At 65.4% G+C, this 55686-nt stretch carries 53 protein-coding genes and 1 tRNA gene (2 of these 54 only partly in view); 28 read left to right on the top strand and 26 right to left on the bottom strand.

Annotation, left to right across the window (positions count from 1 at the left end):
- From AC6RIC_RS03140 to AC6RIC_RS03125, 4 genes are all read left to right on the top strand, one after another.
- Positions 1-695 carry the 3' portion of a branched-chain amino acid ABC transporter permease gene (locus AC6RIC_RS03140; RefSeq protein WP_499735065.1) on the top strand. The gene continues 385 nt to the left of window position 1, outside the view, so 695 of the gene's 1080 nt are visible here — the last part of the coding sequence; its start codon lies off the left edge, out of view; its stop codon occupies positions 693-695.
- Positions 696-799: 104 nt separating this feature from the next.
- Complete coding sequence (locus AC6RIC_RS03135) at positions 800-2131, top strand: ABC transporter substrate-binding protein (protein ID WP_499735064.1); 1332 nt, start codon at positions 800-802, stop codon at positions 2129-2131.
- Between the two features lie 182 nt (positions 2132-2313).
- Positions 2314-3159 (top strand): ABC transporter ATP-binding protein, encoded by an 846-nt coding sequence (locus AC6RIC_RS03130; RefSeq protein ID WP_499735063.1) that lies wholly within the window; start codon positions 2314-2316, stop codon positions 3157-3159.
- Between the two features lie 44 nt (positions 3160-3203).
- On the top strand, positions 3204-4436 hold the full coding sequence (locus tag AC6RIC_RS03125) for a phenylacetate--CoA ligase family protein (protein ID WP_499735062.1): 1233 nt from the start codon (positions 3204-3206) through the stop codon (positions 4434-4436).
- A gap of 9 nt (positions 4437-4445) precedes the next feature.
- Here the strand turns inward: AC6RIC_RS03125 and ung are convergent, their stop codons facing one another.
- Both ung and AC6RIC_RS03115 read right to left on the bottom strand, forming a co-directional pair.
- Entirely contained in the window at positions 4446-5069 is a 624-nt protein-coding gene (ung, locus tag AC6RIC_RS03120) for a uracil-DNA glycosylase (RefSeq protein WP_499735061.1), read from the bottom strand.
- A 71-nt stretch (positions 5070-5140) separates the two neighbouring features.
- Positions 5141-6661 (bottom strand): bifunctional metallophosphatase/5'-nucleotidase, encoded by a 1521-nt coding sequence (locus AC6RIC_RS03115; protein ID WP_454654659.1) that lies wholly within the window; start codon positions 6659-6661, stop codon positions 5141-5143.
- A gap of 184 nt (positions 6662-6845) precedes the next feature.
- On the opposite strand from AC6RIC_RS03115, the gene hemH reads away from it, so the two are divergent.
- A complete protein-coding gene (gene hemH / locus AC6RIC_RS03110) occupies positions 6846-7910 on the top strand; it encodes a ferrochelatase (RefSeq protein ID WP_499735060.1) in 1065 nt (354 codons plus the stop codon).
- A gap of 1 nt (position 7911) precedes the next feature.
- Here the strand turns inward: hemH and AC6RIC_RS03105 are convergent, their stop codons facing one another.
- Positions 7912-8544: an alpha/beta fold hydrolase gene (locus AC6RIC_RS03105; protein WP_499735059.1), complete on the bottom strand. Its 633-nt coding sequence runs from the start codon at positions 8542-8544 to the stop codon at positions 7912-7914.
- A 303-nt stretch (positions 8545-8847) separates the two neighbouring features.
- On the opposite strand from AC6RIC_RS03105, the gene AC6RIC_RS03100 reads away from it, so the two are divergent.
- Positions 8848-9345 (top strand): MarR family winged helix-turn-helix transcriptional regulator, encoded by a 498-nt coding sequence (locus tag AC6RIC_RS03100; protein ID WP_499735058.1) that lies wholly within the window; start codon positions 8848-8850, stop codon positions 9343-9345.
- A 240-nt stretch (positions 9346-9585) separates the two neighbouring features.
- Here the strand turns inward: AC6RIC_RS03100 and AC6RIC_RS03095 are convergent, their stop codons facing one another.
- Complete coding sequence (locus tag AC6RIC_RS03095) at positions 9586-10299, bottom strand: orotate phosphoribosyltransferase (protein WP_499735057.1); 714 nt, start codon at positions 10297-10299, stop codon at positions 9586-9588.
- A 378-nt stretch (positions 10300-10677) separates the two neighbouring features.
- Between AC6RIC_RS03095 and AC6RIC_RS03090 the strand changes: the two genes are divergently transcribed.
- The 5 genes from AC6RIC_RS03090 (at position 10678) to AC6RIC_RS03070 (ending at position 16874) form a co-directional block, all read left to right on the top strand.
- Positions 10678-11913, top strand: coding sequence for an MFS transporter (locus AC6RIC_RS03090; protein ID WP_454654652.1), 1236 nt, complete (start codon positions 10678-10680; stop codon positions 11911-11913).
- A gap of 441 nt (positions 11914-12354) precedes the next feature.
- Positions 12355-13452: a hypothetical protein gene (locus AC6RIC_RS03085; protein ID WP_499735056.1), complete on the top strand. Its 1098-nt coding sequence runs from the start codon at positions 12355-12357 to the stop codon at positions 13450-13452.
- The gene (locus AC6RIC_RS03080) at positions 13391-14530 is read left to right on the top strand and encodes an AICE element replication initiation protein (RefSeq protein WP_499735055.1); all 1140 of its coding nucleotides are present in this window, start codon (positions 13391-13393) and stop codon (positions 14528-14530) included. Before AC6RIC_RS03085 ends, AC6RIC_RS03080 begins: the two co-directional genes overlap by 62 nt.
- Entirely contained in the window at positions 14482-14835 is a 354-nt protein-coding gene (locus tag AC6RIC_RS03075; RefSeq protein ID WP_499735054.1) for a M48 family metallopeptidase, read from the top strand. Before AC6RIC_RS03080 ends, AC6RIC_RS03075 begins: the two co-directional genes overlap by 49 nt.
- A 137-nt stretch (positions 14836-14972) precedes the next feature.
- Positions 14973-16874, top strand: a complete 1902-nt coding sequence (locus AC6RIC_RS03070) for a DUF262 domain-containing protein (protein ID WP_499735053.1) — start codon at positions 14973-14975, stop codon at positions 16872-16874.
- Between the two features lie 233 nt (positions 16875-17107).
- Here the strand turns inward: AC6RIC_RS03070 and AC6RIC_RS03065 are convergent.
- Positions 17108-17182, bottom strand: a tRNA-Gly gene (locus tag AC6RIC_RS03065).
- A 236-nt stretch (positions 17183-17418) separates the two neighbouring features.
- Between AC6RIC_RS03065 and AC6RIC_RS03060 the strand changes: the two genes are divergently transcribed.
- The 4 genes from AC6RIC_RS03060 to AC6RIC_RS03045 all read left to right on the top strand — a co-directional run bounded on the left by AC6RIC_RS03060 (position 17419) and on the right by AC6RIC_RS03045 (position 21012).
- Positions 17419-17943: a prolyl-tRNA synthetase associated domain-containing protein gene (locus tag AC6RIC_RS03060; protein ID WP_454654640.1), complete on the top strand. Its 525-nt coding sequence runs from the start codon at positions 17419-17421 to the stop codon at positions 17941-17943.
- Between the two features lie 81 nt (positions 17944-18024).
- Complete coding sequence (trxA, locus tag AC6RIC_RS03055; protein ID WP_454654638.1) at positions 18025-18924, top strand: thioredoxin; 900 nt, start codon at positions 18025-18027, stop codon at positions 18922-18924.
- 22 nt (positions 18925-18946) lie between these two features.
- Positions 18947-19618, top strand: coding sequence for an LON peptidase substrate-binding domain-containing protein (locus AC6RIC_RS03050; protein WP_499735052.1), 672 nt, complete (start codon positions 18947-18949; stop codon positions 19616-19618).
- Entirely contained in the window at positions 19615-21012 is a 1398-nt protein-coding gene (locus tag AC6RIC_RS03045) for an MFS transporter (protein WP_499735051.1), read from the top strand. The genes AC6RIC_RS03050 and AC6RIC_RS03045 overlap by 4 nt, the downstream gene beginning before the upstream one ends.
- Positions 21013-21168: 156 nt before the next feature.
- Here the strand turns inward: AC6RIC_RS03045 and AC6RIC_RS03040 are convergent, their stop codons facing one another.
- The 3 genes from AC6RIC_RS03040 to AC6RIC_RS03030 all read right to left on the bottom strand — a co-directional run bounded on the left by AC6RIC_RS03040 (position 21169) and on the right by AC6RIC_RS03030 (position 24668).
- Complete coding sequence (locus AC6RIC_RS03040; protein WP_499735050.1) at positions 21169-22605, bottom strand: homospermidine synthase; 1437 nt, start codon at positions 22603-22605, stop codon at positions 21169-21171.
- A gap of 150 nt (positions 22606-22755) precedes the next feature.
- Entirely contained in the window at positions 22756-23292 is a 537-nt protein-coding gene (locus AC6RIC_RS03035; RefSeq protein ID WP_499735049.1) for a GNAT family N-acetyltransferase, read from the bottom strand.
- Between the two features lie 230 nt (positions 23293-23522).
- Entirely contained in the window at positions 23523-24668 is a 1146-nt protein-coding gene (locus tag AC6RIC_RS03030; RefSeq protein WP_454654633.1) for a type III PLP-dependent enzyme, read from the bottom strand.
- A 721-nt stretch (positions 24669-25389) separates the two neighbouring features.
- Between AC6RIC_RS03030 and AC6RIC_RS03025 the strand changes: the two genes are divergently transcribed.
- Positions 25390-27009, top strand: a complete 1620-nt coding sequence (locus AC6RIC_RS03025) for an OpgD/OpgG family glucan biosynthesis protein (protein WP_499735048.1) — start codon at positions 25390-25392, stop codon at positions 27007-27009.
- 33 nt (positions 27010-27042) lie between these two features.
- On the top strand, positions 27043-27315 hold the full coding sequence (locus AC6RIC_RS03020) for a GNAT family N-acetyltransferase (protein WP_499735047.1): 273 nt from the start codon (positions 27043-27045) through the stop codon (positions 27313-27315).
- 9 nt (positions 27316-27324) lie between these two features.
- Here the strand turns inward: AC6RIC_RS03020 and AC6RIC_RS03015 are convergent, their stop codons facing one another.
- A complete protein-coding gene (locus AC6RIC_RS03015) occupies positions 27325-27780 on the bottom strand; it encodes a Fur family transcriptional regulator (protein ID WP_091861663.1) in 456 nt (151 codons plus the stop codon).
- Between the two features lie 156 nt (positions 27781-27936).
- Positions 27937-28929, bottom strand: a complete 993-nt coding sequence (locus AC6RIC_RS03010; RefSeq protein ID WP_499735046.1) for an LLM class flavin-dependent oxidoreductase — start codon at positions 28927-28929, stop codon at positions 27937-27939.
- A gap of 192 nt (positions 28930-29121) precedes the next feature.
- On the opposite strand from AC6RIC_RS03010, the gene AC6RIC_RS03005 reads away from it, so the two are divergent.
- Positions 29122-29304, top strand: a complete 183-nt coding sequence (locus AC6RIC_RS03005) for a hypothetical protein (RefSeq protein ID WP_454654625.1) — start codon at positions 29122-29124, stop codon at positions 29302-29304.
- 22 nt (positions 29305-29326) lie between these two features.
- Here the strand turns inward: AC6RIC_RS03005 and serA are convergent, their stop codons facing one another.
- From serA to secA, 5 genes are all read right to left on the bottom strand, one after another.
- The gene (gene serA, locus AC6RIC_RS03000) at positions 29327-30586 is read right to left on the bottom strand and encodes a phosphoglycerate dehydrogenase (protein WP_454654624.1); all 1260 of its coding nucleotides are present in this window, start codon (positions 30584-30586) and stop codon (positions 29327-29329) included.
- Positions 30587-30704: 118 nt separating this feature from the next.
- A complete protein-coding gene (locus AC6RIC_RS02995; protein WP_454654622.1) occupies positions 30705-31151 on the bottom strand; it encodes an NfeD family protein in 447 nt (148 codons plus the stop codon).
- Positions 31152-31163: 12 nt separating this feature from the next.
- On the bottom strand, positions 31164-32147 hold the full coding sequence (locus AC6RIC_RS02990) for an SPFH domain-containing protein (protein WP_499736545.1): 984 nt from the start codon (positions 32145-32147) through the stop codon (positions 31164-31166).
- 132 nt (positions 32148-32279) lie between these two features.
- Complete coding sequence (locus AC6RIC_RS02985) at positions 32280-32795, bottom strand: invasion associated locus B family protein (RefSeq protein WP_499735045.1); 516 nt, start codon at positions 32793-32795, stop codon at positions 32280-32282.
- Between the two features lie 347 nt (positions 32796-33142).
- Positions 33143-35917 (bottom strand): preprotein translocase subunit SecA, encoded by a 2775-nt coding sequence (gene secA, locus AC6RIC_RS02980; protein ID WP_499735044.1) that lies wholly within the window; start codon positions 35915-35917, stop codon positions 33143-33145.
- A gap of 358 nt (positions 35918-36275) precedes the next feature.
- Here secA and AC6RIC_RS02975 point away from each other — a divergent pair, with 358 nt between their 5' ends.
- The 5 genes from AC6RIC_RS02975 to mutT all read left to right on the top strand — a co-directional run bounded on the left by AC6RIC_RS02975 (position 36276) and on the right by mutT (position 40363).
- Positions 36276-37115 (top strand): peptidylprolyl isomerase, encoded by an 840-nt coding sequence (locus tag AC6RIC_RS02975; protein WP_499735043.1) that lies wholly within the window; start codon positions 36276-36278, stop codon positions 37113-37115.
- Between the two features lie 162 nt (positions 37116-37277).
- Positions 37278-38528, top strand: coding sequence for a bifunctional glutamate N-acetyltransferase/amino-acid acetyltransferase ArgJ (gene argJ / locus AC6RIC_RS02970; RefSeq protein ID WP_499735042.1), 1251 nt, complete (start codon positions 37278-37280; stop codon positions 38526-38528).
- A complete protein-coding gene (locus AC6RIC_RS02965; protein ID WP_499735041.1) occupies positions 38509-39438 on the top strand; it encodes a DMT family transporter in 930 nt (309 codons plus the stop codon). Before argJ ends, AC6RIC_RS02965 begins: the two co-directional genes overlap by 20 nt.
- Positions 39435-39950 carry a carboxypeptidase regulatory-like domain-containing protein gene (locus AC6RIC_RS02960; protein ID WP_499735040.1) on the top strand — a complete coding sequence of 172 codons (516 nt, stop codon included), beginning with the start codon at positions 39435-39437 and terminating at the stop codon, positions 39948-39950. Before AC6RIC_RS02965 ends, AC6RIC_RS02960 begins: the two co-directional genes overlap by 4 nt.
- Positions 39947-40363 (top strand): 8-oxo-dGTP diphosphatase MutT, encoded by a 417-nt coding sequence (gene mutT / locus AC6RIC_RS02955; RefSeq protein WP_499736544.1) that lies wholly within the window; start codon positions 39947-39949, stop codon positions 40361-40363. The genes AC6RIC_RS02960 and mutT overlap by 4 nt, the downstream gene beginning before the upstream one ends.
- 15 nt (positions 40364-40378) lie before the next feature.
- On the opposite strand, the gene AC6RIC_RS02950 is transcribed toward mutT, so the two are convergent.
- From AC6RIC_RS02950 to AC6RIC_RS02925, 6 genes are all read right to left on the bottom strand, one after another.
- Complete coding sequence (locus AC6RIC_RS02950) at positions 40379-41275, bottom strand: S1 family serine peptidase (RefSeq protein ID WP_499735039.1); 897 nt, start codon at positions 41273-41275, stop codon at positions 40379-40381.
- A gap of 65 nt (positions 41276-41340) precedes the next feature.
- Entirely contained in the window at positions 41341-42489 is a 1149-nt protein-coding gene (locus tag AC6RIC_RS02945) for a winged helix-turn-helix domain-containing protein (protein WP_499735038.1), read from the bottom strand.
- Between the two features lie 88 nt (positions 42490-42577).
- On the bottom strand, positions 42578-42895 hold the full coding sequence (locus AC6RIC_RS02940) for a hypothetical protein (RefSeq protein ID WP_499735037.1): 318 nt from the start codon (positions 42893-42895) through the stop codon (positions 42578-42580).
- Between the two features lie 42 nt (positions 42896-42937).
- A complete protein-coding gene (locus AC6RIC_RS02935) occupies positions 42938-43462 on the bottom strand; it encodes a CAP domain-containing protein (protein WP_499735036.1) in 525 nt (174 codons plus the stop codon).
- Positions 43463-43466: 4 nt separating this feature from the next.
- Entirely contained in the window at positions 43467-46088 is a 2622-nt protein-coding gene (locus AC6RIC_RS02930) for a DUF3772 domain-containing protein (protein WP_499735035.1), read from the bottom strand.
- Positions 46089-46301: 213 nt separating this feature from the next.
- Positions 46302-47396 (bottom strand): ROK family protein, encoded by a 1095-nt coding sequence (locus AC6RIC_RS02925; RefSeq protein ID WP_499735034.1) that lies wholly within the window; start codon positions 47394-47396, stop codon positions 46302-46304.
- A 187-nt stretch (positions 47397-47583) separates the two neighbouring features.
- On the opposite strand from AC6RIC_RS02925, the gene AC6RIC_RS02920 reads away from it, so the two are divergent.
- Positions 47584-48060: a DUF2938 domain-containing protein gene (locus AC6RIC_RS02920; protein WP_499735033.1), complete on the top strand. Its 477-nt coding sequence runs from the start codon at positions 47584-47586 to the stop codon at positions 48058-48060.
- Positions 48061-48072: 12 nt separating this feature from the next.
- Here AC6RIC_RS02920 and AC6RIC_RS02915 read toward each other — a convergent pair whose 3' ends face one another.
- The 3 genes from AC6RIC_RS02915 to gloB are packed head-to-tail and all read right to left on the bottom strand — an operon-like array spanning position 48073 to position 50061.
- The gene (locus AC6RIC_RS02915) at positions 48073-48831 is read right to left on the bottom strand and encodes a GNAT family N-acetyltransferase (protein WP_499735032.1); all 759 of its coding nucleotides are present in this window, start codon (positions 48829-48831) and stop codon (positions 48073-48075) included.
- Between the two features lies 1 nt (position 48832).
- The gene (locus tag AC6RIC_RS02910) at positions 48833-49288 is read right to left on the bottom strand and encodes a cupin domain-containing protein (protein WP_499736543.1); all 456 of its coding nucleotides are present in this window, start codon (positions 49286-49288) and stop codon (positions 48833-48835) included.
- 8 nt (positions 49289-49296) lie between these two features.
- On the bottom strand, positions 49297-50061 hold the full coding sequence (gene gloB / locus AC6RIC_RS02905) for a hydroxyacylglutathione hydrolase (RefSeq protein ID WP_499736542.1): 765 nt from the start codon (positions 50059-50061) through the stop codon (positions 49297-49299).
- 140 nt (positions 50062-50201) lie between these two features.
- Between gloB and AC6RIC_RS02900 the strand changes: the two genes are divergently transcribed.
- From AC6RIC_RS02900 to AC6RIC_RS02885, 4 genes are all read left to right on the top strand, one after another.
- Positions 50202-50969 carry a class I SAM-dependent methyltransferase gene (locus AC6RIC_RS02900; RefSeq protein WP_499735031.1) on the top strand — a complete coding sequence of 256 codons (768 nt, stop codon included), beginning with the start codon at positions 50202-50204 and terminating at the stop codon, positions 50967-50969.
- Positions 50970-51072: 103 nt separating this feature from the next.
- Positions 51073-52026: an acetyl-CoA carboxylase carboxyltransferase subunit alpha gene (locus AC6RIC_RS02895; RefSeq protein ID WP_499735030.1), complete on the top strand. Its 954-nt coding sequence runs from the start codon at positions 51073-51075 to the stop codon at positions 52024-52026.
- A gap of 200 nt (positions 52027-52226) precedes the next feature.
- Entirely contained in the window at positions 52227-53651 is a 1425-nt protein-coding gene (locus tag AC6RIC_RS02890) for a L,D-transpeptidase family protein (protein WP_454654604.1), read from the top strand.
- 213 nt (positions 53652-53864) lie between these two features.
- Positions 53865-54770, top strand: coding sequence for a TorF family putative porin (locus tag AC6RIC_RS02885; protein WP_499735029.1), 906 nt, complete (start codon positions 53865-53867; stop codon positions 54768-54770).
- Between the two features lie 69 nt (positions 54771-54839).
- Here the strand turns inward: AC6RIC_RS02885 and AC6RIC_RS02880 are convergent, their stop codons facing one another.
- Both AC6RIC_RS02880 and AC6RIC_RS02875 read right to left on the bottom strand, forming a co-directional pair.
- Complete coding sequence (locus AC6RIC_RS02880; protein WP_499735028.1) at positions 54840-55511, bottom strand: AroM family protein; 672 nt, start codon at positions 55509-55511, stop codon at positions 54840-54842.
- Positions 55512-55569: 58 nt separating this feature from the next.
- Positions 55570-55686, bottom strand: partial view of an OPT/YSL family transporter gene (locus tag AC6RIC_RS02875; RefSeq protein WP_499735027.1) — the 3' end only. 1554 nt of this gene lie beyond the right edge of the window; 117 of the gene's 1671 nt are visible here — the last part of the coding sequence; its start codon lies beyond the right edge, outside the window — the gene reads right to left on this strand; its stop codon occupies positions 55570-55572.

Below are 55686 nucleotides of genomic sequence, written 5' to 3'. Positions count from 1 at the left end.
AGGGCTTCTATCTCGCAGTCGCGACGCTCGCCGCGCAATTCTTCCTGCAATGGGCCTTCGTGCGCGTGCCCTGGCTGTTCAACTACAACGCCTCGGGCGCGATCGAGGTGCCGCAGCGCACACTCTTCGACATTCCCCTGACCGGCGCGTCCGCGACCCCGGAGACCCGCTATTTCGTCTGCCTCGGCCTCGTCGTGATGTTGACCTGGTTCGCCTCCAACATCGTCCACGGCAAGCTCGGCCGCTCCTGGATGGCGGTGCGCGACATGGACATCGCCGCCGAGCTGATGGGCATCAAGCTGCTCAACGCCAAGCTCGCCGCCTTCGCCGTCTCCTCCTATTTCTGCGGCGTCGCCGGCGCGATGATGATCTTCCTCTGGTACGGCGGCGGCGAGGCGGCGGACGTGTTCTCGATCCGCCTGTCCTTCAACATCCTGTTCATGGTCATCATCGGCGGCCTTGGCTCCCTGATCGGCTCCTTCTTCGGCGCGGCCTTCCTTTCGATCCTGCCGACGGCGCTGAAATTCGGGCTTCCGGCGCTCGGCGTGCCGATTGCCGGCGCGGCCGCCGAGCACGTCACCTTCATGCTGGTCGGCGCGCTGATCATCATCTTCCTGATCGTCGAGCCGCACGGCCTCGCCCGGCTCTGGCAGATCGGGAAGCAGAAATTGCGGACGTGGCCTTTCCCGTACTGAGGCTGCGGGACGAGCCCAAGAAACGACCGGCGACACTGAAGCGCCGGCGGATAAAGACCGATCCGACAGCAGTCTGGTCGGGAGGAAACGAACGGAGGAAGTCCATGAAGACCAGCAATCTGTTGAAGGGTGCCGCGCTCGGAGCCTTGTTGGCGTCAACGGCGGCCATCGCGCCGGCCACGGCGCAGGACAGCGTCTACATCGCCAACAACGCCTATCGCACCGGGCCCTTCTCGGGCTCCGGCATCCCGATCGGCGACGGCATGCGCGACTACATGACAATGATCAACGAGCGCGACGGCGGCGTGAACGGCGTCAAGATCAACTTCGAGGAGTGCGAGACCGGCTACGACACCAAGAAGTCGATCGAGTGCTACGAGCAGGCCAAGTCGAAGAACACGATCGTCTACTCGCCCTGGTCGACCGGCGCGACGCTGGCCGCGATCCCGCGCGCCCATGTCGACAAGATTCCGATCCTGTCGATGGCCTATGGCCTCTCGGCCTCGGCCGACGGCACCAGCTTCCCCTGGGTCTTCATCCCGCCGCTGACCTATTGGGACGGCGCCTCGCTGATGGTGAAGCACATGGCGGCCGAACTCGGCGGCATGGACAAGCTCAAGGGCAAGAAGCTCGGCCTGATCCATCTCGACGCGCCCTTCGGCAAGGAGCCGATCCCGGTGCTCGAGAACCTCGCGAAGAAATACGGCTTCGAGGTGAAGCTCTATCCCGTCGCCGCCGCCGACATGCAGAACCAGGGCTCGCTCTGGCTCTCGATCCGTCGCGACCGGCCGGACTTCCTCTACAACCAGGGCTGGGGTGCGATGAACCCGACTGCGGTCAAGGAGGCGATCAAGAACAACTTCCCGGTCAGCAAACTGGTCGGCGTCTGGTGGGCCGGCGGCGACGACGATGCTCGTGCGGGCGGCCCCGAGGCCAAGGGTTACAAGTCGCTGAACTTCAACGCCGCGGGCCCGAACTTCCCCGTGATCCAGGACATCATCAAGCATGTCGTGGAAAAGGGTAAGAGCCTGGCGCCGAAGGAGAAGGTCGGCGAGAATCTCTATAATCGCGGCGTCTACAACTCGATGCTGATCGTCGAGGCGATGCGCACCGCCCAGAAGCTGACCGGTAAGAAGGTCGTCAACGCCGAGGACATGCGCCGCGGCTTCGAGAGCCTGAACGTCGACGAGGCGCGCCTCAAGGAGATCGGTATGGCGGGCTTCGCCTCGCCGGTGAAGATCGGCTGCACCGACCATTCCGGCCACCACAAGGCCTATGTCGCCGAGTGGGACGGCACCAAGTGGACCCAGAAGGGCGACTGGATCGAACCGCTCAAGGACGAAGTCCGGCCGCTGATCGAGGCCAACGCCAAGGACTATGTCGAGAAGGCCGGCAACTGGCCGAAGCGCACCGAGTCCTGCGAGAAGTCGTCCTGATCTGACGGCAGCCGGCGGCGGCTCCCCGCCGCTGCTCTTCCTTCTCCCCTCCAGGGGAGAAGGTGTCTGCGAAGCAGACGGATGAGGGCAGACCTGCTCAGCTCTCATCCGTCATTTCCCTCATCCGACCCGGCTGACGCCGGGCCACCTTCTCCCCCGAGGGGAGAAGGAAGGAGCGTGAGATGTCGACCGCCACCCTCGAAAAGCCCGCAGCTGCGACCGCGAGCGACACCATCCTGTCGCTCAACAATATCGAGGTCATCTACGACCATGTCGTGCTGGTGCTGAAGGGCGTCTCGCTCACCGTGCCGCGCGCCGGCATCGTCGCGATCCTCGGCGCCAACGGCGCCGGCAAGACCACGACGCTGAAGGCGATTTCCAACCTGCTCAAGGCCGAGCGCGGCGAGGTCACCAAGGGCTCGATCGTCTTCGACGGCGAGCGCGTCGACAAGATGTCCCCGAACGAGCTGGTCCGGCGCGGCTGCATCCAGGTCATGGAAGGCCGGCACTGTTTCGGCCATCTCTCGATCGAAGAGAACCTTCTAACCGGCGCCTTCACCCGCCGCGACGGCAATGCCGCGATCAAGCGCGACCTCGAGAAGATCTACACCCTGTTCCCGCGCCTGAAGCAGCGTCGCTCGTCGCAGGCGGGCTACACCTCCGGCGGCGAGCAGCAGATGTGCGCCATCGGCAGGGCGATGATGTCGAACCCCAAGATGATCCTGCTCGACGAGCCCTCGATGGGCCTCGCCCCGCAGATCGTCGAGGAGATCTTCGAGATCGTGCGCCAGCTCAATGCCGACGAGGGCGTCTCCTTCCTCGTTGCCGAGCAGAACACCAACATGGCGCTGCGCTACGCGACCTACGGCTACATCATGGAGACCGGCCGCGTCGTCATGGACGGCGAGGCGAAGATGCTGCGCGAGAACGAGGACGTGAAGGAATTCTATCTCGGCGTCGCCGAGGGCAACAAGAAATCCTTCCGCGAGGTGAAGAGCTACAAGCGCCGCAAGCGCTGGCTGTCGTGACCACAAGCGATCCGGCACCGCACCCCGACAGACGAGACCCCGCCATGACAGAGCACCACGACGCGCTCGAAACCCGTTCGCCTGCCGCGCGCGAGGCCGATCTCTTCGCTCGCCTGCCGGCCGTGCTCGCGGCGGCCTTGAAGGCGCCGGCCTATGCCACCAGGCTTGCCGGCATCGACCCCGCCGCGATCACTGATCGCAAGACGCTGGCCCGCCTGCCGATCCTGCGCAAGGCGGAACTGCCCGCGCTTCAGAAGGCTGCCCTGCCCTTCGGCGGCTTCGTCGCGGTGGCGCCTGGCTCCTTCGGCCGGCTCTTCACCTCTCCCGGCCCGATCTTCGAGCCTGAAGGCACCGCGACCGACGCCTGGGGCGCTGCGCGCGGCCTCTATGCCGCCGGCTTCCGGCCGGGCGACATCGTGCTGAACACGCTGAGCTATCACCTGACGCCCGGCGGGTTCATCCTGGATTCCGCCGCCCGTGCGCTCCATTGCGCCGTGATCCCGGCTGGCCCCGGCAATACCGAGCAGCAGATGGAGGTGATCTCCGCCTATCGGCCGAGCGCCTATGTCGGCACGCCCGATTTCCTGAAGATCCTGATCGAGGCAGCCGAGACGCGCGGCGTCGACATCTCCTCGATCAAGCGCGCGGTGGTCTCCGGCGCCGCCTTTCCGCCCTCGCTGCAGGCCTGGGTCAGGGAGCGCGGCATCGACGCCTACCAGCTCTACGCCACCGCCGATGTCGGCGTCATCGCCTACGAGACCTCGGCACGCGAAGGCATGGTGCTGAACGAGAACCTGATCGTCGAGATCGTCCGGCCGGGCACCGGCGATCCGGTTCCCGAAGGCGAGGTCGGCGAGGTCGTGATCACCAATCTCGACCCGCATCACCCGCAGATCAGGCTCGCCGTCGGCGATCTCACCGCCGTCCTGTCAGGCCAAAGCGCCTGCGGACGCAGCAACACCCGAATCAAGGGCTGGATGGGCCGCGCCGACCAGACCGCCAAGGTCAAGGGCATGTTCGTGCGGCCCGAGCAGGTCGCCGAGATCGCCAAGCGCCATGTCGAGATCGCAAAGCTCCGCCTCGTCGTCGGCCGCGCCAACGAGACCGATACGATGACGCTGAAGGCCGAGATCTACGCCGAGCCTGCCGGCTTCGTCGATGCGGTGTCCTCGACCTTGCAGCAGGTGACCAAGCTGAAGGGCGCAGTCGAGATCCTGCCGCTCGGCGCGTTGCCGAACGACGGCAAGGTCATTGCCGACGAACGGCCGGTGGGGTGACGTCGCGCATCACCACGCGATCGGCTTCTCGCCCCGCTCTTCCAACCAGACATTCGCGCGGCTGAACGGCTTCGAGCCGAAGAAGCCCCGCCGCGCCGACAGCGGCGAGGGGTGGGCGCTGGCGATGACCAGATGCCGGCTCTCGTCGATCAGAGGCCGCTTCGTCTGCGCCGGATTGCCCCAGAGCAGGAAAACGACATGCGGCCGCTGGCGCGAGACCGCCGCGATCACCGCATCGGTCACCGCCCCCCAGCCGAGCGAGAGATGCGAGCCGGCCTTGCTCGCCCCTTCTCGCACCGTCAGCGCGGTGTTGAGCAGCAGCACGCCCTGCTTCGCCCAGCGGGTCAGATCGCCATCGGCTGGCGCGAACTCCGCCAGGTCCTCCGCCCGCTCCTTGTAGATGTTGACGAGGGAGCGCGGCAACGGCGGCGGGCCGACATAGGAGAAGGCGAGCCCGTTGGCATGGCCCGGCGTCGGATAGGGGTCCTGTCCGAGGATGACCGCCCTGACCGTCTCGAGCGGCGTGAGTGCCAGTGCAGCGAAGACCCGCTCGGGAACCGGCGCCACGACATGCCCGGCCATCCGCTCGGCATCGACGGCGGCGCAGGCGCGCGCGGTAGCCCCGCCCGACACAAAAACCGGTAGCTCGCGCCAACCCTTCGAGTTCCCGCTTGCCAGGAAGGCTGCGAGCGCCTCGCTGCAACTCACTTCAGGACCGCCCGGCCCTCGACCTTGGCATCGACCGTGCCGAGCCTGCGGACATAGACCATCACTTCATTGGCCATGAGCTTGCCGTCGGTGAGGCCGACCAGCGTCCGGCCACGGCCGAGCGCCGCATAGCCGTCACCGCCCTCCAGCATGAAGTTGTTGGAGGCCACGGTATACTTGGCCGCAGGGTCGATCGGCTTGCCGTCGACTGTGATCGCGGTGACGCGCGAACCCTGCGGTTGCTTGAGATCGGCCTCGAACTTCAGCCCCGACACCACCGGGAAGCGCCCGGCGCCCTGCGGTGCGTCGCGCAAGCCGTTCTCGATCGCATCCTTCACGTCCTTGCCGGTGATCTCGACCATCACGGTGGCATTGCCGAAGGGCAACTCGCTCAGCACGTCGCGGCGCGTCAGCTTCTGCCCGGCGGCATATTGCTTGTTGGCGCGGATGCCGCCGGCATTGGTGATGGCGAGCTGGGCGCCGGTCGCGGCGCGGATCGCATCGGCGATCAGGTTGCCGATCGCGGTCTCCTGCGTGCGGATGACGCCGGTGCGGGAATCGAGCGGCGCGGCCAGCGTCGCGATATCGACGTCGAGTTCCTTCGACAGCTCGCCCTCATAGCCCTTCACGATGGCCGCGACCTCCGGATCGGGCGTCGCCGAACGGGAATCGTTGACCCGGAAGGTCGGCGTCCACGAGACCTGGCGGGCCGCGCCCTCGCCGCGAATGCTGACGGCGATGTCGATCGCGGTGACGTAATTGCCCTCCTCGTTCGACTCGACCATCACCACCTTGCCGTCATAGGCGATGGCGAGATCATGGTCGTGGCCGGTGAGCACGATATCGACCACGCGCGAACGGACGATCTCGTAGTCCATGGCACGGTCGGCATGGACGACCGCGACGAGGATGTCGGCGCCCTGCCCCTTCAGCACCTTGGCCTCGCGGCGCAGCGCTTCCATCGTCGAGGAGAATTTGAGGTCGCCCGGAAACGAGACCTGCGGCGTCGGATCGAAGGCCGTGCCGATGACGCCGACCTTGACGCCGCCAAGCTCGAAGATCTGCGAATCCTTGTGATGCGGCAGGATGTTGCCGGCCGCGTCGCGCAGGTTGGCGGCGAAGGTCGGGTAATTCTGCGCCGCCGTCAGCTTGAGATAGTTCTCCTTGCCGAAATCGAATTCGTGATTGCCGGGCACGAAGACGTCGATGCCCATCTTGTTCTGCATCGCGACGATATGCGCGCCCTGGTCGAAGCCCGACATCAGCGAAGGCGAATAGCAATCGCCGGCATGGCAGAACAGCACCGGCACGCCCTTGGCCCGCTCGGCCTTGGCGATGCCGGCGGCGCGCGCGAAACCGCCGCGCCCCTTGTCGTCGCTCATCTTGTAGATGTCGTTGACGAGCAGCAGCGTGAAGCTCGGCGCCGGCTGCTGGGCCATCGCCACGGGCGCGGTCGCGGCAAGCGTGGCAGGCGCCGCCAGGACGCCGAGAGCCTTGCGGCGGGTGAGCTTCGTCATGCGGGCGCCCCTACGTCCTGAGAACGGCTCCAGACTAGCAAGAGCAGCGATGTGCTGACCAGAGGGGTCTCGCGACGCCATCGCTTGCAGTCAGCAGTGTCGCACCCCTGCCATTCGAGAAGCTTCAAGGCTGGACGAAAGCGCGAACTCGTCTAAATCACGACGCTGAGGAGTGCACGCGTTCATGACCGCTGACATCGCCGCAGTGCCGGCCCGTAAGGCCGCTTCCCTGCCATCCGACCATCCCAAGGTGCAATACGGCCGCATCGGCGTGCTGCTGATGAATCTCGGCACGCCGGAAGGCACCGGCTATTGGCCGATGCGTGCCTATCTCAAGGAATTCCTCTCCGACCGCCGTGTCATCGAGGAGCCCCGTTGGAAATGGTGGCCTGTCCTCAACCTGATCATCCTGTCGACCCGGCCCGGCCGGAAAGGCAAGGACTACGCCTCGATCTGGAATAACCAGCGCAACGAGGGTCCGCTCAAGACCATCACCCGCTCGCAGACCGAGCAGCTCGCGGCGCGCCTGAAGCCGCTGGCCGGCGAACGCGTCGTCTTCGACTGGGCGATGCGCTACGGCTTTCCCGATGTGAAGAGCCGGCTGAAGGCCCTGCTCGACCAGGGCTGCGACCGCATCCTCCTGGTGCCGCTCTACCCGCAATATGCCGCGCCGACCTCGGCCACCGCCTGCGACCAGGCTTTTCGCGCGCTGATGCAGATGCGCTGGCAGCCTTCGGTGCGCGTCGCCCCGCCCTATCACGACGACCCCGTCTATATCAGCGCGCTCGCCCGCTCGATGCGCGCCTCGCTGGCGAAGCTCGATTTCGCGCCCGAGGTCATCCTCTGCTCCTTCCACGGCATGCCGAAGGAATACCTGCTGAAGGGCGACCCCTATTACTGCCAGTGCGTGAAGACCTGGCGCCTGCTGCGCGCCGAGCTCGGCCTCACCGAGGAGCAGTTCCCGCTGACCTTCCAGTCGCGCTTCGGGCCGGACGAATGGCTCCAGCCCTATACCGACGAGACGGTGAAGGCGCTCGCCCAGGCCGGAAAGAAGTCGATGGCGATCGTCGCGCCGGGCTTCGCGGCCGACTGCCTGGAGACGCTGGAGGAACTCGACGGCGAGAACCGCGAGATCTTCCTGCATAATGGCGGCGAGAAATTCGCCTATCTGCCCTGTCTCAACGATTCCCCCGAAGGCATCGACGTCATCGCCGAGGTCGTCCAGCGCGAATTGATGGGCTGGCTCTGAGCTAGACCTCGCCAGCCACGAAGCGGGCGACACTCTCCGCTACGGGCCGTGCCTTCAGGATGCGGCGGTGCCCGAGACCTTCCGTCGCCTCCAGCCTGACGAACGTGCCGGCTTGGGCCAATGCCTCGGCATGCTGGAAGCCGAGCTCGCGATCCTGCCGGTCATGGATCACCAGCGTCGGCAATCCGATCGCCTTGAGCTGGAGCGGACCTTCGAAAGCCTCGACCGGGTTTCCGGCCACGACATGGATGCGCCGTTCCAGCGCGGCCTGCCCGCGCCGCCCGAGGCCAATGGCATCGCCGAACTGCCGGGTGATCCGGGTGATCGAGGATGGCGCCGAGATCAGCACGAGCCTGTCCGCACTGACCACAGGCTGCCCCCTGACCGAACCCGCCAGCGCCGCGAGCGTGATCGCACCACCGAAGGAATGGGTGACGACCGCCTGGAACGGGCCGAACACCCGCGCCAACGCCGCAAGGCTCGCCACGCCGAGCGGAATGTTGAGCTCCCGGCCGGTCGAGGCGCCATGGCCCGGCAGGTCGAATGCGACGACCCGCAAGCCCGCCGCCAGCAGCGGCTCGACGAAACCCGCCATCGAGGCCGCATCGCCGGTCCAGCCATGGACCAGCAGCACGGTCCGTGTCGGCGCCCGCCCCTCCGGTTCGAAGACATAGGCCTGGACGCTCCCACACGGGAAGGGAATCGCACGCGGGCTCGCCTGCCTTAGCCTGGCCGGAAGCCCCTGTTCTCCCGTCTCACCGTTTCCGTTTCGCTTTGGCGGCCTCGGCGGGGTACAGAAGAGGCGGAAGGCCAGTCGGCCGGCCGCGCGTGGAGCCACAAAGCTCGCGGCCCGGACGAACGGGCGGATGCAACGGAGGGCGGCGGCGCTCATGGCGAAGATCCGATTTTGTTCAACGCTGAACCATTATGTTCAGCCATGAACAAAAAGCAAGAGCCTTGCGAGACGCAGACCCTGCCCTGGGACCTGCCGCGCTTCCGCAACTGGGTCTCCATCGCCCGCGCCCATAACATGTGGGAGAAGGTGCTCACCGAGTCGCTGGGTCCGCTCGGCATCCAGCTCGCGCATTACGACGTGCTCGCCAACATCTTCCACGTTCCCGGCCTCTCGCAGCAGGCGCTGGCCGAGAAGCTGCTGGTCGGGCGCAGCGCGATGAGCATGCTGCTGCCGGTGCTGGAAAAGCGCGGCCTGATCGAACGACGCAACGACGAGGCCGACCGGCGCGTGCGCCGCCTCTGGCTCACGCCTGCCGGCGAGGCGATCACCCGCAAGGCGATGGCGATCCATGTCGCCGAGATCGAGGCGATGATGCAGGTCCTCAGCGACGAGGAATGCAACGCCGCGGGCGAGGCGATGCGCCGCGTCGGCAAGGCGCTCGAGGCGCGCAGCAGCGCTGCGGCGAAGGGCACGACTTGAAGGGCGCCACTTGAAGGGCGTCATCCCGTGCGCGCTGCGGCATGGAATGCCGCTGCGCAGACACGGGACCGTTTTCAGGAAGGGGCGCCTTCTCATGCAGGGAGGCGCCCTTTCGCTTGAAGGGTGCCTTCTCGTCGTGCGGTCCCGTGTCTGCGCAGCAGCACTCACGTGCCGCAGCGCGCACGGGAAGACAGTCTACGACTTATGGAAACGTATGACTTGCAGGCTCGAAGCTAGGCCTCAGGCCGGCTTCTTTTCCTCGCCGAAGGCCGAGATGCCGCCATGCTTGGCCGACCAGCTGGCCGGATCGTTCAGGAAGCTCTCGACTTCGCCCAGGATCCTCGGCTCGAAATGGCCGCTATCCTTGGCCACGGCGAGCACGTCCCACCAGGTCGTGAGATAATGCAGATTGATGCCGATCTCGGCCATCAGCTCGCGGCTATTCGGGAAGATGTCGTAGTAGAACAGCACGAAGCAGTGCTGCACATCGGCGCCAGCCGTACGCAGCGCCTCGGCGAAATTGACCTTGCTGCGCCCGTCGGTGGCGAGATCCTCGACCAGCAGCGTACGCGCGCCCTCGACGACCGAACCCTCGATCTGGGCATTCCGGCCAAAGCCCTTCGGCTTCTTGCGGACATACTGCATCGGCAGCGACAGGCGGTCGGAGATCCAGGCGGCGAAGGGGATACCTGCCGTCTCGCCGCCGGCGATGATGTCGAGCGACTCGTAGCCGATGTCGCGCACGATCGTGGTGGCCGCGAAATCGATCAGCGTCGAGCGCAGGCGCGGGTAGGAGATGATCTTGCGGCAGTCGATATAGACCGGGCTCGCCCAGCCGGAGGTGAAAACGAACGGCTTGTCGCTGTAGAAGTGCACGGCCTTGATTTCGAGCAGCATCTTGGCCGCTTCGCGCGCGATCACGGCCCTGTCGGTGGGGGTGAACAGGTTGGACATGGCGCGGTGTCTCCGGGCTGAGCAGGGCCGCTCGCCGGGATACGGCAAGGGCTCAGGGGCTGGTCGAATTGGCAAACGGCCTCTTCTGATCGCCCTCGCCGGACAGGTCAATCCCTCCGCAGGGCGATTTTCACCACGGCCAGCAGCCGTGTTCGGCAGCACCCGCGCCTCCAACCGCTGCTCAGGCGGCAAGTTGGCCGCGGCGTTGCCGAAAAACGACCGTTGCAGTGTTTCCCTCGGCATCCACAGGCTGACTCACGGGCGATCGTTGCGCCGGCTCAGGCCCCATGAGATGCGAAACGATCCGAATTTGGACGATGCCATGTCGGCATCGTCGCTCCGTGGGGCTTGGCCGGAGCAGCATTAAGGGCTTGTATCATGAGTGAACTGCGAATGGCGGCAACGCCATCGGCGCCGACGGAAGTCGACAGCAAGGCCCGCAAGGCCCTCTGGGGCGCGGCGATCGGCTATGCGATGGACGGGTTCGACCTGCTGATCCTCGGCTTCATGCTGCGCGCGATCTCGGCCGATCTGCAGCTCAGCCAGGCGCAGGCCGCCTCGCTGGTCACCGCGACGCTGGTCGGCGCCGTGCTCGGCGGCATCGGCTTCGGCATGCTCTCGGATCGGATCGGCCGCGTCCGGGTCCTGACCTGGACCATCGTCCTCTTCGCCGTCTTCACCGGCATGTGCGCCCTGGCGCAGGGCTACTGGGACCTGCTGCTCTACCGCACCATCGCGGGCCTCGGCCTCGGCGGCGAGTTCGGCATCGGCATGGCGCTGGTCGCCGAGGCCTGGCCGGCCTCGAAACGCGCGCGCGCCTCCTCCTATGTCGGGCTTGGCTGGCAGGTCGGCGTGCTCGCTGCCGCGCTCGCCACACCGCTGCTGCTGCCCTCGATCGGCTGGCGCGGCATGTTCGCCATCGGCATCCTGCCAGCGGTCGCGGCCTATTTCATCCGCCACTCCCTGCATGAGCCCGAGGTCTTCGTGGCCCGCTCCAAGGACCGGCCGAAGGAATCGGCGCTGCGCCTGCTGGTCAAGGATCGCGAGACCACGAAGCTCAGCCTCGGCATGGTCATCCTCTGCTCGGTCCAGAACTTCGGCTATTACGGCGTGATGATCTGGCTGCCGAACTACCTCGCCACGCGGTTCGGCTTCGCGCTGACCCAGTCGGCGGTATGGACCGCGGTGACCATCGGCGGCATGGCGCTCGGCATCTTCGCCTTCGGCCATATCGCCGACCGGATCGGCCGCCGCCCGGCCTTCTTCGGCTACATGATCGGCGCCGCAGTGATGGTGCTCGTCTATTCGCGGCTGACCGACCCGATGCAGTTGCTCGTCGGCGGCGCGGTGATGGGCTTCTTCGTCAACGGCATGCTCGGCGGCTATGGCGCACTGATCAGCGAACTCTTCCCGACGGCGGCGCGCGCCACCGCCCAGAACGTGCTGTTCAACATCGGGCGCGGTGTCGGCGGCTTTGGTCCGGTCGTCGTCGGTGCTATCGCCGCCGCCTACGGGTTCCAGACCGCCATAGCGCTGCTGGCCACCCTCTATCTCCTCGACCTCATCGCCATGTGGCTCCTCATCCCCGAGAAGCGCGGCGCAGAGCTGACCTGAGGCGGGCGAAAGCTCCAGACAGATGCTGAGGGCGCCGATCGGCGCCCTCTTGCGTTTGAAAGCTGATGGCAGCCCGAGAATTCCGGCATAAGGCCCCAAAAAGCAAAAAGCGCCGGAAGATCCGACGCTTGCATGCTTCCCAAGTCCTGAGATTGTCTGGAGCGGGCGAAGGGATTCGAACCCTCGACCCCAACCTTGGCAAGCGATTTACTACGCTGTTCTTATATTCCGCTGCCGTTCACGCCTGTCAATTGGATTACGCGCGCGTCGCTTAGTTGGAAATTACATTGAGCGGACTGGCGTGGAGCCACCGCACGGCCATGGAATAACGTGGAGCTGAGAAACTGCAACCGCGAGGTAACCGCGGGTTTTTCCGGTCTCGCGAAAACCCGATTGAAGCGGCACCCTCATAGCGATCGCCTGCTGTCATTCGGTGTCGACATGTCTTCCCATCTGACCCGCCGCCAGCTCTATGACTTGATCTGGTCGCACGAGATGCCGCAGGTTGCCGCGCATCTCGGTATCTCTGAATGGCAGATTCGGCAGATCTGCGAGAATCACCGCGTTCCGGTGCCAACGGCCGCATATTGGCGTGACAGAGCTGCGGGGAGGAAGGCCAAACAGGCCATCTTTACATCCACCGCCGACGCGCAGCTGGAGCTAATCTCACTCACTCCGACAAAAGCACCCGTGCCACTTGCCGCTGTCGAGCCGCCGCCCGTCGCCATTGCCAAACCGGCACCGCCTCGGCGAGAGCCAGTGATCAAGGTCAAGGTCGATCCGGTGGAATGGCAAATGGTGACGAATCCCCATTCGCTATTACTGCCCCTCGCTAAGGCGTTGCGCTCGACCAAACCGAACCGAAACGGCGTTATCGAGGTTTCTGGCGAAGCGATCCCGTCTATGTCGATCGCCGAGGGCTCCGTGGAGCGCGCGATTTTTGTGCTCGACGACCTCGTCCGGCGCCTCATCGCCCAGCATATCGCATGCACGGTTTCCCGCCGCCATTTCACAATCGCGCGGGAGCAGGACAAGGTCGAATTCAAGTTCACCGAGAAGATAGCGCGGCAGCCGCACGAACCTAGCCTGCAGGAATTGCAGGCCGAAGCTCTCCGGATTCGCAGAGGCGGCAGCACACACGAATATTATTGGAACAAGGCCTATCCGGAATTCGACTTCGTTCCGACCGGCGTTCTTCGATTATCGATCGAGACGTACGGGCGCGAGGGGCGGCGACGAAATTGGCAGGATAGTTCGCGCGCAACCTTTGAAACTCAGGTAGCTGACATTGCTCTCATTCTGTCAGAATGGATCGGCGACGAGCGGAAGTGGCGCTTGGAGCGAGAACGTGAATCGCGGCTTTGGCGTCGAGCTGATGAAAATCGGAGGTTGGCCGAGCAGCGCCGCAAGCGCGAGGATGAGCGAGACGCTCTCATCGCGGAAATTGCCCAGCTTCAGGCGAAGGTCCGCGACCTCAGTGCTTGGATCGATTGGGCCGCGCCAATCGACGATCCGGAAACGAAGCGCATGTTGGAGTGAGGAGCACGTCATCAACCTGCGCGTGGCGGGGGATGCTACCAACGTTGAGATCGATCTTGGCCATGCCGATGGCCGCTGCGTTAAGGTCAACGGTGAAGGCTGGGCGGTCGCCGCTCGTCCGAACTTTCACTTCCTCCGCAGCAGCGGCTTTCTCGCCCTCCCCGAACCGGTGCATGGTGGTGATCTTCGCGAACTGCAGAAGCTGCTGTCGCTTGATCAGAAGAACTTCCGGCTCCTCGCCGCCTTCCTGATCAATGCGCTTCAGCCCAGCGGCCCCTATCAGCCCTGCCTCATCGAAGGGCAGCAGGGTTCTGGTAAGAGCGTAGTCGCTCACATTGCCAAGACGCTGATCGATCCGAACGAAGCCATGCGTATGCGCATGCCGGACACAGTGCGCGATCTGATGGTGCAGGCGAAAGAGTTTCGCCTCCTGAATTTCGACAACGCCTCACACATCACCAATGAAATGTCCGACGCCTTGTGCACGCTATCGACGGGCGGCGGAATCGGCGTGCGGGCGCTCTATACCGACGGCGACCTAAACGTCTTGAGCTATTCGCGCCCGATCATCATGAATGGCATCACGGGTTATGCGAACCGCCCGGATCTTCTCGAGCGCGCGATCCCGCTCCGGCTGCCGGTTATGCCGGAGGCCGGGCGCGAGCGAGAGGAGATTCTCATGGAGCGCTTCAAAGACGCTCAACCCCGGCTTCTTGGCGCGCTCTACGATGGCGTCGCAGCCGCACTGAAGAACCGCGACACTATGGATGCGCCGAAGGGGCTTCGCATGGCCGACGCTGCACTTTGGATAGCAGCGGCTGAGCCGGCCTTCGGGTTCGAGCCGGGCTCGCTCGTCGCCGCGGTCAAAGAAGCGCAAGAAGAGGTATTCATCGAGCGAGTGAACGACGACGCAGTCGTCATCAAGCTCCGCAAGCTCATCGATCTGAAGCCCTTTGAGGATTATGTCGGCACTTTGTTTGACAGGTTCGCGGAGAGCGGTGAACCACCCGGGACCAGCGCGCGCGCATCATGCACGCGTGGCATCTGCGGCTTCTCCACGATGCGATCCCCAAGCTGATCCGCAAGTGGGAAGGGCGAATCGGCGTCACGGTTCGCGGCTACTTTTTACAACGAATGAAGACCAAATGGGGGAGCTGCACCCCGCAACGCGGAACAATCCGGCTGAATACGGAGCTGGTCAAGAAGCCGCGCGACATGCTCGAGTACGTGATTGTGCATGAAATGGTCCATCTTATCGAACCCAAACACTCCCAAGCTTTCTTCAAACATTTGGATCGCCTATACCCGAACTGGTCAGTCGTTCGTTCCGAACTAAATGAGCTACCCTTGCCTGCTGAGAGGTGGCTAGGCGACGCTGCGTAGAAGTCCATCCACACTCCGATTCGTGCGTGCCTCTGGAGGCCGGGTATGGTGTGGTACTCGCATAGCCCGCACCATGAGTCGCTGTTACGACGCGCTCTCCGATCCGGGCGGCGCGCCGTTGCTTCGGGGGAGCACGTATGGACGCTGACGACCACAAAGTAGAAGCTGTCTTAAAGGAGGACCGCCGCTTTATAGTCCCGCTCTATCAGCGAAAATATCGCTGGTCGGAGCACCGACTACTTCCTTTCTGGGAGGACGTTCAGGCCAAGGCCGCCGAAGTTCTGGCGGGCGAGAGCCGCTTCGAGCACTACATGGGAGCTCTGATTGTCGCGCCTGTCGACATTGGCTCCCAGATCAGCCGCACACCCGTAGTCCAGGTCGTTGATGGTCAGCAACGACTGACTACTTTCCAGCTCTTCCTAGTTGCGCTTCGGGAGGTCGCGCGACGTCATAGTTTGGACGAATTCATCAGCCACATCAACGGCTATCTGTTTAACAATCTCAAGAGTAAAGATACCGATCTTCTCACTCGATTTAAGCTAACGCCAACCCCGTCAGATCGAGATTTATTTCATAATCTGATCGAGATGGATTACCCCTCAATAATTCGCAAATACGCGAACCTATTCTGGGGCGCGAATGTACCAAAAAACACGCCATTTCCTGCATTTCGAGCCTACTTACTTTTCAACAAGTGGATAGAGGAGTTTGTCCTCTATGGCCCAAGCGACGAGTCGCCATCTTTGGATGACGAAGGTGCCGAGGACGGCACCAAGGAAGAAGATGGCGAGGCTTCCGTCACCGTCGAGCGGCTTGAAGCGCTGCTCAATGCAGTGCTCGAGCGGCTCAAGCTCGTTGTCATCAGCTTAGGCGAGCACGACGACGCTCAAGTCATTTTCGAGACGCTGAACTCCAAGGGCGAACCACTGCTCGCGATGGACCTCGTCCGAAACAACATTTTCCATCGAGCAGAAAAGCAGGGAGCCCGGGTCGAAGAACTCTATCGAAAATTATGGGACCCACTCGATCACGCGTGGTGGCGAGAAGCCGCACCCAATGCACGGCCGACCCGCCCCCGAATCGATCACTTCTTGGCTCACACGCTCGCGGCTGAGACAGGTGGAAAGATCTCTATGAGAGAGCTGTACGCCGAGTACCGTGCATTCGCAGTCCCCAAGGGTAAGCCTCGCTTCGACAACGTCGAGGACGAACTGAAGCTGCTGGCCCACTACGCGCCCCTCTATGAGACGCTTGAGGGCCGGCTCTCCCACGACCCAGACCTCGCCTGGTTCGGCCGGAAGATGGCGGCTTGGCAAACGACCACCGTCTACCCCGTCGCGATGCAGCTGGGAGCCGACATCGTCGACCAGGGCACCCGCGCCACTATCACGCGCCTTCTCTATTCGTATGTAGTACGTCGCGCGCTCTGCGGCCTAACCACCAAAAATCTCAATAACATCTTCCAGACCATCGCGGCGCGATTTCACGAGCACGGCGTCTCAGTGGCAAATTTGAAGGCCTTCTTTGAAGGCAAGGGTGGGGACAGCGTGCGCTTCCCAGACGATCGCGAGCTGCATTTTGGGGTGTTGAGCAACGATGCCTACGACATTTCCCCGCAGTCGCGCCTTGTCGACATCCTGTGGGAGTTAGAGGAAGCTTCAAAGTCCGCGCTGGCCGAGCGCCACGATCGGCCCTCCGGTCTGTGGGTCGAACACGTGATGCCGCAAAAGTGGACAGAGGCCTGGCCGTACTCGGAAGAGGAGTATGCTGATCCCTACAGCGACCTGCCCCAGGCGACGGCCAGACACGCCGCCATCGACACGCTCGGAAACCTCACTCTGGTTACCAGCGGCTTGAACATCTCAGCGGGCAACAAGGGCTTCGCCGACAAGCAGCGAAAGTTCGCCAAGCACACTGGCCTGTTCCTCAACAAGTGGTTCGCTGAGCATGAGCGATGGACTGAACATGAGATAAGGCAGCGAGGCGATCGCTTGGCTATTCTCGCGGCTTCGATATGGCCGAGCTTGCAGAGATATTGATCCTCCCGTCGGCCGGCTAATCGGATGTGGCATCGCTGCGAACCCACTGCTGTCTGCATCCGTAGAACTGCTTCAAAATAATGAGCTGGGTTCGTGGCCGGATGAACGTGTAACCGCGAGGTAACCACGGCGATTCGGGACCTTGTGGAATTGGCCCCGCATCTTCCAAGCCCAAAAAGCAAAAAGCGCCGGAAGATCCGACGCTTGCATGCTTCTCAAGCCTTGAGATTGTCTGGAGCGGGCGAAGGGATTCGAACCCTCGACCCCAACCTTGGCAAGGTTGTGCTCTACCCCTGAGCTACACCCGCATCCGAGACAGTCGCGCCGTGTTGGCGGCGCGGTCGGGTTATTGCCCCAAAGCACCGCGAAGCGCAAGCACCCCAGCGAAAGTTTTTTGCCGCCTTCCACAAAAGCCCGGAATCGCTCTACCCATCTTGCTGCCGACGCCACGCGAGGCTAGGCATCCTCGGGCCCGCTCCTGCCGTCCCGACAGGCGGTTTCATCGACGTCCCGAAACCTGTTCGCCCCTGCCGATCGCTCCACCATGACCGCGCCCGTCACGTCCGACCAGCTCTGTGCCTATCTCACCGAGAAGGGCATCACCTTCCATCGCACCGACCATCCGGCCGTGTTCACCGTCGCCGAGACGGCGCCGCATCGCGACGAGATGGTCGGCCACCACACCAAGAACCTGTTCCTGAAGGACAAGAAGGGGCGGATTTTCCTGGTCTCGGCCGAAGCTCACGCGCGAATCGACCTGAAGCGCCTGCACGAGCGCATCGGCGCCAGCGGCCGGCTCTCCTTCGGCTCGGCCGAGCTCTTGATGGAGAAGCTCGGCGTCACGCCGGGCTCCGTCACCGCCTTCGCCGTGATCAACGATCGCGCGGGCGACGTCACCATGGTGCTGGATGCCACGCTGGCGAGCGGCGAGGACGTCAATTTTCACCCGCTGATCAACACGGCGACGCTGCGGGTCAGCCGCGACGATCTGCTGGCCTTCTTCCGGAACACCGGGCATGAGCCGCTGATCGTCGATTTGCCGGTCCCGCCCGATGGACAGAACGGCTGAAGCACCCCATCTATGGCGCAACTGCGCGGGCGGCCATAAGGGCACGCCTTCGCCTCCAGAGCCTATCACGAAGGACGACCCATGTTGGTCAATGGCGAGGCGGCCGGACAACCCGGCCTGATCAAGGACACCACGACCCAGGGCTTCCGCGAGGACGTCATCGCGGAATCGATGAAGCAGCCGGTGCTGATCGATTTCTGGGCGCCCTGGTGCGGCCCCTGCAAGCAGCTCACGCCCGTCATCGAGAAGGTGGTCAAGGCGGCCGGCGGCAAGGTCAAGCTCGTCAAGATGAATATCGACGAGCACCCGCAGATCCCCGGCCAGCTCGGCATCCAGTCGATTCCCGCCGTCATCGCCTTCAAGCAGGGCCAGCCGATCGACGGCTTCATGGGTGCCCAGCCCGAGAGCCAGATCAAGGTCTTCATCGAGCGCCTGGTCGGGCCGATGGGCCCGGGCGAAACCGCAGAGCTGATCGAGGCCGCCGCGGCCGCAATCGCAGCCGGCGACCCCGCCGGGGCGAGCGAGCTCTATGCCGGCGTGCTCGAGATCGAGCCCGACAACCTCGCGGCGATCGCGGGCTTGGCACGGCTGCATCTCGACAATGGCGATATCGAGGGTGCCAAGGGCATTCTCGGCATGGCGCCGCAGGACAAGGCCGGCGATCCGGCGATCACGGCCGTGCGCGCCGCGATCGAGCTGGCCGAGCAGGCCGCCTCGCTCGGTGACACCGCCGAGCTGGAAGCCAGGGTCGCGGCCGATCCGAAGGACCACCAGGCCCGCTTCGATCTGGCGCTGGCGCTCAACGCCCGCGACAGGCGCGAGGAAGCGGTCGACCATCTCGTCGCCATCATCAAGGCCGATAGGAAGTGGAACGACGACGGCGCACGCAAGCAGCTGCTGCAGTTCTTCGAGGCCTGGGGCCCGATGGACGAGGCGAGCGTCAGCGGGCGCCGCAAGCTCTCGACCCTGCTGTTCTCCTGACCGGCACAAGGATTAGGCGCGCATGGGCATGAACGCCGTCTACGAGGGAGCCAAGGATTGCCCGGAGGCGATTCCGCTCTTTCCGCTCGGCGGCGCGCTGCTCCTGCCGCGCGGCCAGATGCCGCTCAATATCTTCGAGCCGCGCTATCTCGCCATGATCGACGACGCGCTCAAGGGTGAACGCGTGATCGGCATCATCCAGCCCGAGCCGGAAACCGGACGGCAGCCGGAGATCCCGCCGCTGCTCAAGGTTGGCTGCCTCGGCCGCATCACCCAGTTCTCCGAGACCGGCGACGGCCGCTACATCATCACGCTGACCGGGATCAGCCGCTTCCGCCTGCTCGACGAATTGGCGGTGACCACGCCCTATCGCCAGGGCCGTGTCGGCTATGACAGCTTCGCCGCCGATTTCGCTGCCCGCACCGGGGAGGACGAGGTCGACCGCAAGGGCCTGCTCAAGGCGCTCCGCGACTTCGCCAAGGCCAACGACCTCAAGATCGACTGGAAGGGCGTCAACGAGGCGCCGAACGAGGCACTGGTCAACGCGCTCTCGATGATGTGCCCGTTCGGGCCGCGCGAGAAGCAGGCGCTGCTGGAAGCGCCGACGCTGAAGGACAGGGCCGAGGTGCTGGTCGCGATCACCGAGATCGAGCTGGCGCGCGGCGGCGGCGATCCGGACACGACCCTGCAGTGACGCCAGCGACGCTGCCTGTCGAAGCGCCGCCCACCGTCTGGCCACCACGCCGCGCGGTCACCGCCTGGCTGTTCTTCGACTGGTCGGCCCAGCCCTTCTTCACGCTGGTCACGACCTTCGTCTTCGCGCCCTTCTTCGCCTCGGCGCTGGCCAAGGACGCCGCCGACGGCCAGGCGCTCTGGGGCTATGCGACAGGCTTCGCCGGTCTCTGCATCGCCCTGCTCTCACCCCTGCTCGGCGGCATCGCTGACAGGACAGGACCGCGCAAGCCCTGGATCGCCGCCTTCGGCGCGCTCCTTGTCATCGGCTCCGCGATGCTCTGGTTCGCGGTGCCCGGCTCGGCCGCTGCGGTGCCGATCGCACTCGCCGGTTTCGTCATCGCGACGATCGGCGCCGAATTCGCCACGACCTTCAACAACGCGATGATGACCCGCCTCGTGCCACCGGAGCGCCTCGGCTGGCTTTCCGGCACCGGCTGGGCCATCGGCTATCTCGGCGGGTTGCTCTCGCTCGCGATCACGCTTGGGTTGCTCGCCGCCGATCCGCAGACCGGCAAGACGCTCATCGGTATCGCGCCGATCCTCGGGCTCGATGCCGCCGCGCGCGAGGGCGACCGCTTCTCGGGACCACTGACCGCGCTCTGGTTCATCATCTTCGTCACGCCGATGTTCCTGCTGACACCGGATTCCGGCAAGACGGGCCTCAGCCTTGCCGAAGCGGCCAAGGGCGGTGTCGGGCGCTTGAAGGATACGTTGGCTGAATTGCCGAAGCTGCCGTCGCTCGGCCGCTTCCTCATCGCCAACATGATCTATCAGGATGCACTGGTCGCGCTCTTCGCCTTCGGCGGCATCTATGCAGCCGGCGTCTTCGGCTGGCAGACGATCGAGCTCGGCATCTTCGGCATCCTGCTCACCGTTACCGGCACGCTCGGTGCCTGGCTCGGCGGCAAGCTGGACGATGCCATCGGCGGCAAGCCTGTGGTGCTGGGCTCCATCGCCTGCCTGCTCTTCGCCTGCCTCGGTATCCTCTCGCTCAGTGCCGACCACATCCTGTTCGTGATCCCGGCCGCCCCGCCCGTCGCCGGCGACGGCCTGTTCGCGTCGTTGCCGGAGCGTGTCTATCTCGGCCTGGGCCTGCTGATCGGCCTCGTTGCCGGGCCGATGCAGGCGGCCTCGCGCAGCCTGATGGCGCGATTGGCACCCGAGGGACGCATCGGCGAGTTCTTCGGGCTGTTTGCGCTGTCGGGGAAGGTCACGTCCTTCCTGGGACCGACGCTGGTCGCGCTGGCGACGACCATCTTCGCCAGCCAGCGGGCGGGCCTGGCTGTGCTGATCGTGTTCTTCCTGGCGGGCGCAGCGCTGCTGGCCGGCGTGAACGTCACCCGCAAGTCATAGGGTGTCATCCCGTGCGCGCTGCGGCACGCAGTGCTGCTGCGCAGATGCGGGACCGCACGACGAGAAGGCGCCCTTACCGGAAAACGGTCCCGTGTCTGCGCAGCAGCACTATCGTGCCGCAGCGCGCACGGGATGACACCCTTCAAATAGCGGCCGTCACCGAACCAGGATGTTCTTGAACTGCCAGGGATCGCTGGTGTCGATATCCTCCGGGAACAGCCCCGGCCGGCCATCGAGCGGCGTCCAGTCGGTGTAATAACCCTTCACCGGCCCGAGATAGGGCCGCTGGATCTCGAGGCAGCGGTTGAAGTCGAGCTCCTCGACCTCGACGATCCCCGCACGCGGATTCTCCAGCGCCCAGACCATGCCCGCCAGCACGGACGAGGTCACCTGCAGACCGGTCGCGGTCTGGTAGGGCGCAAGCGAACGCGCCTCCTCGGTCGAGAGCTGCGAGCCGAACCAGTAGGCGCCCTTCTCGTGGCCGTAGAGCAGCACGCCGAGCTCGTCGATGCCGTCGACGACCTCCTTCTCCTCGAGGATATGGTGCTCCTCCTGCGGGCGGCCGGCATTGCCGAACATCTCGTGCAGCGAGAGCACGGCATCATTCGCGGGATGGTAGGCATAGTGACAGGTCGGCCGGAAGATGGCCTTGCCGGCCTCGTCGCGCACGGTGAAATAGTCCGCGATCGAGATCGACTCGTTATGCGTGACCAGGAAGCCGTATTGCGCGCCCGGCGTCGGGCACCAGCTCCGGACCTTGGTCTCGGCACCAGCCTGCATCAGATAGATCGCCGCCTGCGAACCGGTCTCGTGGCCATGAGCGTTCGCCGGCATCCATTTCTCATGCGTGCCCCAACCGAGCTCGGCCGGCTGCACGGCTTCGGCGATGAAGCCTTCGACCGACCAGGTGTTGACGAAGACGCCCGGCGGCTTGGGATTCTTCGAGCGCTGCGTGTCTCGCTCGGCGATGTGGATGCCCTTGACGCCGACGCGCTGCATCAACGCCGCCCATTCCTCGCGGGTGTTCGGCTGCGTCGCATTGAGACGCATATCGGCGGCGAGGTTGGTCAGCGCCCGCTTCACCAGCGAGGAGACCATGCCGGGATTGGCGCCGCAGCAGGAAACGGCCGTCGGCGTGCCGGCCGGGCGCGCCCGCTTGGCCGCCAGCGTCATCTCGCGCAGCGCGTAGTTCGAGCGCTCGGCCGGGCCCTTGCTCTCGTCGAAATAGAAGCCGAGCCAAGGCTCGTTGACCGTGTCGATATAGAGCGCGCCGAGGCTGGAGCAGAACTCCATGATATCGCGCGAGCCGGTGTCGCAGGAGAGATTGACGCAAAAACCCTGCCCGCCGCCGGCGGTCAGCAGCGGCTCCAGCATCGTCTTGTAGTTCTCGATGGTGACGGCTTCCTGGATGAAGCGGATGCCGCGCTCGTCAAGTAGGTGGCGGTTGGAATCGTCGGGAGCAATGACAACGAAGCGGCTCTTGTCGAACTTGAAGTGCCGTTCGAGCAGCGGCAGCGTACCGCGGCCGATCGAACCGAAGCCGATCATCACGATCGGGCCGGTGATCTCGCCGTAGACGGGCCAATTCGTCATTCTCTCAAACTCCTGGGTTTCTGGGACAAAAAAGGTCGAAAGGGTCGTATGAGCGCAAAATCGCGCCGTCAATCGCCACGACGCTTTCCATACGGCCTGCGCATGGAAAGCGCCGGGCAATGACGGCGCTATGACGATGGGTCTGAAGCGTCAGGCGGCCTGGGCCACCGCCTCCGCCTCGAAAGTCGCTGTCGAGGCGGCGCCGCTGGCAACGAGCACGCCGCTGGCGCCGTCGAGCGCGCCGTCGCGCAGTTCGATCGCAAGGAAGCGCTCGCGCTCGACCGGGCCGGGCATGGCAAGCTCGCGCGTCAGCGCTGGATCGAAGCCGAAGCGGGCATAGTAGGGCGCGTCGCCGACGAGGATGACGGCACCATGCCCACGGCAGGCCGCGCGCCAGAGCGCTTCGCGCATCATCGCCTTGCCGAGCCCCTCGCCCTGCAGCTCGGGCTTCACCGCGAGCGGGCCGAGCAGCAGCACCGGCACGCCATTGGCTTCGACATGCCAGAGGCGGACGGTCGCGAGCACTTCGCCGTCACGCTCGGCGGTGAGCGCGAGGCCATCAGCCGGCAGGCGACCCTCGCGCAGGCGCTCGCTCGACTTGGCGGTGCGGCGCTCGCCCAGGCAACGGTCGAGCAGCGCCTCGCGGGCGGGAATGTCGTTGGCGATCTCGTCGCGGATCGTGATCATGACGCACCTCCGGCCGGAGCGCCCATCCTCATGGACCTACCCGGCGCCACGCTCGCGCGCGGCCACAATGAAACGATGTGGGGAAGAGGGGTCCGGCGGGAGCCACGCTCCGCACCTCCGTTCTGGAGATGCGAGCGCTCCACCCGACTTAGCGTCGGACAGCCTGCCTTGCGGCAGGGCGCTTCGCCGGACCCGATGGGATCAGGAAGGAGCTTGCGCTCCTTCCGACGTCAGATGACGTACTGCTTCAGCGGCGGGAAGCCGTTGAAGGCGACGGCCGAATAGGTCGTCGTATAGGCACCCGTGCCCTCGATCAGCACCTTGTCGCCGATCTCCAGCGAGAAGGGCAGCATGTACGGGGTCTTCTCGTACATGACGTCGACCGAGTCGCAGGTCGGGCCGGCGAGCACGCACGGGACGGTCTCATCGCCATCGCGCACGGTGCGGATGGGATAGCGGATCGCCTCGTCCATGGTCTCGGCGAGACCGTTGAACTTGCCGATATCGAGATAGACCCAGCGAACCTCGTCCGTTTCGGCCTTCTTCGAGATCAGCACGACCTCGGCCTCGATCAGGCCGGCCTCACCGACCATGCCGCGGCCCGGCTCGATGATCGTCTCGGGCAGCTGGTTGCCGAAATGCTTCGACAGCGCCCGGAAGATCGCGTCGCCATAGGACGGCACGCCCGGAATCGGCTTCAGGTAGCGCGCCGGGAAGCCGCCGCCGAGGTTGACCATCGACAGCGAGATGCCGCGGGTGGCGCATTCCTTGAAGATCGCCGAGGCCGAGGCCAGGGCCGAATCCCAGGCGTTCACGTTGGCCTGCTGCGAGCCGACATGGAACGAGATGCCATAGGCCAGCAGGCCCATGCGATGGCCGTGCTCGAGCACGTCCGCGGCCATTTCGGGCACGCAGCCGAACTTGCGCGAGAGCGGCCAGTCGGCGCCGGCACCGTCGCAGAGGATGCGGCAGAAGATGCGCGCATCGGTCGTGCCGGTCTTCTCGGCGGAACGGGCGACCTTCTCGACCTCGGCCGTGCAGTCGACGGCGAACAGGCGCACGCCGAGCTCCATGGCGCGGACGACGTCGCGCTCCTTCTTGATGGTGTTGCCGAAGGAGATGCGATCGGCCGTGGCGCCGGCCGCGAGCGCGAGCTCGATCTCGACGACCGAGGCGCAGTCGAAGCAGGAGCCGAGCTTGGCCAGCAGCGCAAGCACTTCCGTCGCCGGGTTGGCCTTCACCGCGTAGAAGACGCGGGTGTCGGGCAACGCACGGGCGAAGGCATGATAGTTCGCGCGCACGACTTCGGTGTCGATGACGACGCAGGGCCCGTCTTCACGTCGGGTACGAAGAAACTCACGGATGCGCTCGGTCATGAGACGCGGCTCCCCTACGACGCAAGCGGCGTCGATGCGATGTATCGCCGGAGTGAATCGACGCTGTCGCGCGGCGCTGTGGAGACGCCTGCTACAACGGACGATCCGTCCGGACCCGAAACACCGTTCGATTGGGGAAGACCCCGCACGGCCGGCAATGAAGGACAAGCCTCTTCGGTGCCGGCCTGTGGAAAGCCGGCGAGACCAAAAAAGCCCGCTCCGTCGTTGCTTTAAGCTGCGTCCCCCGTGGAGATTCGGGGTTCGCCGGTTTTGCCTCCGGCTGCCGGTCTGTGTCGGGGAACGGCGTCCTTGCGGAAACCGGGAGGCGTGATTTGAGGGATGTCCATCCCCTCCATCCGTCCTCCAACCCCTGGCGGCTGTCCGGCCTCTTGTCCGGATGCCCACCGACCAGCACGCGGCCACAGGCACGTGCGAATTGGGTGAACGCGATATACGGATGCTCGCCCCGGACCACAAGTGTTTTGTGCACCCGAAGCCGCATTTTTTTGCAACGCCGATCCGCGTCCTTTCGGAGCCGCACAAATGCCGGAAAGCGATTTGCCGGCTATGACTTAGCCGAGCCTCCCGCAGAGGCGGGGAAAGGTTGCGATATGTTCATCTGCCGTCAATGCCAGATGCCCTAGACCGGCCCCATTCGATGGCCTTAACTCTCGGTGCCGCCCATCTTGAAAGCCGGGGCGACGGGGAAGACGGAACACGCATGATCACGACAGACCGCCGCCGCGTCCTGGGCGGACTTTCAGCCGCGCTTTGCCTCTCGGCTGCGCCCTCCGTCCTGCTCGCGCAACAGCCGCGCCCCCAGCCACAGCCGCAGGGCCAGCCGCAGACGCCGCCCCCCCAGAATGCCGCCCCGCAGCCGCGCTTCGGCTTCGAGGACGTGCAGCGCCGCGCCCGCGAGATCTCCGCCGTGCCCTACGAGCCGATCGCGCCCCTGCCGGAGGCGCTGGCCAAGCTCGACTACGATTCCTGGCGCGACATCCGCTTCCGCCCCGATCGGGCCTTGCTGCAGCAGAACGGCTCGCCCTTCCGCATGCAGATGTTCCATCCGGGCTTCCTCTTCACCCGGCCGGTCACGGTGAACGTCGTGCGTGACGGCGTGCCCATGCCGGTGCCCTATGCCGCGAACCTGTTCGACTACGGCCGGGTCAAGTTCGACAAACCGCTCCCGGTCAATCTCGGCTTCGCCGGCTTCCGCCTGCACTATCCGCTGAACGATCCCCGCGTTTACGACGAGCTGATCTCCTTCATCGGCGCCAGCTATTTCCGGGTGCTCGGCCGCGGCCAGCGCTACGGCCTTTCGGCCCGCGGCCTGTCCATCGGCGCCGGCACGACGGCCGAGGAGTTCCCGGTCTTCCGCGAATTCTGGATCGAGGCGCCCACGGCCAACACCGAGCGGATCGTCATCCATACCCTGCTCGATTCGCCCGCCGTGACCGGCGCCTATCGCTTCACCATCTATCCCGATCTCGACACCGTCATGGAGGTCGCAGCGACGCTTTATCCGCGCGCGCCCATCGAGAAGCTCGGCCTGGCGCCGCTGACCTCGATGTTCTTCACCGGCGAGAACGACCGCCGCTTCTTCGACGATTTCCGCAGCGAGCTGCACGATTCGGATGGGCTGATGATCCATTCCGGCAGCGGCGAATGGATCTGGCGCCCGCTGCGCAACCCGAAGCAGCAAGCCGTCTCCTCATTCGTCGAACGCAGCATCCGTGGTTTCGGGCTGATGCAGCGCGACCGGACCTTCGAGCACTATCAGGATCTCGATCTCAACTACGAGCTGCGGCCCTCCTACTGGGTCGAGCCGCAGGGCGACTGGGGCGAGGGCGTCGTCGAGCTGATCGAGATGCCGACGACCGACGAGACCAATGACAACATCGTCGCTCTCTGGGCGCCGAAGACGCCGCTGGAGCCGGGCAAGGAATTCTCCTTCAGCTACAAGCTGATCTCGATGCTCGATTCGGGCGACCTGCATCCGGGCGGGCGCGTGGTCAACACCTACCAGGCCAAGCCCAAGGCGCTGGGCTCGGGCGAGCCGGTCACCGAGGGCTCGCGCCGCTTCATCATCGACTTCGCCGGCGGCGATCTCGACTACCACCTGAAGCAGCCCGAGAAGGTCGAGATCGTGCCTTCGATCACCCACGGCCGGATCGACCGCGCCTTCATCGTGCCCAACCGCAAGACCGAGGGCTTCCGCGCCTTCGTCGATGTCGTGGTCGAGCCCGGCCAGATCGCGGAGATGCGCGCCTTCCTCCGCAGCGGCGGCAAGACGCTGACCGAAACCTGGAGCTACCCCTGGCGCGCCGAAGCGCAGGGATAATCTGAACAAGATCGGCCTGAAGGAGCCCACGCCATGGGCGTCGTCGAGAACGTCGAACAGAACCGCTTCGAACTCACGCTCGACGGCGGCACCGCACTCGTCGCCCATCGCCACGACGGCGAGCGGCTGGTGCTGGTCCATACCGAAGTGCCCTCCCAGTTTGCGGGGCAGGGCATCGGATCGAAACTGGCGAAGGGCGTCTTCGAGCTGCTCCGGGCGAGCGGGCGCAAGGCCGTGGTGCGCTGCGAGTTCCTCAAGGGCTGGGTCGCCAAGCACCCCGAATACGACGACGTCGTCGACGGCTGAGCCTGCCGGTCAGGAGGCCTTGCGGCCACCCCGGCGCGCCGGCTGCTTCTTGCGGCCGTAGAGTTCGAGGCGATGGCGGACGAGCTCATAGCCGAGTTCCGCCGCGATCCGCCGCTGCAATTCCTCGATCGCATCCGAGGAGAATTCGATCACCTCGCCCGAATCGACGTCGATCAGGTGGTCGTGGTGCTCCTGGTCGGCATGCTCGTAGCGCGAGATGCCGTCTTCGAAGGCATGTCGCTCGATCGCACCCTGCGATTCCAGCACCTTCATCGTGCGGTAGACGGTCGAGAGCGACAGTGTCGGATCATGCGCGAAGGCGCGCGTGAAGATGCCCTTTGCGTCGGGATGGTCGTCGGCTTCCGCCAGAACGCGCAGGATCAATCGCCGCTGCTGCGTCATGCGCAGCCCGGCCCCCTTCAACTGGCTCTCGAAAACGGCAATCCGCCGGTCGGTCTCGGTCATGCCTTGCCATAGCAATGCCGGCTGCCAATTGCAAAAAAGGCCTAAAAGAAAATCATTATCATTTGCAATATTAATGCAAATGATTTTCAATCTTATTAAAGCCGCGATGACGCTACTCGGCCGCTGGCGGCTACCCGCCCTCGTCAGAGCGAAGCCTTATCGCCCGAGTTCGCTCGCGATGCCGGCCACAAGTTCGAACGAGCGCTTGCGCTTGTCATGGTCGAAGATCGGCGCGGTGATCATGATCTCGTCCGCGCCGGTCTCGCGCACGAAGGCGCCGAGCGTGCGCTTCAGCGTGTCCGGCGAACCAATGAAGGCATAGCGCAGCATGCCCGAAACATGCGCCTTCTCGGCCGGCGACCAGTACTGCTCGATATCGTCGATCGGCGGCTGCAGCTTGCCGCGCGCACCACGGACCATGCCGACGAAGCGCTGCTGCAGAGAGGTCGCGAGATGGCGCGCCTCCTCATCCGTATCCGCCGCCACGACATTGATGCCCGGCATCGCATGCGGGGTTGCGAGCTGCTCGGATGGCTTGAAGCGTTCGCGATAGACCGCGAGCGCCTGCATCAGCGCATCCGGCGCGAAATGCGAGGCGAAGCTGTAGGGCAGCCCAAGCTCAGCCGCGAGTTGCGCGCCGAACAGGCCCGATCCGAGAATCCAGAGCGGGACGTTCAGCCCCTCGCCCGGCACGGCCCGGATCGCCTGGTTCGGCCCGGCCGGCGCGAACAGCGCCTGCAATTCGAGCACATCCTGCGGGAAGCTGTCCGATGACATCGGGCTGCGGCGCAGCGCCCGGAGCGTGAGCTGGTCGGTGCCGGGCGCGCGGCCGAGACCGAGATCGATCCGGCCCGGAAACAGCGCCTCGAGCGTGCCGAACTGCTCGGCGATGACGAGCGGCGCATGGTTCGGCAGCATGATGCCGCCGGCTCCGACGCGAATCCTGCTCGTCGTCGCAGCGAGCTGGCCGATCACCACCGAGGTCGCGGCGCTGGCGATGCCGACCATGTTGTGATGTTCCGCCACCCAGTAGCGGGTGTAGCCGAGCGCCTCGGCATGGCGGACCAGGTCGGTGGATTTCAGCAGCGCTTCGCGTGGCCCCTCCCCTTCGACGACGGGAACGAGATCGAGGACGGAGATCGCGACCATGACAGCCCCTGCAAGCTGGTACCGGAGGAGATCCGGCGGGAAGGCTAGGCTTCACCAGATGGGAAGGCTGCGCGCTCCGATCCAGAGGCCGGCGTGCTTCGTCATGGCTCGCCTGCGCTGGCGTTCTGGCGGAACGGGCCGGGCCTTGCCGCGTTTCCAACCGGAGACACCCATGCCGAAGGGAGCGCAACCATGACCGCCACCGCCAACCCCGCCAGGGAAAGCCTGCGCAAGGAGCAGAAGGAGCAGCGCAAGGCCGCGCGCGAGCACGGCAAGGATGCCGAGCTCGACCGGGCCCTGAAGGACACCTTCCCCGCCAGCGACCCCGTCGCGAGGCAGGAGCCGACCAAGCCCGGCTCCAAGGACAGGGGCTGAACGGACCCGATGAGGGTCGCCTCTAGTCGCGCTGATAGAGCAGCCGGGCGCGGATCGTGCCGTCGAGCGCGCGGATTTCCTTGAGGATGTCGCGCGCCTCGGCGCTGGAGACGCCGTCCGCCTCCATCACGACATAGCCGACCTCGCCGTCGGTCTGGTAGTTCTGAGCGGCGATATTGACCTGCCGGTTGGCGAAGACGTCGTTCAAACGCCGCAGCATGCCCGGCACGTTGCGCTGGACATGGATGAAGCGGGTGCCGATCGGGCGTGCCGGCAATTGCACCTGCGGGAAATTCACCGCGCCCACCGTCGAGCCGACATCGGAATAATCGACGAGCTTGCGCGCGACCTCGGCGCCGATGCGCTCCTGCGCCTCCTCGGTCGAGCCGCCGATATGCGGCGTCAGGATGACGTTGGAGAGCCCCTGCAGCGGCGTGACGAAGCGCTCGGCATTGGAGGCCGGCTCGACCGGGAAGACATCGACCGCCGCGCCCGCCAGATGGCCGCTTCTCAGCGCCGCCGCCACCGCATCGAGATCGACGACCGTGCCGCGCGAATTGTTGATGAGGTAAGCGCCCTTCTTCATCTTGGCGACCTGCGCCGCGCCGATCATGCCGGCGGTCTGCGGGGTCTCCGGCACATGCAGCGAGACGATGTCGGCGGCGCCGAGCAGGGCGTTCAGGCTCTTCGTCGGCTCGGTGTTGCCGTGCCGCAGCCGGTCGGTGTGATCGAAATAGATCACGCGCATGCCCATCGCCTCGGCCAGTGTCGAGAGCTGGCTGCCGATATTGCCGTAGCCGACGATGCCGAGCGTCTTGCCGCGCACCTCGAAGGAGCCGTTGGCCGACTTGTCCCAGCCGCCCTGATGCGCATCGCGCGAGCGGTCCGGAATGCGCCGGAGCAGCATCACGATCTCGCCGATGGTGAGCTCGGCGACGCTGCGGGTGTTGGAGAACGGCGCGTTGAAGACCGGGACGCCGCGCAGCCGCGCCGCCTCCAGGTCGACCTGATTGGTGCCGACCGAGAAGCAGCCGACGGCGAAGAGCCGGTCGGCCCCGGCGAAGATTTCCGGCGTGAGCTGGGTGCGCGAGCGGATGCCGAGCACATGCACGCCCTGGATCGCCTTGAGCAGGGCCTCGCGATCGAGCGCCTTCGGCAGCCTTTCGAGATTGCTGTAGCCGGCCTGCTCCAGCAGCTCGACGGCGGAATCGTTGATACCTTCCAGCAGCAGGACCTTGATGCGGTCCTTCGGAAGGGAAAGGCGTTCGCTGGGGCTGGTCATGACGGTGCGCTCGTGAAGGAGCGGTTGCTATAGTCCCCGCAACGCGGGAGGCCAACGCCCTGAACGCAATGCTGCTACGAAAAACCGCGCAGCGGATGCAAAAAGCTCATGGCAAGCTTCAGGCCTTCTCGACGACCAGTGTCGAGCCTTCGACCCTGACGACCTTGACCTCGGTTCCGGCCAGCAGCTCCGGCCCGACGATCCGCCAGGAGGAATCGCCGACGCGCACACGACCCTCGCCGCCCGCCATCGTCGTCTCCAGCCGGAAGACCCGGCCGATGAGTTGGCGGCCGCGATCATTGAGGCCGGTCGCGGCATCCGGCTCCTCGCCCTTGCGGCGCGTGAGCAGGCGCCCGGCAGCGACGCATGCGATGGCGAGAACCGCAAAGACGATACAGGCGGCCTGCCAGCCGAGCCCGAAGATGCCGACCATGGCGCCGGTAATGAGCGCCGCCAGCCCGAGCCAGATCAGGAAGACGCCGGGCGCCAGCATCTCGCCGCCGATCAGCACGAGCCCGAGAATGGCCCAGCTCCAGCCGCCCAGATTCGCGAACCAGTCGAACACGGCAGCCTCCGCTCAGGCGCCCGGACGGCCGGAGGTCGGCACCGAGCCGGCCCCGCCCCGGCGCTGCGCCGCCGCATCGTCGCCGAACACGGCTTTGGTGAGCTGGGCGATGCCGCCAACCGTACCGGCGAGCGAGGCGGCCTCGATCGGCACGATCACGACCTTGCTGTTCTGGCTCGAGGCGATTGCCTTCAGCGCATCGGTATAGCGTTCGGCGATCAGGAAGTTGGCGGCCTGGATATCGCCCTTGCCGATCGCCTCCGAAACCATGGCCGTCGCCGCCGCTTCGGCCTGCGCCAGCCTCTCGCGCGCTTCCGCGTCACGCAGCGCTGCTTCCTTGCGGCCCTCGGCGGCGAGAATCTGCGACTGCTTGGCGCCTTCAGCCTTCAGGATTTCCGCCTGCCGCAGGCCTTCCGCTTCGAGCACGGCGGCGCGCTTCTCGCGCTCGGCCTTCATCTGCCGGTTCATCGCGCCGGCGATATCGGCCGGCGGCAGGATGTCCCGGATCTCGATGCGGGTGACCTTGACGCCCCAGGGCGAGGCGGCGGCATCCATCACCCGCAGCAGCCGCTCGTTGATCTCGTCGCGATGCGACAGGAGCTGATCGAGGTCCATCGAGCCGACGACGGTGCGGATATTGGTCATGGTCAGAACCATCAGCGCATCGTGCAGCGAGGCGACCTCGTAGCAGGCCTTGGCGGCGTCGAGGACCTGGAAGAAGGCGGCGGCATCGATGCGCACGCCGGCATTGTCCTTGGTGATCGCCTCCTGCGAGGGAATGTCGAGCACCTGCTCCATGACATTCACCTTGTGGCCGATGCGATCGATATAGGGCACGATCAGGCCGAGGCCGGCGCTCAGCGTGCGCGAATAGCGGCCGAAGCGCTCGACGGTGTAGTTGAAGCCTTGGGGAACGGTGCGGACGCCCCGCGCGATCGTCAGGATGACCAGCGCCACGATGACGATCACGGCGATGTTGAAGCCCGACAGATCCATCTCGTCCCCCCAGCGGCGCCGGCGCGCCGTCATGCTCATCCGGCCCTCAAACTGGCGTTTGCGAGAGCCGTATGCAAGCGCGGGTCATGCAGGGCGAGCCATCCTCAATAACGGCTCGCCCCGAAATCCGCATCAGCTCTGCGTTGCGCTGGTATTGCAGCGCGCCAGCATGCGCGACGCCGCGGTCACGCCAGCAAGCGAGAACTGATAGGTGGTGACGTTGCCGCGCAGCGAGCGCGCCTCGAGCGTCATGGTGCGTCCGCCGCGCATCGCCTTGAGCAGCGCTGGCTCCCGCTCCAACCGTTCGAGCCAGGCATTGCTGCCTTCGGTCAGCATGCGGAAACTGTCATCGCCGATCGTGACGGTGACGACGGAGTCCTGGGCAAAATCATAGCCTGTCTGGAAGCTCGATTCCGTGTCGGAGGCTTTATTACCCGTTTGAACGAAGAAGAAGACTTCGCCATGACGCAAATTCGACGGTTCCTCCGACGAAGGTTTGCTCATGATGAAGCAACGCGACAGGTCACCCTTTGCGTAAGTGGCAGCATTCCAGTCGCCGAACTGCCCCAATGATTGCGGGCCCGCCGCCTGTACGCCCGTACCCGCCAGAATGGTGAGGCAGGCGGCCGAAAGCGCTGTCTTGAACATGGTCTCATCTCCTTTCATCGCGGCCAACTTGGAAAGGAGAGTCTTACCGAGGCGTAAATAAGGTCCGAACAATTCATGCGTCGATCCGGCGCAGGACGGGCTGGGCGGTCGCGAGGGCGAGACACTCGCGATCAGAACCACCCTTGTCATTCCGGGGCTTCGCGTAGCGAAGAACCCGGAAACCACGACCGGGTGAAACACTCAATGCCGCGCGGCAAGCCTCCCACCCAGTCGTGGATTCCGGGTTCACGCCTCCGGCGCGCCCCGGAATGACAAAGGTGGTCCGCCCCAAAACGACGATGCCCGGCACAGGGCCGGGCATCGGAAGCGGTCGGGAAGGCAATGCCTCAGGCGAACTGGCCGTGGCAGTGCTTGAACTTCTTGCCGGAGCCGCAAGGGCACGGCTCGTTGCGACCGACCTTGCCCCAGCTCTCCGGGTCTTCAGGGTTGCGGTCCAGCACCGTCGTTTCGGCATCCGTGGCGGCGAACTGCACGCCGGTCGCGCCATAATCGCCGAAGCCTGAGCCCGCCCCGTCCTGCGCCTGCATCGGCGCCTGGTCCTCGGGCTGGTCGAAGCGCACCTCGATGCGCGAGAGATGGCCCGTGACCTGCTGGCGCAGATGGCCGATCAGCCCATCGAACAGCTCGAAGGCCTCCTGCTTATATTCCTGCAGCGGGTCGCGCTGGGCGAGGCCGCGCCAGCCGATGACCTGGCGGAGATGGTCGAGCGTGACCAGATGCTCGCGCCAGAGATGGTCGAGCGACTGCAGCAGCACCTGCTTCTCGACATAGGTCATGACCTCGTCGGTGTTGCGCTCGATGCGGCCGGCATAATCCTCGTCGGCGAGCTTGCGGATGCGTTCGCGAATCTCGCTGTCGGCGATGCCCTCTTCCTTGGCCCAGTCCTCGATCGGCAGATCGAGGTTGAGATGCTGGATCACCTCCTGCTTGAGGCCGGCGCTGTCCCACTGCTCGGGATAGGCCTCTTCAGGGATGTGGCGGGCGACGACATCCTCGACCACGCCATGGCGCATGTCGTCGATGGTCTCGCGCACGCTCGCCTGCTTCATGAAATCGCGGCGCTGCTCGAACACGACCTTGCGCTGGTCGTTCATGACGTCGTCGTATTTCAGGATGTTCTTGCGGATGTCGAAGTTGCGCGCCTCGACCTTGCCTTGAGCCTTCTCGACGGCCTTGTTGATCCAGGGATGGACGATCGCCTCGTCCTCTTTCAGGCCGAGTTTGGTCAGCATCCCGTCCATCCGGTCGGAACCGAAGATGCGCATCAGGTCGTCCTGTAGCGACAGGAAGAACTTCGAGCGGCCGGGATCGCCCTGGCGGCCGGCACGGCCACGCAGCTGGTTGTCGATGCGCCGGCTCTCATGGCGCTCGGTGCCGACGATGTAGAGGCCGCCGGACTTGAGCACGCGCTGCTTGAACTCGGCCACCTCGGCGCGGATGGCGGCGGCCTTGGCGTCGCGCTCCGGACCCGGCTCCACGCCGGCAAGCTCATGGTTTATCCGCATCTCGGCATTGCCGCCGAGCTGGATGTCGGTGCCGCGGCCAGCCATGTTGGTGGCGATGGTGATCGCGCCGGGCACGCCGGCCTGTGCGACGATATAGGCTTCCTGCTCGTGGAAGCGGGCGTTCAGCACGGCGAAGGCCTTGGTGGTCCTGCCCTCGCGCGCGGCCTGATAGACCGGCTCCAGCGCCTTGGGATCGGTGAAGTCGAGAAGCTTGTAGCCCGCCTTCTCCAGCATTTCGGCGATGAGCTCCGAACGCTCGATCGAGGTGGTGCCGACCAGCAACGGCTGGCCATTGGCCTGTGCGGCCTGAATCTCGCGGATCACGCCGCGCACCTTCTCCTCGAAGGTGCGGTAGACCTCGTCGTCCTCGTCCTTGCGGGCGATCGGGACGTTGGTCGGGATCTCGACGACCTCGAGCTTGTAGATCTGGAAGAACTCGTCGGCCTCGGTCGCCGCCGTGCCGGTCATGCCGGCGAGCTTGGCGTAGAGGCGGAAATAGTTCTGGAAGGTGATCGAGGCCAGCGTCGCGTTCTCGGGCTGGACGGTGACGCTCTCCTTGGCTTCCAGTGCCTGGTGCAGGCCTTCCGAATAGCGCCGGCCCGGCATCATGCGGCCGGTGAACTCGTCGATGATCACGACCTCGTCGCCGCGGACGATGTAGTCCTTGTCGCGGGTGAACAGCGAATGCGCCCGCAGCGCCTGATTGACGTGGTGGACCAGCGTGACGTTGTGGGCGTCATAGAGGTCGCCCTCTTTCAGGATCCCGGCCTCGCGCAGCAGTTCCTCGATATGGTCGTTGCCGGCCTCGGTCAGCGCGACCGTGCGCTGCTTCTCGTCAACCTCGTAATCGGCCGGGACGAGGCCGGGCAGCACCTTGTCGATCGAGACATAGAGCTCGGACTTGTCGTCGAGCGGGCCGGAGATGATCAGCGGCGTGCGGGCTTCGTCGACCAGGATCGAGTCGACCTCGTCGACGATCGCGAAATGGTGGCCGCGCTGGCTCATCTGCGCGGTGTCGTACTTCATGTTGTCGCGCAGGTAGTCGAAGCCGAACTCGTTGTTCGTGCCGTAGGTGATGTCGCAGGCATAGGCGCGCTGGCGCTCCTCGTCGTCGAGCCCGTGCACGATGATGCCGACGGTCAGGCCGAGGAAATTATAGAGCTTTGCCATCCACTCGGCGTCGCGCCGAGCGAGGTAGTCGTTGACGGTGACGACATGGACGCCCTTGCCTTCGAGCGCATTCAGATAGGTCGGCAGGGTCGCGACCAGCGTCTTGCCTTCGCCGGTCTTCATCTCGGCGATGGCGCCCTCATGCAGCACCATGCCGCCGACGAGCTGGACGTCGTAGGGCCGCTGGCCGAGCACGCGCTTGGCCGCCTCGCGCACCGTGGCGAAGGCCGGCACCAAGAGGTCGTCGAGCTTCTTGCCCTCGGCGATCTGCTTCTTGAACTCTTCGGTGCGCGCCTTCAGGGCCTCGTCGCTCAGCGCGGCGATCTCTTTCTCCAGCGCGTTGATCGCGGCGACGCGGGGCTGGTAGCCCTTGACGCGGCGGTCATTCGACGAGCCGAAGAGTTTCTTTGCGAGCGCGCCAAGCATGTTGGGCCTTTCAGGTGATGCGTTGAGCCCCCGGCCGGCGCGTATCGCTTGTCGCGCGCGAACCGGAGGTTCGGTATTCTCGAAATGCGACCGCGTGTTTAGACGCGAGCGCGGGCAGGGTCCAGCGTGCGTTTCGACCAATCGGCAGTGAAACGGCAAGTGAATTCGGCTCCCGATGTGGGGTTTTTCCGCCCCGCTTCCAAGAGCGGCGCGCAAGATCGTCGGACGCTGCGGCATCCAGGCCGGTGCAAAGCTGCGTGATCGGCCGTCGTGATCGCCTGAACCGCCTTGCCTTTGCCGCGTTCATCGGGCAGTGCAGCCGCCAAACCGCCTCGGTTCCGACGAAAGGCCGTCATTCATGAGCTCAGCCCGTTTCATCGCCGTCCTCGGCTTCGCGCTGCTGGCGGGCCCGGCCTTCGCCCAGGCCGACAAGGTCGTCGCCAAGGTCGACGGCATCGCCATCACCGAGAAGGACATCCAGCTCGCCTCCGAGGATCTCGGCGAGCGCCTCGCCCAGCTCCCCGAGGAGCGCAAGCGCGACGAAGTCATCAACTATCTCGTCGATCTCAAGCTCGGCGCCAAGGCCGCGGCCGAGGCCAAGATCGGCGATACGCCCGATTTCGCCGCCCGCCTCGCCTATTACCGCGAGAAGGTGCTGCTCGACGAATTCCTGACCCGCGAGGGCAAGAAGGCCGTCACGGCTGAAGCCGCCAAGAAGCTCTTCGACGACACCACCAAGGCCATGACGCCTGAGGAAGAGGCCCATGCCCGCCACATCCTCGTCGAAGACGAGGCGCAGGCCAAGGCCGCCGTCGCGCGGCTGAAGAAGGGCGAGGACTTCGCCAAGGTCGCGGCCGAACTCTCCAAGGACCCGGGCTCGGGCAAGGAGGGCGGCGATCTCGGATGGTTCACCAAGGACCGCATGGTGCCGGAATTCGCTGAAGCCGCCTTCAAGCTGAAGAAGGGTGAAGTTTCCGAGCCGGTGAAGAGCCAGTTCGGCTGGCACGTCATCAAGCTCGAGGACAAGCGCTCCAAGCCGCTGCCGGATTTCGCCGCGGTGAAGCCGCAGATCGACCAGTATCTCGAGCGCAAGGCCCAGCAGGACCTCGTCCTCGCCATGCGCGAGAAGGCCAAGGTCGAGCGCCTCGACAAGCCGGCTGCGGACGCCGCCAAACCGGCCGAGCCGAAGAAGAACTGAGCGCTTCGCTCGATACCACGCAATTTTGAAGGGCGGCCCTTGTGGCCGCCCTTCTTGTTTTCGTCATCGGCCTGCGGCAGAGGGGCTTTCGAACGAGACGCGCTACCCGGCGAACGCACGATTCGCCGGTGTTCCAGCAGCGCTCCGCAGGAGGAAGTCGCGATGGCCGGCAAGGATGTCCCCGTTTCCCCGCTCGCGCCGAAGCGCCAGCCCAAGGTGCCGCCGATTCCGGGCGTACGCTTCGCCACCGCCGAGGCCGGCATCCGCTACAAGGGCCGCCAGGACGTCTGGTTCGCGCTGCTCGACGAGGGCACGCAGGTCGCAGGCGTCTTCACCCGCTCGAAATGCCCCTCCGCCCCGGTCGACTGGTGCCGCGAGAACCTGGGCCAAGGCTCCGCACGCGCCGTCGTCGTGAATTCCGGCAATGCCAACGCCTTCACCGGCCTCAAGGGGCGTGACGCGGTCAAGCTTACCGCCGAGATCGCCGCCAAGGCCGCCGGCTGCAAGCCTCAGGAGGTCTTCATCGCCTCGACCGGCGTGATCGGCGAGCCGCTCGACGCCACCAAGTTCAAGGGCGTGCTCGACGAGTGCGCCAAACGCGCTGCCGACGGTCCCTGGATCGACGCCGCCCGCGCGATCATGACCACCGACACCTTCCCGAAGGCGCTGACCCGCAGGGCCAAGATCGACGGCAAGGAAGTCGTGATCGCCGGCATCGCCAAGGGCGCCGGTATGATCGCCCCGGACATGGCGACGATGCTGTCCTTCGTCTTCACCGATGCGCCGATCGCCGCTCCCGTGCTCCAGGCCCTGCTCTCCAAGGGCGTGAAGGGCTCGTTCAACGCGGTCACCGTCGACAGCGACACCTCGACCTCGGACACGCTGATGCTGTTCGCGACGGGCAAGGCGGCGGCGCGCGGCGTCCCCGCCATCACCGAGATCAACGATGCCCGCCTGTCCGGCTTCAAGCGCGCGCTGAACTCGATCCTGCTGGAGCTCGCCCATCTCGTCTGCAAGGACGGCGAAGGCGCCCGCAAGTTCGTCGAGGTGCGCGTCTCCGGCGCGGCCTCCGCCCGTTCGGCCAAGCGCGTCGCACTCTCGATCGCCAATTCGCCGCTGGTCAAGACCGCCATCGCCGGCGAGGACGCCAATTGGGGCCGCGTCGTCATGGCCGTCGGCAAGGCCGGCGAACCGGCCGATCGCGACAGGCTCGATATCGGCTTCGGCGATATCGTCGTGGCCAAGCAGGGCGCGCGCGCGCCATCCTACGACGAGGTCGCGGTCTCCGACTACATGAAGGGTGACAATATCGTCATCACCGCCGATCTCGGGCTGGGACGCGGCAAGGCCACGGTCTGGACCTGCGACCTGACCAAGGCCTATGTCGAGATCAATGGCGACTACCGCTCCTGAGGCTCCGGCCTCGCGGGAGCCGAGCCGCAGCTTCATTGCCGCCCACCTGCTCGTCACCGCGATTTTCTGGGGGTCGAGCTTCCTGTTCATCAAGCTGATGAGCGGACAGGTCTCGCCCTTCGCCATCGCGGCGGGGCGCGGCCTGCTCGGCGCGGTTTCGCTCGCGCTCTGGCTGCGCTGGCTCGGCCAGAGCCCGCTGCCCCGCCGCCACGAGATCCGCCACTGGCTGGTCCTCGGCGCGACCAATGGCTGGATCCCGAATATCCTGACGGCCTACGCCCTGATCCAGCTTGCCAGCGGCCCGGCAGCGATGATCCAGGCGGCCGGGCCGCTCGTCACGGCGATCGTCGCGCATCTGATCTTCGCCGAGGAGCGCTTGAGCGGACGACGCCTCGGCGGCATCCTGATCGGGCTTGCCGGCGTCGCTCTGCTGATCGGTCCCCGGCTGTTCGAAGGCGGCGCCACCAGCCTCAGCGTCCTCGCGATGGTCGCGACCATGCTGAGCTATGCGGCCGGCAATATCTATGTCCGGGCCGTGCCGGCCCCGGCCGGCGATCCGATGCGCCTCGCACTCGGCCAGCAGGTCGTCTCCGGGCTCAGCGCCTCGCTTCTGGCTCTGCTCTTCGCCGGGCCGGCGGCCTTTCTGCCCCTGCGCGACCATTGGGCTGCCATGCTCGCCCTCGGGGTCGTCTGCACGGCAATCCCGATGACGGTGTTCATGCGCCTGATCCGGGCGGCCGGTCCGACGCGCGCGGCGATGACCGGCTATCTCGTACCCACGGTCGCCGCGGTCATGGGCGTTCTCGTTCTCGGCGAAACGCTGGAGTTGCGGCAGATCGCCGCCGGCTGCATCATCCTGATCGGCGTCTTCCTGGTGACGATGGCGCCGCGTCGGGTGGGGGCTGCATGAAGATCGGAATTGTCGCGGCGACCGCTCTGGTCGGCGCCATCGTGGCGGGCTGCGTCGACCGCAAGCCGGCAACCGTGGCCTTCTCCACCGAGGAGGCCGCCTTCATCAAGAAGACCGGCACGGGCGTGATCGTCGGCCATGCCTTCCGCACCAAGCCGAGCGGCGTGGTGGTCAATGCCGCCGGGCAGGTCGTGCGCCTCATTCCCGATACCGCCTTCGCCCGCGAACGCTTCGCCAATCTCTACGGCAAGGGCAAATACGTGCCCCATAGCGGCTATCCGCGCGAGGACGAGGTCGATCCCGCCTATTCCGAATACATCCGCACGACCAAGGCCGAGGCCAATGGCCGCTTCGCCTTCGACAAGGTCGCGCCGGGCAGCTATTTCCTGACCACGCAGGTGATCTGGGGCGAGGAGACGGCCTTCACCCGCGAGGGCGGCTCGGTCTATGACAGCGTCACGCTGACGGGTAAGGAGACCGAGCCCGTCCAGGTCATCCTCTCCGGCAACTGAGTTCCCCTGTGAAGCTGCTTCTCGTCGTCGCCTGCGCCCTGATCGATGCCGACAACCGCGTCCTCGTCACGCAACGCCCGGAAGGCAAGGCCTTGGCAGGCCTCTGGGAGTTCCCCGGCGGCAAGCTCGAAGCGGGCGAGCGGCCGGAGCCCGCGCTGATCCGCGAACTCTCCGAGGAGCTCGGCATCACCGTGAAGGAGAACTGCCTCGCGCCGCTGACCTTCGCGAGCTACGCCTATCCCGAATTCCACCTGCTGATGCCGCTCTATATCTGCCGGCGCTGGCAGGGCACGGCCATGTCGCGTGAGGGCCAGGCGCTGAAATGGGTTCGCCCCGGCAAATTGCGCGACCTCGCCATGCCTCCGGCCGACGAGCCGCTCATTCCGCCGCTGATCGACCTTCTGGGAGCGTGAAGCTAAACTCCCGTTTCATTGGGATATTCCCGCAGGAAAACCATCCCAACGCGAGGCCAATATTCTCAATTTTTCTTCAGCGCCCTCATTAAGAAGACCTCCATCAAATATTTCTCTAAGCTTCCATGCGGGCACAATGGCCATCATACCAGTATTAACCAAAACTTGCATTCTATTAGGGTCCGTTGGATTGATAGGCCTCCCAAGACTGTCGCAAACAGGTTGCCAATCATTGATATGCCCCCAATTAATACCAAGTAACCATGGACCGTGATTTAACAAAATCTTATCAGCCCAGCCAGAAACACCTGACCGTATTGATCCAGGCGGAATAAAGCAAAATACTGGAGATCCACTATATCCACCCACCGAACGCGACTCCACAAGGAAACTTTCTTGTAGGAAGCCATTATCTTGACGGATTGGCTCCCACGGCATCTGAGCAATATTCCCAAACCTTACAGTCGGGAGGTTTTTAATACTACCCTCATGATTCACGAAGCGACCAACAGCAAAAGTTTTATCACCAGGGCCAATATTATAATTATCTAATATCTCTTTCGTAATAAAATTATTTAATCCAAAGTGCTTAAATTTAAACTTCCTGTAATCATGCAATAAAAAACACACAGCAACGTCATCGCCATCAGGATGGAACACCCAATCCCTCTCGTCTAGATCAATTACCTCAATACCACCACTAGATGAGACCAATCTAAGTGTATTATTCCCATTATTAGCAACATGCTTGTTTGTAACTACAAATAAAAAAGGGACATCATTTCCAAAAATATTAATATAATGTCCAATCAAAAAACCACTACCGCCTGACTTAATACCCTTCTCAGCATCAGATTCCGATGCGTAAAGATAAACAACACAATCCAGATAGCGGTCATCAATTCTTGACATATCGATCTCTTAAAGAAAGCCGGCCTATAGAGCGCAGAACTTAATGAACGAAGATACGATTGGCATCAACCATCTAGCTGGAAACGCTCGAAGCGCTGCAGCTCCTCCTCGATCGCCATCTTCAGCGCCAGCGTCTCACAGCCCTCCAGCCAGGTCCATTGCTGCATCAGGAGCTTGCCGGCCGCCCGGTCGGTCTTGAGGTCGAGCACCGCCACGACGCGCTCGCCGGCCAGCACCGGCAGGCCGAAATAGCCGTAGATCCGCTTCTCCTTCGGCAGATAGGCCTCGAAGACATGGGCATAGTCGAGGAAGAGCTTCGCCCGCTTGCGCTGGATCATCAGCGGGTCGAAGGGCGAGAGGATATGGATGAGCGTTTCGTCCGGCGCGGACAGCGGTTCCAGCGCGGCTGGATTGGCCCAGTGCTGCGTCTTGCCGGCCCTCTCCACGGCGACGGGCACGAGGACCCGGCGCTTGACGCGGGCGGCAATCAGCTCGGCCACCGCCTTCTTCGAGGGCGCGTCGAGATGGCAGATCGAATCCAGGCTGACCAGCCCCTGCGCCGTCAACGCCCGGTCGAGAAGATAGGCGGTGATCTGCCGCTCGCTCGCAGGCGTCGGCTTCTTCTCCCACTGGAAGTGCCGGTCGAACAATTCATAGGTCTTGACCATGCCGGCGCGCGCCGAGATCGCGAGCTCGCCATCGTAGAAGGCCCGTTCCAGCAGGCCCTTGGATGGCTTCTTGCTGGCCCAGAGATGCGCCTTCTCGATCAGCTCCTCCTCGATGTCGCGGATCGACAGCGCCCCGTCCCTGCGGATGCGGCGTAGAAGCTTGCGCGTCTCCTCGCGGGCGCCGACCGCCGACCAGCGCTTCGGCTCCTCGCGATGCGCCTTCATCCCCGGCAGGAAATAACGGATGTCGCGGGTGGGCACATAGGCCAGCGCATGCGTCCAGTATTCGAAGACGCTCTTCGAGGCCGATTGCAGATGGGCGAGGTCGGCCCGGCGATAGGCGGGAATGCGGGCATAGAGAATATGGTGGTGGCAGCGCTCGATCACGTTGATCGTGTCGATCTGGACATAGCCGAGATGCTCGATCGCGGCCCGTGCCGCCTCCGGCCCGGCGCCAAAGGGATCACGTCGGTCGAGCTGCTGGGCGCGAAGCCAGATGCGGCGGGCCTGCTCGGCAGGAAGGGAGATCGGCTTGCGCGGGGGCATGGGCGCAAGCTAGCCGCACCGGTCGCATCCGGTAAGAGGCTGAAGGCGCCGCCGCTGACAGGATCTGGCGGGAGTGTCGCGCAGCCCCTCAGAACTCGCCACTCAAGCCCATCCGCGCGCCGCCGAAACTGTTGCCGGTCAGGCTGACGCCGGCATTGATCGCAACGGGAATGGCCACGTCGAGCCGATGCGCCACGGCGAAGCCCGCCGCCCGACTGGGCGCTGGCCGCTCCCGGCAGAGCGAAGGCCGCGAATAGGGCAAGCGCAAGCGGACGGCGTGACATCCGCGCTCCTCCGGAATGATCCCGAAGCAGGAACGATCGGACAGAGCGCAAGAATAGGTTGCATATGGTTGCACAACCGGAAACTCACAACCAACGGCTGCGATAGTGACGGTGACAACCATCAGCCCTTCGCCGGCTGGATGGCTCTTGCCAGACGTTGTCGGTTACGGCGCGACGATCAGTGCCCAGTAGACCTGATATTTCGAGCCGGGCGCATAGGCCGTGGCGATGCCCATGCGCTTGGCCTTCGCATCCTTCATGACGCGATCATGCTGGGGCGAATCCCGCCAGCCCGAAAAGGCTTCGGCGAGGCGGCGATAGCCGGCCGAGAGATTGGCCTCTCCCCCCGGCTGACCCTCGCGGGCGAGGCGCGCCTTGACCGCGTCCGCCTGGGCCGGTTTGTCCGAGCCGGCCATGGCGGTGGCTTCGCGCTGCGCCGCAGCGACCAGCGCGGGATCCAGCACGAGGGGCCCGAGCCCCGCATTGAGCCGGTACGCTGAGATCATCGCCCGCGCCTGCTCCGTATCGACCTGAGCCGAGGCCGAGCCGAGATCGCGATAGAAGGCCGGCTGGCCCTGCCGCTGCGGCTCAACGCAGCCGGCAATGCCGAGGATCGCAAGGGCGCCGGCAAGCGCGGCCGGGCAGGTCATCGTGCGCGAAGCTGCGGCGCGGCGGAAAAGGCTGGGCATCCGATCATTCCTTGCTGTCATCCTTGGCCGGCTCGGGCGCCGGGGCGGGAGCGGGCTTGCTGGCCTCTGCCTCCTCCTCCTCGGGCTCCTCCACCGCAACCGGCTTGCGCGAACGGCGCGCCGGAGCGGCTGCCGCAGGCTTCGGCGCTTCGCGCTTCACGCGGCTGCGCGCGCCCTCTCGCTGTCCAACCGCCTCGGCGATGCTGCCGAGCGAGTGCTCGACGCCTTCCAGCCCACGCACCATCAGCTCGGGCACTGCGGCGGCCGGCTCCATCTCGGCGAGGCGCTTGTGGATCGCGAAATTCAGGTCGCTGTTGACGCGTCCGGTGATCTCGACGTCGCCGACCACACAGACGAGCTCGAAATCCATCGTCGTGGTGCCGAGCTTCTTGAACATCACCGCCGGCGGCGGCTTCTGCATGACATCGCCATGGTTCGAGGCGACTTCGGACAGCATCGCCCGCACCTGGCCGGCATCCAGCGATCGCGGCACGGTGAGCGCGATCAGCACGCGGCCCGTGCGGTCGTTGCGGACGCGGTTGCGGACAATACCGGAGATCAGGTTCGAGTTCGGGACGATCACGGTCGCCCGGTCGAAGGTCGCGATCTCCGTCGAACGCACATTGATGCGCTTGACGATACCCTCGACGTCGCCGACCAGCACCTGGTCGCCGACCCGGATCGGCCGCTCCCAGAGCAGGATCAGGCCCGAGACGAAATTCGACACCACCGATTGCAGGCCGAAACCGATACCGACGGACAGGGCCGAGGCGACGAGCGTCAGGCGCTCCAGGCTCAGGCCCACCGCCGAGACCGTGATCGCCGCCGCCGCGATGTAGCCGATATAGCCGGCCGCCGTCGTGATCGAGTTGCGCAGGCCGGGATCGAGCGTCGTCGTCGGCAGGAACTGGTTCTCGAGCCAGCGCTGCATCGCCCGCGTCGCGCCGATGCCCATCGCAAAGACGATCGCGCCGACGACGATGGTCGAGAGCGAGACCGTGACCCCACCGACCTGGAAGCCGAAGAAGGCCGCGCGCAACGAAACCAGGAAATCGCTGGATTCAAGCCCCCAGGGCGCCAGGATGAGCAGCAGCGTCACCGCGATCAGCAGGAGCTTCAGCACGCCGACGCCGATGACCGAGATCTTGTCGAGCGTGGCCGCGCGCAGGCCCATGCCCGCCTTCAGCGTCAGGGCGAAGCGCCCCTTGCCGCCGAAGAGCCGGGGAATGCCGAGATCGATGAACAGGAAGACCAGCAGGAACAGGCAGGCGACGATGCCGACCCAGAGTGTCTGCTCGGCCAGGAAGGCAGCGAAGATGACATAGCCGGTGAATGTGGCGGCGATGATGCCGAAGCCGATGATCCAGCCGATGATGCGGACCGGCCCGAGGCTTGCGCCATCCACCGGGACATAGGGGCCGAGACAGGCCTCCTGCTCGACCTCTTCGTCGTCGCGGATTTGGTAGAGCCCGGCGATCAGGGCGAGCGCGAACAGGATGGCAAAGAACGCCTTCACGATGATCGAGACGGCAAGGCCGGCAGCGATGGCTTGCAGCCAGGCCTCGAAGACCTTGCCGACCGACATCACCGCCGCGAGCGAGCTCGCGATCCAGACGACGCTGCGCGCCGTCGAATCCATCACCTTGACGAGCCGCCTTTGCGGGCTCGACGGCGCGAACAGCGCGTCGGCGAGCGCCTGCACGAAAGCGAAGAAGGCGAGACCGACAACGACGGCCCAGATCACCGGCTGGATGCGCGGCGGCAGGAGCCCCGTGGTGTTCAGGGCCTTGTAGATCAGCCAACTCGCCAGCACCGGCGGTGCCGCACCCGCGACGATATGGGCGAGCGCGATATAGAGGCAATGCAGGTTGTCGGTGTCCTGCGTGTTGCTGAAGCGGGCCTTGAAGCGCGGCAGGTAGCGAGCCCGCGCCAGGTAGAGCAGGAGCGCCCCGATCAGGGCCAGCGCGACCACCGCGCCGCGCATGCCGGAGAAGGCTTCGCTGACGCCCTCCAGCCAGCCGCCGAAGATATAGCCGGAGGCGCGAAGGTCTTCTGGCGCGGTAGCGATCGCGTTGCTCCAGACCTCCGGATTCACCACGGAGGGACCGGGGGCGAACAGTTGCTTGGCGAAAATTTCGCGGCGCTTGTCACCGATATTGCTCTGCAATTGCTCGGCCTGGAGCAACGAGGCCTTGGCGAGTTTCAGCGTCTCGTCGGCATCGGCGAAGGCCTTGGCCCGCGCTTCACGGTCGCGGACGATCTCGGCGCTTTCCGCAGGTGCGCTCGCTTCGGGCTTCGGGCCAAGCTGGTCGAGCCGGAGTTTGGCCTGCTCGACGCGCGGCGTCTGCTCGTCGATGATCAGGCGCAATTGATCGAGCGAGGGCTGCAGGCGCAGGCGCAGGCGCTGCAATTCGGCATCGCTCGGATTGGGCGAGGCCAGCGTCGTCTCGATCTGGGCGAGGTCGGCGCGGACATTGTCCAGCCGGGCGCGCAGGCTGCCCGGATCGGGCGCCGTCTGGGCCAGGGCCGAGCCGGACACCGCGCAGGCCATGGCAACGAGGAGCAGGCAGGCCGCCAGAAAGCCTCGCAGGCTCGAAAACGACGCTTGCGTCCTGCGCGCTGCCATGGCGATGCGGCCCTGTCCGTCCAGTTGATTCGGCTCCGGCTCGACCCTCGGCACAGCCATGCGCGCAAGGCAAGATGAAGAGCGGAATTCGACCGGCACGAAGGGCTCCAGGGCTCGCGGATTCGGAAAGGGCGGGGAGACAGGCCCCGCCGCCTCATCCCTGTAAAACGCGACCTGAAGATGGCAGAGGCGCCGCTTTCGACGGCATGCCGCTCAATCGCGCCCCGTGCTCCCGGGCTTGGCGCGGTTGCGATAGCTCGCATTGCCGAGGCCGGTGCCGATCGTCAGCACCGCCCAGTTCTCGACATCCTGCATCGCCGGCATCTCGCTCAACCCTTGGATCACGGCATCGTTGTGCATCACGATCTCGGTCTCGTGCTCTCCGATCTCCGGTACGAGCGCACGGATGCTGTCGACGAGGTTGAAACGGCTGCTTTCCCAGTTGCCGGGCAGGTTCTGGGCGCCACGATCGATCGCGGCGTCGGGCTGGATCAATCCGGGGCAACCGACACCGATAAAGGGCGCCACCCGCAAGCCCTCCTTCTCGGCGTTACCGATCTGCTCGCGCAGCATCTTGCCCAGCCGCTCGATCGCCTCGTCCCGGCCCGGTTTCTCGTCGGCATGGCGCCAGAGCTCGGATTGCCAGACCCGCGCCTTGCTCAGGTCCGGCGCCTTCTTCTGGCGGAGCTCGACGATGCCGGCGCGGATGTTCGAGCCGCCGATATCGACGGCCACGAGGCTGTCATAGGCCTCGAAGATCCATTTCGGCGCGAGATGCGCACTGCCGACGAGCCCCGCCTCGTCGGGATGGTGGCTGATCGGCACGAGGTCGAGATCGCGCCCCTCTGTCCGCAGGATGATGGCGGCGCGCGCGATGGCGAGTTCGCCGACCCGGCTCTCGCGAAAGCCGCCGCCGACCACGATCCGCTCGATCTCGGCCCAGCTCTTCAAGCGGGTAAAGCGGCGGATGACGAAGGCGAGCGATTGCGCGAAGCCCTCGATGGCGCTGAGCACCAACGCCGCTTCTCTCGCGTCCCCATCCTGCAACAGCGCGTCGAGTTCCTTCTTACCGATCTCGTCGGTCTTGCCCTCCAGCGGGTCGTCGCCATTGCGCTTGAGATGGCGGCGCAGCGCGTCGAGATGCTCGATGAAGGCGCCGCGACTCGCCTTGTCGCCGACGAAACCGTCATCGTCCCGGACCTCCAGATTGTAGCTGGTGACCACGACGGAGGGCAGCTCGGCAGCGCCATGCGGCCCTGTCGCGGCCTTGGCCGCATTGCGTGACGTCTCGGCGGTCGCCGTGGCCATGATCTTCCCCCTCGCTCGATGCGGATCAGCGGAGGCAACCCGCCGGCAGAGGCAGCGGTTCCCGGACGGGGCGTGCGCCGCATGCAGCCCGCCCACGCCTCATCCGCTCGCCGCAGCGGTTGACCGCCATCGCGATCGCCGCTCCAACAGGGGGAAGCTGCATCGATGCGGCCTTGGGGGATGGAACGTGTCGGATCTGATCTTGCGGATGGTCGTCATCGGCGTCGGCGCGACCGCACTCACCGATATCTGGGCCCAGTTCCTGCGCCTTTTCGGCTTCCCCAAGCCGAACTGGGCGATGCCCGGCCGCTGGTTCGCCCACCTGCCGCGCGGCCGCGTCTGGCATGAGGACATCGCCAAGTCCGAACCCGTGGCCGGCGAGCTCGCGATCGGCTGGATCTGCCATTATCTCATCGGCATCGCTTTCGCCGGCATCGTACTGGCGATCGCCGGCGCCGGTTGGGCCCGTAACCCGACCTTCCTGCCGGCACTCATCGTCGGCTGGGCAACGATCGGCTGCGGCTGGTTCATCCTGCAGCCCGGCATGGGCATGGGCATCGCGGCCTCGAAGAAGCCCAACGCGAACCAGATCCGCCTGCTCAATTTCATCAGCCACACCCTCTTCGCCATCGGCCTCTATGGGACGGCGCTGCTGACGCGCTGAGCGCTTTCGCCGTCAATCGAGGATGCGCGTCTCGTAGGCGTAGAGCTGGCCGAAACCGAGGCTACCATAGAGGTTGATCGCGACCGCGTTGCTCTGCTCGACCTGCAGATAGGCGCTATGGCACTCCATCGCCGCAGCCCAGCCCATCAGTCCCCGCACGATCTTGCGGCCATAACCGTGGCCGCGATGATCGGGATGGACGCAAATCAGGCCGATCTCAGCCATGCCGCGCTCGGCGACGCTCATGCCGAACGCCACCGCCTCGCCCTCGACCACCCAGGTCGCGAAAGCGGCCGGCAACCGAACCTTCTCGATGATGGCCGCGAGATTGGTGACATGGGTCTTGTTGCCGCTCTGGAGCGCGGCGGCGCCGGCCATCCATTCCAGGCTCGGCCGCGCCTCGATCTGCAGTTCCGCCTCTTCGGAAGCCGCAAAACCGGCGAGCGGCGCGATCTGACCGAAGGACCTGTCCTTGACCCGGTAGCCGCGCTCCAGCACCGCCGCACGCGTCGCCTCCGCCACCAGTGGCGTCAGCCGGATCGCGGGAGTAAGCCCGTCGGCGCGATAGAGCTCCTCGATCAAATCGAGCATCGTGGTGTCGAGTTCGGCGCCATAGCTCAACGGCGTCGCCGAGTTGGCCCGGCCGGAATAACCATTGGCGAAGCGCAGCACCCAGTCGCCGACGATCAGTGTCGACAGAGCCGGCCAGGCATTGATGATGCGCCGCTCGCAGCCGAGCACGAGTTCGCTGTTGTCCGCTTTCGTCAGCATCCTATCCCCCGGACGGCTTGCGCGGTGTCGGCCGCCAGCCCGGCAGCGCCATCTCGAAGCCCTTGAACTCGAAACCCGGCGCGACCGTGCAACCGACCAGCGTCCAGGCACCGAGCGAGGTCGCGCTCTGCCACCAGCCGGCCGGAACCACGAATTGCGGCCGCTGGCCGGCTGCAAGCTCTATGCCCAGATGATGGGCCGAAGCGTCATGCCCGTTCGGCGAGACCGTGATGACCAGCGGCGCCCCGGCATAATGATGCCAGATCTCGGCGGCATCGACGCGATGCCATTCCGAAGTCTCTCCGGTATCGAGCAGGTAGTAGATCGCGGTCGAGAACCCCCTGCCTTCCGGCCCGGCTCCATCGCGAAAAGTCTCGCGATAATGGCCACCCTCGGGGTGGGGTTTGAGGTCGAGCAGGCGGATCACCTCCGCCGCCGTCAGCCCGTCCAGCCGCATCGCCATGGTCAGAACCGGTTCTTGGCTTCGCGTAGGGCCGCGAAGACCTCGCCCGGTGCAGCGCCCGCCAGGCCTGCCGCCTTCGCCAGCGCCGGCTCGGCCGCCCGGAAGAACGGATTGGTCGCCTTTTCCTCGGCGACCGTCGTCAGCGCCCAGAACCGGCCGCCGGCCTTGGCGGCCTCGGCTTCCGCGAAGCGCGCCTTGAGCACCTCGTTCGCCGGATCGACCGAGCGGGCGAAGCGGGCATTCGAGAGCGTATAGTCATGGCCGCCGAGCAGGCGGACATTGCCCGGCAGCGCCATCAGGCGCGACAGCGAGGTCCACATCCGCTCCATCTGGCCGGGCTGGACCCGCCCGCAGCCCATCACGAAGACGACATCACCGACCAGCGCGAGCTTGGCGCCGCGACCGATGAAACTCAGATGCCCGTCGGAATGGCCGGGCGTATGCCAGATCTCGAAGCTTTCGCCGCCGAGCGTAACGGCATCACCTTCGCCAAGGACGCGGTCAAGCGGCGCGCTCGTCCGTGCGTCGGCCGGGCCGACGACGTTCGCGCCCGTTGCCTGCTTCACCTCGGCGACGCCCTGCGTGTGGTCGTGATGGGCGTGGGTGATGAAGATGTCGCTGATCGTCCAGCCCTTGGCCCTGGCGGCGGCAAGCGTCTCGCCGGCATCGGGCACGTCGATGGCGGCGCAGGCGCCGCTGGTGGGATCATGAAGCAGCGCGCCCGCATTGTCGTTGAGCGTGCGGAAGACGTGAAGGTCGAGCGGCATGGCTTCCTCCGGCAGGGTCGGCCCACCGGAACGGCGAGCGGTCATGCGCCCTGCATGGGCCATGCCCGGCCGCCGATCAACCCGGCTTCACCGCAGGACGGCCCTTGCGCTCGGGCCCTGCGCGTTCCATGTCAGGCGCCATGCCTCTCGACGTCGTCGACCTGCGCGCCTTCTATGCGAGCCCGCTCGGCCATGTCGCCCGGCGCGTCATCGGCCGCGCGATGCTGCGGTTCTGGCCGGATTGCGCGCGCCAGCGCCTGCTCGGCCTCGGCTATTCGACGCCGTATCTTTCCGTGCTCGGCATGCAGGCCGAGCGGACCATCGCCTTCATGCCGGCAGCGCAGGGCGTGGTGAACTGGCCCTCGCCCGGTCTCTCCGCCTCCGCCCTGGTCGAGCCGACGCTCCTGCCGCTCCCGACAGCCTCGATCGACCGGGTCGTGCTCGTCCATGCGCTTGAGGAGACCGAAAGCCCCGACGATCTCCTGGAGGAGGTTTCGCGCGTGCTCAATCCCGGCGGCCGCATGATCCTCGTCGTGCCGAACCGGCGCGGGCTCTGGGCCCGGATGGACGGCACGCCCTTCGGCCAGGGCCGCCCCTTCAGCCGCCGGCAGCTCTCCGCCCTGATGCGTGGCGCCGAATTCTCGCCCGAGCACTGGACCGAAGCTCTCTATGTCCCGCCCCTGCAAAAACGGCTGCTGATGCGCTCGGCGCTGGCCTGGGAGCAGATCGGTGCCGGCCTCTCGCTCCCCTTCGCTGGCGTCCATATCATCGACGCCACCAAGCAGTTCTACCGGCGCGCGCCCTTGCGCGCGACGCGGCGCAGTTTCGCGCTCAGACCCGTCCTGTTGCCACAGGCTTCACCGACGCCGCGTGCGGCAAACCCGCCTGTGAAGCCACGAACGGGTTGACAATTTCGCCTGGGCGCGACCAAGGTCCGCCGCTTTTCAAGCCCGGTTTCGCTGTAAACCGCCGCTCCGCCCGCTCATGGCGCGGAATCTGAACTGGATCACGATGCGTAGCTATCTGGATTTCGAGAAACCGGTCGCCGAGCTGGAGGCGAAGGCGGATGAACTGCGGGCCCTCGAGGCACGCGGCGACGGTATCTCCCTGTCGGAGGAGATCGGCAAGCTCGACGCCCGCGCCAGCCAGGCGCTGAAGGAGCTCTATGCCGCGTTGACGCCCTGGCAGAAGACGCTGGTGGCGCGCCATCCGCAGCGCCCGCATTTCAAGGATTACTGCGCCGGGCTGATCACCGAGTTCACCCCGCTCGCCGGCGACCGCGCCTTCGGCGAGGACGAGGCCATCGTCGGCGGTTTCGGCCGCTTCCGCGGCGAGCCGGTCTGCGTCATCGGCCAGGAGAAGGGCGATTCGACCGAGACCCGCATCCGGCACAATTTCGGCATGCCCAAGCCCGAGGGCTATCGCAAGGCCGTGCGCCTGGCCGAGCTCGCCGACCGCTTCGGCCTGCCCGTGCTGAGCTTCGTCGATACCGCCGGCGCCTATCCCGGCATCGAGGCTGAGGAGCGCGGCCAGGCCGAGGCCATCGCCCGCTCGACCGAGGCTTGGCTCGGCCTGCGCACGCCAAGCGTCGCGCTCGTCATCGGCGAGGGCGGTTCGGGCGGGGCGATCGCGATCGCCGCCGCCAGCCGCGTCATGATGCTGGAACACGCGATCTATTCGGTCATCTCGCCGGAAGGCGCGGCCTCGATTCTCTGGCGCGACACCGCCCGCGCCCAGGACGCCGCGACCGGCATGAAGATCACGGCGCAGGACCTGCTGAAATTCGGCATCATCGACCGGATTGTGCAGGAGCCGACGGGCGGCGCCCATCGCGACGGCCAGGCGGCGATCAACCGCGCGGGCGATGCGATTGCCGCAGCGCTCGCCGATCTCGCCGGTCTCAGCGCCGACGATATCGTCGCCAGGCGCGCCGACAAGTTCCTCGCGATCGGCCGCAATCTCTGAGCAATCTCCGGGCGCGAAATATCTCGCACCCGCGAAGGCAAGGTTTCTTTACCCGGCGTTGACCATGTGGCCAGACTCGGGAAGCCTATGGTAAGGAACCGTCAAGCCTAACGCATCTAATACGAGTCGACGGGCACAATTTGGCCGTCTTGCGAAGTCACAGGTCGCGCCCCGGCCTGCCGTTCGATGGGATTGACGACGTGGCAATCAAGCAACTCGCGCTCGTGGCTTTTGTTGCATTGACGCTGGCTGCCTGCGAGGAAGACCGTTATCGCGGCTCTGCCCGCCACAACATCCCGATTCCGAACGCGACCTACGCGCTCATGTCCGAGAAGGGCATGAGCAAAGACCAGCCGATCATCATCCGTTCCTTCAAGAAGGAATCGGAGCTCGAGGTCTGGAAGCGCAAGGCCGACGGACAATACGCGCTGCTGAAGACCTATCCGATGTGCCGCTGGTCCGGCCAGCTCGGCCCGAAGGTCCGCGAGGGCGATCGCATGGCGCCGGAAGGCTTCTATGCCATCGCGCCGCAGCAGATGAACCCGAACTCGTCCTATTACGTCTCTTTCAACATGGGCTATCCCAACGCCTATGACCGCTCCTATGGCCGCACCGGCGCGCATCTGATGGTGCATGGCGCCTGCTCCTCGGCCGGCTGCTATTCGATGACGGACGACCAGATCGGCGAGATCTACGCCCTGGTGCGCGAGGCCCAGAATGCCGGCCAGCGCGCCGTGCAGATGCAGGCCTATCCCTTCCGGATGACCGCGCAGAACCTCGCCAAGCACCGCCTCGACCCGAACATCGCCTTCTGGAAGAACCTGAAGGAAGGCTCCGACTATTTCGAAGTCACCAAGGACGAACCGGCCGTCTCCGTCGCCGGCGGCCGCTATGTCTTCAACGGCGGCCAAGCTCCCGCCGCCGTCGCCGAGAAGCGCCGCGAGGACGAGGTCCAGGTCGCATCGCTCGTCGCCAAGGGCACGCCCGCGATCAAGCTGATCTATGACGACGGCGACCAGCACACCTCCTTCAAGCGCGCGCTCGCCTCCAATGGAGCCGACGCCTTGAACCGCTCCGCCTCCTGGGCGTCGCGGGATGTCGGCATTAGCCGCCAGGACGCGCTCGCCATTGGCCCGCGCGTCGTCGTGCTCGACAATGCCGGCAAGGCCAAGGCGACCGTGCGCGCCGCCTCCGCCGACAATGACGCCGTTCTCGCCGCCGTCGCCGCAGCGCCGGTCGAGGAGCCCGCCAAGCCGGTGGAAGCCAAGCCCGCCCTGGTGGCGCCGCGCCCGGCTGCGGCGCCTGCCGCCACGCAGCTCGCCAAGGTCACCCCGGGCAACGCCCAGCAGGCGCCGGTGCTGGCGAACGCCTCCTCGACCCCGGTCGTCCCGGCTGCCCCGGTCGAGGACAAGCCGTTCCTGCAGCGCGCGCTCAGCTTCATGCCGACCTTCGGCGGCACGGCCGATCAGGGCATGACCACCGCTTCGGCCCCTGTGGTCTCGGTCGTTCCGGCTCAACCGACCAGCACCAGCGCTCCGCTGCCACCGCGTCGTGCCACCGGCCTCAGAACCTCCAGCCTCGACCAGTCGACGGCGGCCTATGCGAGCCAGCCGGTCCAGCGCTGAACGGACCGGCTGATGGCTTTCTGGTCGTGACAAAATTGTCACACATCACCGGATAATCCCGACTGCCTTTTTCGCAGGCGCGAAGGCCCTCGTTTCGGGGGCCTTTGCTTTTTGCGTGGGCGATCGGCCCAAAAGCTCGCCTTGCCGGAAAACGCGCCTCGTCCGCTTGATGGCGTGACAGCGCGATCACTGCGCGGCGAGGGGTTTTTGCAGATGCCTGATCTCTTCCGTTCCTCGATTCTGGGCTTGGCCCTGGCGGCGGGCGTCAGCGGCGCCCAGGCCTCCGACCTGCCGAGCAAGAAGGGCGCGCCGCCGGTCCCGGTCGTCCCGGCGATCACCTGGTTCGACATCGCCGTCAACGTGAAGGCCCAGACCGACTACAATTTCCGTGGAATCTCGCAAACTGACCGCAAGCCCGGCATCGGCGGCGGCGCCGAGCTGCAGGTCTACAACAACCTGTTCTATGTCGGCGTCTACGGCGCCAGCGTCGACCTCGCCACGCGGCCCGATGCCGAGATCGATTTCTACGGCGGCATCCGGCCGAAATTCGGCGATCTCGCCTTCGATTTCGGCGTGATGCAGTACTATTACCCCAGCGAGAAGCAGCTCATCGACGCCACCGGCGTGTTCTGGACCCCGAAGAACACCGACTTCACCGAAGTCTACGGCAAGGTCTCCTATACCTTCGCGGAGAGCCTGACGCTTGGCGCCAATGCCTATTACGCCTGGGACTGGCTTGGCACCGGCGCGAGCGGCACCTATGCCTCGGTGACCGCCAAGTACAACCTGCCTTTCCTCGAAGGCCTCTCGGTCTCCGGCGAGCTCGGACATTACTGGCTCGGCACCACCAATCTCGCGATCTGGTCGACGGTGCCGGCAACCAACCTGCCGGACTACACCTACTGGAATGCCGGCGTGTCCTATAACTGGAAGAACCTCACCGCCGATCTCCGCTATCACGACACCACCCTGTCGAAGACGGAGTGCTTCCTGCTGACCGCCGATCCACGCGGCATCTCCACGGCCAGCGGGCGGTCCAAGTGGTGCGGCGCGGCCGTGGTCGCCACGCTTTCCTTCGACATCACCGCGAGCAGCGTCGGCATCTTCGCGCCGAAGTGAGGCTCCTGCCCTTCGCAGACGGAAAAGGCCGCCCAAGGACGGCCTTTTCTTTTGGGACGATGCCAGCGGTCAGACGATCTCGGAGACCAGCTTGGCGATCAGGCTGTTGGAGAGGATGACCGGCAGGCCGGCTTCCGCCGCCTCGCGGCGATGCCGCTCGACGAAGCCCATGCAGTCCATCAGCAGGATCTCGGCTCCGCGCCCGGCAAGATCGCGGGCCGCGTCCGCGACCGAAGCCCCACCACCGCCATAGGGCGAGGCAGCCGCATAGAGCGGCGCTCGGCCAAGCGGCGCCCATTTCCCGGCCTCGGACGCGATCTGCTCGACCAGCGGCACGATGATGCCGAGCTGTGCGCCCTGCACCAGCGCCGCCACGGTCGGCGGCAGGATGCGATCGGGCTCGACCAATCGCGCCGTCTCCGTCCGCAAGTTCGCGAAATGCCCGGTGCAGAGCATCAGGATCGTCGTGCAGCCCTCGGCCTCCAGTATCGTGAGCTTGGCTTGCGCCGCCGCCTCGGTACGGGCGCGGTCGATCACGACCGCGCTGCCGTCGAGCAGTTTTGTGATCAGCACGGGCTTGCCGGCCTCAGCCGCGAAACCGCGCTCGATCTCGGCGCGGCTCAGGCCATCCAGCACCCCGGCATGGCGGCGCGGCAGACGCGTGTCCAGCACGTCGTCGAGGATCGGCGTGATGTCGGCGCGCGGCGCCTGGCCGATGGTCAGCGTGCCCAGCTTGCTCATGGCGGTCCCTCTTCCGAAATGAAAAGGCCCCGGGACACGCGCCCGGGGCCTGTCTCGTTCAGCGCTTCCAGAAATTCTTCGAGACGGAGTCGAAGAAGGAGAAGATCGCATCGCCGGCGATGACGCCCGCAGCGAAGACCTCCATGTCGCCCTCGCCGCTCGCACCGCGCAGCTT

Source organism: Allobosea sp. TBD101, assembly GCF_059817965.1.
Note: the sequence above shows the minus strand (reverse complement) of the source record. Positions and strands in the feature narration are given on the sequence as shown.

Excerpts from the sequence above, each read along its gene's own strand:
- AC6RIC_RS02915 (WP_499735032.1), bottom strand. The coding sequence starts at position 48,831 with ATGCTGACGAAAGCGGACAACAGCGAACTCGTGCTCGGCTGCGAGCGG.
- AC6RIC_RS03075 (WP_499735054.1), top strand. The coding sequence starts at position 14,482 with ATGCACGCGTGGCATCTGCGGCTTCTCCACGATGCGATCCCCAAGCTG.
- AC6RIC_RS02925 (WP_499735034.1), bottom strand. The coding sequence starts at position 47,396 with ATGGCCACGGCGACCGCCGAGACGTCACGCAATGCGGCCAAGGCCGCG.
- AC6RIC_RS03135 (WP_499735064.1), top strand. The coding sequence starts at position 800 with ATGAAGACCAGCAATCTGTTGAAGGGTGCCGCGCTCGGAGCCTTGTTG.
- AC6RIC_RS02935 (WP_499735036.1), bottom strand. The coding sequence starts at position 43,462 with ATGCCCAGCCTTTTCCGCCGCGCCGCAGCTTCGCGCACGATGACCTGC.
- AC6RIC_RS03030 (WP_454654633.1), bottom strand. The coding sequence starts at position 24,668 with ATGACCGAGCGCATCCGTGAGTTTCTTCGTACCCGACGTGAAGACGGG.
- AC6RIC_RS02895 (WP_499735030.1), top strand. The coding sequence starts at position 51,073 with ATGCGTAGCTATCTGGATTTCGAGAAACCGGTCGCCGAGCTGGAGGCG.
- AC6RIC_RS02880 (WP_499735028.1), bottom strand. The coding sequence starts at position 55,511 with ATGAGCAAGCTGGGCACGCTGACCATCGGCCAGGCGCCGCGCGCCGAC.
- AC6RIC_RS03070 (WP_499735053.1), top strand. The coding sequence starts at position 14,973 with ATGGACGCTGACGACCACAAAGTAGAAGCTGTCTTAAAGGAGGACCGC.
- AC6RIC_RS02940 (WP_499735037.1), bottom strand. The coding sequence starts at position 42,895 with ATGGTTGTCACCGTCACTATCGCAGCCGTTGGTTGTGAGTTTCCGGTT.
- AC6RIC_RS02930 (WP_499735035.1), bottom strand. The coding sequence starts at position 46,088 with ATGGCAGCGCGCAGGACGCAAGCGTCGTTTTCGAGCCTGCGAGGCTTT.
- AC6RIC_RS02965 (WP_499735041.1), top strand. The coding sequence starts at position 38,509 with ATGGCGACTACCGCTCCTGAGGCTCCGGCCTCGCGGGAGCCGAGCCGC.
- serA (WP_454654624.1), bottom strand. The coding sequence starts at position 30,586 with ATGACCAGCCCCAGCGAACGCCTTTCCCTTCCGAAGGACCGCATCAAG.
- AC6RIC_RS03090 (WP_454654652.1), top strand. The coding sequence starts at position 10,678 with ATGAGTGAACTGCGAATGGCGGCAACGCCATCGGCGCCGACGGAAGTC.
- secA (WP_499735044.1), bottom strand. The coding sequence starts at position 35,917 with ATGCTTGGCGCGCTCGCAAAGAAACTCTTCGGCTCGTCGAATGACCGC.
- AC6RIC_RS02975 (WP_499735043.1), top strand. The coding sequence starts at position 36,276 with ATGAGCTCAGCCCGTTTCATCGCCGTCCTCGGCTTCGCGCTGCTGGCG.
- AC6RIC_RS03020 (WP_499735047.1), top strand. The coding sequence starts at position 27,043 with ATGGGCGTCGTCGAGAACGTCGAACAGAACCGCTTCGAACTCACGCTC.
- AC6RIC_RS03050 (WP_499735052.1), top strand. The coding sequence starts at position 18,947 with ATGGGCATGAACGCCGTCTACGAGGGAGCCAAGGATTGCCCGGAGGCG.
- AC6RIC_RS03060 (WP_454654640.1), top strand. The coding sequence starts at position 17,419 with ATGACCGCGCCCGTCACGTCCGACCAGCTCTGTGCCTATCTCACCGAG.
- AC6RIC_RS02985 (WP_499735045.1), bottom strand. The coding sequence starts at position 32,795 with ATGTTCAAGACAGCGCTTTCGGCCGCCTGCCTCACCATTCTGGCGGGT.
- AC6RIC_RS03130 (WP_499735063.1), top strand. The coding sequence starts at position 2,314 with ATGTCGACCGCCACCCTCGAAAAGCCCGCAGCTGCGACCGCGAGCGAC.
- AC6RIC_RS02900 (WP_499735031.1), top strand. The coding sequence starts at position 50,202 with ATGCCTCTCGACGTCGTCGACCTGCGCGCCTTCTATGCGAGCCCGCTC.
- argJ (WP_499735042.1), top strand. The coding sequence starts at position 37,278 with ATGGCCGGCAAGGATGTCCCCGTTTCCCCGCTCGCGCCGAAGCGCCAG.
- trxA (WP_454654638.1), top strand. The coding sequence starts at position 18,025 with ATGTTGGTCAATGGCGAGGCGGCCGGACAACCCGGCCTGATCAAGGAC.
- AC6RIC_RS03125 (WP_499735062.1), top strand. The coding sequence starts at position 3,204 with ATGACAGAGCACCACGACGCGCTCGAAACCCGTTCGCCTGCCGCGCGC.
- AC6RIC_RS03100 (WP_499735058.1), top strand. The coding sequence starts at position 8,848 with ATGAACAAAAAGCAAGAGCCTTGCGAGACGCAGACCCTGCCCTGGGAC.
- AC6RIC_RS02885 (WP_499735029.1), top strand. The coding sequence starts at position 53,865 with ATGCCTGATCTCTTCCGTTCCTCGATTCTGGGCTTGGCCCTGGCGGCG.
- AC6RIC_RS03015 (WP_091861663.1), bottom strand. The coding sequence starts at position 27,780 with ATGACCGAGACCGACCGGCGGATTGCCGTTTTCGAGAGCCAGTTGAAG.
- AC6RIC_RS03115 (WP_454654659.1), bottom strand. The coding sequence starts at position 6,661 with ATGACGAAGCTCACCCGCCGCAAGGCTCTCGGCGTCCTGGCGGCGCCT.
- gloB (WP_499736542.1), bottom strand. The coding sequence starts at position 50,061 with ATGCCGCTCGACCTTCACGTCTTCCGCACGCTCAACGACAATGCGGGC.
- AC6RIC_RS03095 (WP_499735057.1), bottom strand. The coding sequence starts at position 10,299 with ATGTCCAACCTGTTCACCCCCACCGACAGGGCCGTGATCGCGCGCGAA.
- hemH (WP_499735060.1), top strand. The coding sequence starts at position 6,846 with ATGACCGCTGACATCGCCGCAGTGCCGGCCCGTAAGGCCGCTTCCCTG.
- AC6RIC_RS02950 (WP_499735039.1), bottom strand. The coding sequence starts at position 41,275 with ATGTCAAGAATTGATGACCGCTATCTGGATTGTGTTGTTTATCTTTAC.
- AC6RIC_RS03025 (WP_499735048.1), top strand. The coding sequence starts at position 25,390 with ATGATCACGACAGACCGCCGCCGCGTCCTGGGCGGACTTTCAGCCGCG.
- AC6RIC_RS03035 (WP_499735049.1), bottom strand. The coding sequence starts at position 23,292 with ATGATCACGATCCGCGACGAGATCGCCAACGACATTCCCGCCCGCGAG.
- AC6RIC_RS03040 (WP_499735050.1), bottom strand. The coding sequence starts at position 22,605 with ATGACGAATTGGCCCGTCTACGGCGAGATCACCGGCCCGATCGTGATG.
- AC6RIC_RS02990 (WP_499736545.1), bottom strand. The coding sequence starts at position 32,147 with ATGGATCTGTCGGGCTTCAACATCGCCGTGATCGTCATCGTGGCGCTG.
- AC6RIC_RS03005 (WP_454654625.1), top strand. The coding sequence starts at position 29,122 with ATGACCGCCACCGCCAACCCCGCCAGGGAAAGCCTGCGCAAGGAGCAG.
- AC6RIC_RS02910 (WP_499736543.1), bottom strand. The coding sequence starts at position 49,288 with ATGCGGCTGGACGGGCTGACGGCGGCGGAGGTGATCCGCCTGCTCGAC.
- AC6RIC_RS02960 (WP_499735040.1), top strand. The coding sequence starts at position 39,435 with ATGAAGATCGGAATTGTCGCGGCGACCGCTCTGGTCGGCGCCATCGTG.
- AC6RIC_RS03010 (WP_499735046.1), bottom strand. The coding sequence starts at position 28,929 with ATGGTCGCGATCTCCGTCCTCGATCTCGTTCCCGTCGTCGAAGGGGAG.
- AC6RIC_RS02945 (WP_499735038.1), bottom strand. The coding sequence starts at position 42,489 with ATGCCCCCGCGCAAGCCGATCTCCCTTCCTGCCGAGCAGGCCCGCCGC.
- AC6RIC_RS03085 (WP_499735056.1), top strand. The coding sequence starts at position 12,355 with ATGTCTTCCCATCTGACCCGCCGCCAGCTCTATGACTTGATCTGGTCG.